Raw genomic sequence first — 56,253 nt, forward strand, 5'->3', positions numbered from 1 at the left:
GTAGTGAGTGCTTTCTTTTGCCCTATTGGGCTGATCCCTCCCACCAGATAGCCACTACTACGCTCAGCCTCTTGTGGCGTTGCCATGCGTAGCTTTTTTACGGCTAATGCTTGAGCTGCACGCTTCAAATTCAGTTTGCCGGTAACGGGAACGATCGCCACGTACAGCAGTTTCTCATCGCTCACCAGCAAGGTTTTAAATACTTGCTCCGGCGGCAGATTTAGCTTCTGAGCCGCTTCTTCACCAAAATTTTGGCAGTTTGGGTCGTGATCGTACTCGTGAATACCGTGGGCAATACCTAGTTTTTTAAGCTGTAAAATGGCTGGAGTCATCGGTTTTCCTAAGTGTTAACGTTGCCAAAACATGGGCGTAAAGAGTACCAGCAAAGTAAATACTTCCAAACGTCCTAAGAGCATAGCGAAGCAAAGCATCCATTTAGATGGATCGTTAATACTGGCAAAATTGGCAGCCACTTCCCCAAGGCCTGGACCTAGGTTATTCAGAGTTGCAGCGACCGCTGACCAAGCGGTGACCTGATCAATCCCCGTTGCCATCAAGCCAATCATCAGCATCACATACACCAACAGATAAGCAGAGAAGAATCCCCACACAGCGGAAACCACCCGTTCCTCAATTGCCTTGCCACCGACTTTAACCGGAATAACCGCATTGGGATGCACTAGACGTTGAATTTCCCGGAAGCCCTGCTTCAGGATCAAGAGAATACGAATGACCTTCATACCCCCACCGGTAGAGCTGGCACAGCCACCGGCAAAGGAGGTGACGATTAACAAGAAAGGGAGGAAGTGCGGCCAAACTGAGAAGTCCGATGTGCCGAAACCTGCGGTGGTGGCAATAGAAACACTCTCGAAAATGGCATAGCGAATCGAGGTGGCCCAGTCATAGGTGGAGGTAATCGCCAGTACGATGGACGCCATGGTAATGGTGCTGAACAGCAGAAAGAAGAAGAACTGAGCTTCCGAATCTTTAAAGTAGTGCCAGACACTCTTGTGGCGCCAAGCATAAAAATGCAGGCCAAAGTTTAATGCCGAAATCAGCATAAACAGCGTACAAATCGCTTCAATTAACACACTATCGAAATAGCCGATACTGGCATCGTGGGTCGAGAAACCACCAATGGCGACGGTCGAAAAACTGTGACACAGGGCATCAAAGAAGGTCATGCCAGCCGCCCAATAACCCAAGGTACAGACGGCAGTCAAGGTGGCATAAATGTACCAAAGAGCCTTGGCGGTCTCGGCGATTCTTGGGGTAAGTTTAGAGTCTTTCACTGGCCCAGGAGTTTCGGCACGGTATAACTGCATACCCCCAACCCCTAGCATTGGCATGATAGCCACGGCCAATACGATGATACCCATACCACCTAACCACTGTAGCCATTGGCGATAAAACAGGATCGACTCAGGAAGGGAATCTATATGAGTTAAAATCGTCGCCCCAGTAGTGGTTAATGCTGATACTGACTCAAATAGAGAGTCAGTGAAGGTTAACTCCGGATCCGTTGTTAGCACGAATGGTACGGAACCAAATAGCCCCAGCACCGACCAAAACAATACGGTGATTAAGAAGCCATCACGTATCTTCAGATCGCCACGAAAGTTCCGAAACGGAAACCACACCACCGCACCACCAACCAAGTTGATCACAAAGGCGTAAAGAAATGCCTGCAGTGCTCCATCGCTGTAAATCAATGACACTAAGATGGGGGGAATCAGCGTCAAGCTAAAGACCATAATCATTAGCCCAATGACGCGGAAGATGACCTGAATATGCATAGTCGATGGAGTCTCGGATAAAGGCGATTAAAAGAAGGTTAAGCCAACCTGGAACAATTGCTCCACGGCAGGAATTTGTTTTTTATTCGAGACGAAGATAATCACGTGATCCTCCGCCTGAATGACTAAGTCACCGGTAGCGACAATCACATCTTCACCACGCACGATGGCTCCGATAGTCGCCCCTTCCGGTAGATTGATGTTAGCGATACTGCGGCCAACTACCTTGGATGAGCGATAATCTCCGTGGGCAACCGCCTCTAATGCTTCTGCGGCTCCCTTACGCATAGAGTGAACGTTCACCACATCCCCCCGACGAATGTAGCTGAGCAAAGAGCTGATGGTGGTTTGTTGGGGTGAGATTGCGATATCAATCATGCCCTCTTGTACGATGTCCACGTAGGCAGGGTTATTAATGATGGTCATAACCGTACGTACACCAAGTACTTTAGCCAGCATGGAAGACATGATGTTGGCTTCATCATTATTGGTTAAAGCACAGAACACATCGGTAGACTCAATGTTCTCTTCTAACAGTAATTCCTGTTTAGAAGAGTCACCGTTGAGAATAATGGTGTTGTTGAGGGTCTCCGAGAGATAACGACAACGCTCTGGATCCCGCTCGATGATTTTGACTCGGTATTCTTTTTCTAGGGCCTGGGCGAGACGCTCACCGATATTGCCACCACCGGCGATAATGATACGGCGATAGGGTGTATCCAAGGGGCGCAGCTCCCCCATCACATCCAATACATCTCTTTGGGCGGTCAGGAAAAACACTTCATCATTGGCGCGGATTAAGGTATCACCGTCAGGCTTGATGGATTTACCGTTACGGTAGATAGCCGCAATTCGGGTTTGAATCGACGGCATATGTTCCGTCAAATAGCTAATTGGCTGATCAATAAGGGGCCCGCCAGTTTCCGCTTTTACTACCACTAATTGCACTCGCCCTTCAGCGAACTCCATCACCTGCAAAGCTCCAGGGTAACGAATCAACCGAGTGATGTGTTTAGTTACTTCCTTTTCTGGACTGATGCGTACATCGATCGGCAGCGCGGTATCGGCAAACAACTGGGGATAGCGTGAGTAAGCACTGGAACGCACGCGACCAATTTTAGTGGGGGTTTTGAAAAGCGTATGGGCAACCTGACAGGCTACCATGTTGATCTCATCTTGGTTGCTCACCGCAATGAGCATATCCGCATCATTACCACCAGCCTGATCGAGAATATCCGGGTGAGAGCCGTTACCGATTACGGTTTGTATGTCGAGACGATCTTGCAACTCTCGTAGCCTTACACTGTTGGTATCGATAACGGTGATGTCGTTATCTTCATTGGCAAGGTTCTCCGCCAAAGTGGCGCCAACCTGCCCAGCCCCAATAATAATGATTTTCATGGATATGCCTCTGCACCTACCTTGGCGGGTGCCCGATCAAAAAAGGAATGCCCTGCGCTTTGAAGGACTAAAGCAGCAGGGACTAGTTGGACACATTTTAAACCCATATATTTCAAGTTTTAATGTGTTGAGGCAGATTTACCTAAAAATAATTAGGTAGGCGTATAACTGAGCTTAGGCGCGCTTTTGTAGTAGGCAATAGTAAAAGCCGTCATGGCCATGTATGGTTGGAAACAACTGGGTTCCATAAGGACGTTCTGTGAGATTACCCGCCAAGGCTAATGTTGCATTGAGATGATTCAGAGGGCGCATTTCGGCATCTTGATGGCACTCGAGAAACCCCGCGATTTGTTGCTCATTTTCTTCCTGCATTAGAGAGCAGGTACCATAAAGCAAATACCCCCCCGGTTTAACGGTCTGCCAAATTTTCGCCAACAACTGCTTTTGAATCGCGACAAGTTCCTCGATATCAGCAGGCTTACGATTGATCTTAATATCTGGATTGCGACGAATGACACCGGTGGCCGAGCAAGGCGCATCCAATATCACCTTGTCGAACGGTTGGCCATCCCACCAAGTTTCCAATGCACCCGCATCGGCACAATGCAATTCAGCACTCAAGCCGAGTCGATCCAAATTTTCTTCAATACGAGCTAAACGCCAAGCTTCCAGCTCGACCGCTGTCAATACACACTCAGGTGCCAACTCAAGCAAATGCCCTGTTTTGCCTCCGGGCGCGGCGCAAGCATCCAGCACCTTCTCGCCTGGGGCTGGCTGCAGAATTTCAGCGGCAAGTTGTGCCGATTCATCCTGAACACTAGAAGCACCCGCAGCAAATTCTGGTAACAAATGAACCGCTATAGGGGTATCTAGGTATAAACCTGACTCTGATATGGATGTTTCATGTGAAACAATGCCCTTTTCTAGGAGCTGATGCTGATATGTTTCACGTGAAACTTGTGCTGAATTAACCCGGATACACATTGGCGGATGGGCATTGGTTGCTTCAATAATACTATCCAAATGTTCTGGCCAGTACTTCTGGAAACGTTTTACCAACCACTTGGGCATGTTGTAAGTCATGGATGGCTGGCTAACTAGGTTGGCCAGAATGTCTTCCTTTTCCCGTAGGTAACGTCTTAGCACCGCGTTGGTCAGTTTAGTCGCCCACTCTTTGTCCAGCTCTCGACAGAGCTCCACCGCTTCATGTAGAACCGCATGGTCTGGGGTAGACATGTGATCTAACTGGTACAGCCCCATTAATAGGTTGGCATAAAGGTCTGTATCTTTCTCTTCAAAAGGCTTTTGTAACAAGCTGAGGGCGATGGTATTCAGTTGCGGGTAAAAACGGCAAACACCAAAACAAAGCTCTTTAATTAGTCCTTGCCCTTCATCAAGGTGCTTAACCTGTTTGCTCAGTTGGGTAGACAAAGAGCCATTTTGCTGTAGAACTTGAGTCAGAACTTTGATCGCGATGAAACGGGATGTGCTCATACACTTTCCCCAAGCATTACACCTAAACCAAGGGTCTGCTGATATTTACCATTCAGGGCATCGCGCACATAAATGCGCTTACCGCCGGGAAATTGGACTTCAGTAATCAATAGTGTACCGTCACCGGTAGCAATACCTACCCCTTCTTTTGAAACCAGTACCACCTGGCCTGCTGGGGCGCTTTGGTCATTATCATTGACTAAGCTAGCGGCGTGAATCTTCATCACACCGGCGCCTGTTTGCGTGTAGGCACTTGGCCAAGGGCAAAGACCGCGAATCTGGCGTTCAATTTGGGCGGCGGGTTGAGTCCAGTCGATGTTGCCCTCTTCCTTGGTCAGCTTGTGGGCGTAATTTGCGAGGTTATTATCTTGGGCTTCAGCAGTATGGGTACCTGCTTGAATTTGATCTAAGGCGGCAATCAAGGCTGCGCCGCCCAGAGGTGCTAAACGATCATGCAGGCTAGCGGACGTATCAGATGGCTTAATGTCACAAGTGTGCTTAAGAATCATGTCACCGGTATCCAGTCCAACATCCATTTGCATGATGGTGATGCCAGTTTGCACATCACCAGCCAGCAAGGCGCGATGTATCGGTGCAGCACCACGCCAACGGGGTAGCAATGAAGCATGTACGTTGATACAGCCAAGGCGGGGAGTTTCTAGTACCGCTTTTGGCAAAATCAGACCATAGGCAGCCACAATCATAATATCGGCGTTAAAGCTGGCAAGCTCTGCCCGATCGGCCTCTTCTTTAAAATTCAGCGGCTGTTTCACCGTGAGACCATGATCTAGAGCCAGCTGCTTGACTGGGCTAGGTACTAGCTTTTGACCACGGCCAGCTGGGCGGTCTGGCTGAGTGTAAACGGCAACGATTTCGTAGCGCTTTTCTTGGCGTTGATCTAACAAAGCTTGCAAGCTGGCAGCAGCAAATTCTGGTGTACCGGCAAAAATGATTTTCAATGGAGCAGACATAAACAATCCTATAACGAAAAATCAGGCCGTGGCCTGATTTTGATATCAATTAGAAGCGCGAGATAGAGATCAAATAATGGAAGGTACTATCACGCTGCAACCGTTAGCCTTCACGTTTTTTCTGGGCTTTCTGTAACTTGGATTTGATACGGTTACGCTTAAGGGGAGAAAGGTAATCCACCATAAGTTTGCCATCCAAGTGATCGATTTCATGTTGCACACAAACCGCCATCAACTCATCTACATCCAAACTGAATGGTTTGCCGTGGCGGTCTAACGCCTTAACGCGAACTTTGGCTGCCCGATAGATATGCTCGTAAAAGCCAGGGACGGATAAACAGCCTTCTTGGTATTCATTTGGCTCTTCATCCAATACTTCGAACTCGGGGTTAATAAAGACTAAGGGTTCCGAGCGATCTTCAGAGAAGTCCATCACCACCACTCGATAATGATAGTCTACTTGAGTTGCGGCAAGCCCAAGCCCTTTCTCTTCGTACATGGTGTCGAACATGTCGTCGATTTGGGTTTGTAATGCGTCCGTAAATTCGGTTACCGGCTCTGCAACTTTGCGTAGCCGCGGATCAGGAAATTCTAAAACAGGTAGTACAGCCATATCTTTATCCAGTTATTCATTCTGATGCGCCTACTCGTGTTAGGCGCTAGGTTTATGTCGTTATTGTACCGTAGAAATCGGTAAAGCTCTTTAGCTGCTGGCGAAGTTTTACCCAATGTGATTGAATATTAGCAACTTTACTGGGGAGTCACTTCCCGTATACGTGACAAACTTTGCACATGGATGAGCATATGACCATCGAAAACCTCTTTGCTGGCATCGATCTGAAAACTTGGGTTGGCCTCTCTTGCTTGAATGGCGTTGGGGCTGGTCGCCTCAACAAGCTGGCCACCTATCTACTTCACCTTGACTCCGCTAACTCCCCTGCTCAGGAAATTTCTGCGGAGCTACTCAAGCAGCTTGGATGGCCTAAAGACAGCATCGGGCAAGCGTTATACGGTTTAAATGGACGTTGGGGCGATAACATACAACGGCAAATCGACGATACGTTTGCTTGGTTAGCACACAGTCGTCAGCACCAAATATTGTTACCGTCTAGCCCTGCTTACCCGCCTATACTAAAGGCCATTCCTGTTGCACCGGTAACCTTATATGTCAGAGGCTCCGTAATGGCGTTATCGCCCCCTGCTATTGGCATCGTTGGCGCGCGGCGCGCTTCCCCTTACGGTCGCGATGTGGCGCAATCTTGGGCGCAGCAGTTAGCCGAGGCTGGTATTTGTCCAATAAGTGGCGGTGCTATGGGGATTGATACCTGTGTACATCAGGGCGCACTCAATGCCAGACAAGCGACCATTGCGGTGATGGGAACGGGGCTACAGGCGTTGTATCCGCGTCAGAATCACCACCTCTTTGAACAAATTGTCGACACCGGTGGCGCATTGGTAAGTGAATATCCACTAAAGACTCAAGCGAGACCACAGCTATTCCCTCCTCGTAATCGAATTATTAGCGGACTCAGCTATGGGATACTGGTAGTGGAAGCCTCAGCCCAGAGTGGTTCGTTAATCAGCGCCCGCTACGGGTTGGAGCACAATCGTGAAGTAATGGCGATTCCAGGGCGGATTTATGACACCAACGCTGGCGGCACTAACCTACTTATCCGGCAAGGTGCGGCGTTAGTGACTTCTGTTGAGGAGGTGCTGAATGAATTACCCAGAGAATGCCGCGATCTGATGCAAAACCTCCATCAAAATCAGAGCCCAGCCAAGCCCCAGCAAACGGAATTATTGTTTGCCAGTAACGAACAACATGCACCTCATCGGGAGCGTTCAGATCAGGCCGTTCACTGGGATTTTTCTGGCTACAGTAAGTCGGAGAGACAAGTATTACAATGTCTAACTGACGCTGCCCAAGGAATGGATTTTGATGAGCTGGTACGGGCCACCCAGTGTCACGTCCCCTCCTTGATGCAACAATTGATGTCCCTAGAGCTGACTGGGGTGATTACCAACCAGCAGGGAATGTATCGGCTACAAAAGCATTAGTGGTTAATAAGCGCTAGTGTTAAAACTGGCTAAAAATATCCCGCTTCAACTGCTTGATATCCCGACGCTCTTTTTTGTTAGGTTTGTGGTCGGCCATAATACGACCACCAAAGGATTTGTTTTCTAAGGCGCGGCGTTCACGTTTCTCGATGGACTCTTGGGTTTCTTCGTATAGCTGCTGTGCAATCGGTGCGCCACGACGCTCTTCGCTGAGGCCCTTAACGGCAACGGTGACTTCATCCCAACCTTTACGGATGGTTATTAGCGCCCCTAGCTCCACATTGCGCGCCGCTTTACCCTTGGCGCCGTTGTACATGACTTTGCCGCCATCAATAGCTTCCTTACATAAAGTACGGGTTTTAAAGAAACGTGCCGCCCAAAGCCATTTATCGAGTCTTACTGCTTGTGATTCAGTCTGTTTTTCTGCTTTACTCATAGGTAGATGACAACAAAGATGAAAGATAAAAAATTGAGGCTGTTATGACGGATCTTGGTCGTTCCCCTACCTTTTTGCAACTGCAGAAAATTGTTTGTGATGCCGCAGAGGCGATCATGGCAATTTATCAGCAAGCAGACCTAGGTATTGAACAAAAATCCGATAACAGCCCAGTTACGGCTGCGGACGTAGCAGCTCACGGTATTATCCGCGATGGTTTGATGGCGCTGACGCCGGACATCCCAATTCTGTCTGAAGAAGCGGTGGTGCCCTATGAACAACGTATCCAATGGCAGCGTCTATGGGTGGTTGACCCGCTAGATGGCACCAAGGAATTTATCAAACGAAACGGCGAGTTTAGCATTAACATTGCTCTAGTGGATAATGGCAGACCGATCGTTGGCGTGGTTTATTTGCCTACCACTGCGGAAGGTTATATCGGTGTTACTGAAAACTGGCAGGGTTTACCCCTTGGCGCTTACAAATGGCATGGGGAGCGTATTGATCAAATTAGTGTCAGAGAGCCACGGGCACCTCTTGTGGCCATGACTAGCCGCAGCCATGGACCTTCCCTCCCAGAATCCCTACGGCAGACGCTAACGGACGAATTTGACGCCGTACGCGAGCTACCCAAAGGTAGTTCGATCAAAGGCTGCCGTATCGCCGAGGGCATTGCTGACTTGCATCTGCGTCGTGGTCCCACCAGTGAATGGGATACGGCAGCACAACAAGCCGTGATTGAAGCCGCGGGTGGTGCTCTACTTACTCCGACCGGTGAACCCTTCCGCTACAATCAGCGCAAAACCCTATTGAACGGCCATTTCTTTGTGGCAGGCCCAACGATCGCGCCTTACGTTATGGCTTGGTATGAGCAAAGTGAAGAATCCTAAAGCGCCATGGTTGTTGCCAATAAGAAGGCCCTAACTGTTACCAGTTAGGGCCTTCTTTTATGGAGTATATCCAGTTTGTTAATGTCGTCAGTTCATCACGAGATTTGGCAACCAAGTCACCAGATCTGGATTAAACATCACAATGATCAGAACCATCAGTTTGATCAATACAAACGGAGTAACCGAACGGTAAATGTCCAACATGGTGATGCCCGGTGGCGCAATGCCTTTTAGGTAGAACAGGGCAAATCCGTATGGGGGTGTTTGTACGGCGATCTCGATGTTCAAAATCATCAACACACCAAACCAGATTGGATCAAAGCCGAGGGATACCGCAATCGGCGTAAAGATAGGTGCACACATCAACACGATGATAAACTCATCAATGATAAAGCCCAGCAACAACATGATGATCTGGAACATGATGATGACCATCATCGGTGGCAAACCAAGGTCTTGGGTGAAGCTGGCTACCATGTTCTGAACCCCCATCAAAAGATGGAAGTTACTGAATACGGTGGCACCGAAGATGATCCACATGGCGACACTAACCAGCATGGCTGCCTGCATACCGGCATTCTTCACCATGCGCACTTTGAAGCGCTTAAAGAAAATCGCCAGTAAAATCGCACCCACTACACCAATCGCACCGGATTCGGTCGGCGTAGCAATACCCATGATGATACTGCCAAGTACCGCAACGATAAGCAGTAGTGCTAAGCCACCGTCACGGGCGGTTAACAGCTTCTCTTTCACCGTAGGTTCCACTTCCGGTGGCGGATCTAGGGGCGCTTTTTTCGGGTTCAGTTTGCAAGTGATCACCACATAAGCAATCAAACAAACAATAGAAATCGCCGCTGGCACCAGTGCCCCGATAAACATCCGGCCGACGGAGTTTTGCGTGGCCGAGGCAAACATGATCATCGGAATACTTGGTGGGATCAGGATGCCCAAACCACCGCCAGCCATAATGACACCTAGGGCCAAGCGCTTGTCGTAGCCACGCTCTAGCATCGGGCGTAGTGCAATCGAGCCCGAGGTCATAATACCGGCACCGATAATGCCCACCATGGCGCCAATCATGGAACAGACCACGATGACGCTAATGGCCAACGAACCGCGTACCTTACCGATAATGAGCTGGCTAGCATTAAACATAGCGTCGCCAATACCGGAGCGGGTAAGCAACTGGCCCATGTAGATATACAAAGGAATAGCCAACAAGATAAAACTAAAATGGGTGTCTTCTAACGTAGTTGGGATAACGTTAAAGAGACCATCCCCCCACGTCATGTAGCCCACTCCCATGGCGATACCGCCAAGGGCTAAGCCCACCGGTGCACCAAGAGCGAAAGTAATTAAAATACAAGCCAGCAGAATGCCGGTTAATAACTCGATACCAATCATTCCACGGTTTCCTCTTCGTATTCACTACGGTCAATAATGTGTTTGCCGGTAACCAAATGCACCGCTTCTTCTAACACATCACTGGAAAGTTGTAGGATGAGCAACACACTGGCAACGGCCATCATGATCCAGTAGTGATGCATGTGAGGCGCCCATTCACTTTGGCGACGGTAATTGAACTCGATAGCTTCCTCGAATTTGCCGATGCTCATTTGCAGCACAATGGCCATGAAGAAGATCGCCAAAATAAACGAAAGGATATTAAAGACGCTTCGAACTCGCGGCGGAACTTTGTTATACAAAATATCCACGTTAATGTGGGCGCGGCGTTGCTGCGCGTAGGCACCGCCTAGTGCGGCGATATAGCCAAACATAAACAAGGATAAATCATAAGCCCAGATGGTTGGCTTATTTAAAAAGTAGCGAGAAAACACTTCGAAGGCTACGACAAACGCCAACGCAGGCATGACCAGAGACACAGATTTACCGATCAATGCCACAAGCGCGTGGACAGCTAAGCAATAGCGTCGGATCGCAGACTGTAACATGGGAAAATACCTCAAGGGGAAAACGTAAAAAGGCGAACGCATTGCGTTCGCCTTCAGGGAGAGTAACGATTATTTCTCAGCGCGTAGAATTTCGATCAATTCTTTGCTGTATGGGTCAGCCGCAGCGTATTCATCCCATAGACCTGCACCAGCTGCCGCCCATGCTTCTTTATCAGCTGCGCTTGGCTCTGGAGACCATTGCAGACCTTTCGCTTCCATTTCAGCAACCGCTTCAGATTCCCACTTACGAGATTTCACTAGCTGTTCTTGAGCGTGAACAGTAGTCGCAGCTTTCACGATGGCTTTTAGATCAGGCGTTAGCTTGTTCCAAGCTTTGTTGTTGACGATGATTGGCAATACTTGCGCGCCTGCTAGAGGTAGACGGTACATGTATTTCGCTACTTCAACGTGGTTACCATCGCGGTGGTCGATCATGTTTGAACCGATAGAACCGTCGATTACACCAGTAGAAAGAGAGGTGTAGATTTCAGACCAAGCTAGAGAAACAGGAGAAGCACCTAGGTTACGTAGGAACTTACCGTATGCACCTGGCGCACGGATTTTCAAGCCTTTGAAGTCTTCAACGGAGTTGATTGGCTTCTTAGTGATGATGTAAACCGGTGGTTGAATGTATGGGTCAAGCCATACTAGACCTTGAGAACCGTAAGCTTTCGTTAGCACTTCGTCCCAGCCACGCTCATGGAATAGGGTTAGAAGATCACCCGCGTCATCAGTACCGCCTGGTAGACCGATTTCAACCACACCTGCAGGCAGCTCACCAGCGTGCATAGATTGGAAAGGTGCACCCATAGTGACTAGACCAGTCTTAACTGCACCCAAAATACCAGAAGTACCGACACCTTCACCAGAGTACAGTACTTGTACTTTGATACGGCCGTCAGACATGGTTTCGATATTTTTCGCTAGGTCTTCGTAAACTTCACCGAACGCGGTGCCACGACCGTATAGGTTAGCAAAGCGCCAGTTATGATCGGCTGCGTGAGCAGTGGAAGCGACTGCGCCAACACCCAAAGCCACTGCCAGAGAACTCGCTAATAATCGTTTTTTTACTTTTTGTAGAGTTTTTAACATGCGTTACCTCTCGTGAACATAATTTACATAAACTGGCCACGACCAGTTACGGTGTGAAACCATTAATTCGATACTTTCAAAAACCTAGGGTGTGTTAAACCGTGCAAAATCTATGTAAAGTTTTGCTACCGTCAAACAAAGTTCTTAGTGCTAAATTACCTTAGAAATCAGTCAAATAGATTTTCCATTACGCACCGATTTTGTTCATAAAGCACCTTTTACTGAGCTGTTCGAAGTGTCGCTTTGCTGCTCATGAAACGCTTTTATCTTTAATTAAATCAATATATTAACTGATGTTTGTCAGCCCCATTGGTGGTTCGCAGTAATTATTTTGAATAAGTATTCATAATTAATTAACTCACTTGCACTGTTTTGGTGCTAACCTTTGGGGTCTTAATTAGCGCTTGCGTTACGTCACTATAGTCTTATTTAACTTACATCGAATTGATGTAGGTGTTGTGTCAAGCTGTTTACACTGTCACGGATTTCTCGGTTTGAAACCTGAATGGACTCAGTGGCTTCATGGTTATCCGCAATATGGTGGGCAATTTGATCCATATCTCGCGCCATAGTTTGGGTAGTTAGGGCGACTTCTCGAATGGCCGCACTAATGGCTTGGGCATGATTCACCGCCTCTAGGGTTCGATTCTCCACTTCATGAATGGTAGTTACCGCCAGAGCCCCCTTCTCTTGACCTTGTTCAACCTGTTCGAGACTGGCTTGCATGGCACTGATCACTGTATGGGTTTCCTGTTGGATACCTTCAATTTTGCTGGTGATATCACCGGTGGCGCGGACAGTTTGCTCGGCGAGAGCTTTGACTTCATCGGCCACCACGGCAAAGCCGCGCCCTGCTTCTCCCGCTCGTGCGGCTTCAATGGCCGCATTTAAAGCTAGCAGACTGGTTTGTTCTGCCACCCCGACAATCAAATCAATCACCGAGTCAATTTCCTTAGAGCGCTCCCCAAGAGATGCCACCCGTTGGTGAGTTTCTTCGATACTCGCTGCTACATTACGAATCGCACCGATAGCATCCTGAATCACACCGACTCCGGTTTGGGCGCTATGGTGGGCGTCATGGGCCGCTAAGCTAACTTGCTCGGTCATGGTTTCAACCGTGTGAGCCGTGGCTGAGATTTCTTCAGTGGCGGTGGCTAAGGTATTGCTGCGATCGCGAATTTCGCTACTACCGGACAGAATGCTATTGGCATTTTGATCTAATTGATTCGCCGTCTGTGCAAGTAAACGATTGCTGTCATTTAGCTGGTAGATCAACTTTTTTAAACCGGTGATGGTGGTGTGAACCGCATAACCAAGCTACTCAAACTCATCGTTGCTATTTCTAGTTTGCTGTTCCCCTGAATCTTTGAGATCACCGTTGGCCACTTGTTTTAGACGCGCCAGAATGATGCCCAAATTACGGTTCAGGGATACCACGACCGTGCCTAAAATAATCCCGACCAATACTGCTAAGACGATACCGCCAATAATCATGGCACGACGTGCCGCAGAGGCAGTTTGTTGCGCTTGCTGCTGAGCTTTTGTCACCAATGAGGATTGCAAGTAAGTCGCCGTCTGTTCCAAGGCTATGGCATTGTCCTGTCGTAACTGAGCCAGTTGCTGGGTAAGCTGCGCCGCTTCAAAAGAGAGGTCGATTACTGGTCTAGTAGCTTGCTGGTAGCTGTCTAACAAGGGGTTAAATACATCCCCAAAGCCCACTTGATCAATTTGTTGGCGCAAACTGGCTAAGGCAGCTAACCAAACTTGTTCTTGGGCAGGACTTGGAAATACCAAGAACTCCTTTTCCTGAGCACGTACTTGATTGAAGCCTGCAGCGAAGGCTTCCAACATGGATAATTGCTCGGCTACGCTACTGGCCTGTTGATTCAGTTGACCCAATGCACCCTCTTGGGCGGATAGGCCAAGCTCAGTCATTAGCGTAAGGCGTTGTTCGATGGTCTGAAGATAAGTGGGTAACAGCTCGCTATTTGTGGCAAATAAGGTGACAGCTTGTTGGTCTAATAAGGGAGAGGCTATCGCTTGGTCTAAAGCATCACTATTTTTAATGTGTTCTAGCTCTTCTGCAACACTAGCCATATTACTGCCATTAGTACTGGCAACCGACTGCTCTAGTTTGAGTAAGTCTACTTCTAAATCTTTGACTGTGGTTGTCATGTCAGACAAAGCGTTGGCGCGATAGCTGGCTTCTTGTAGATCATTGATATTAATAATGGCGTAAAAACCGAAGGCGCCGTAGCCGGTACAAACCAAGACTAAGGTGGCGATAAGTTTCTGGCGTACTGATAAACCCATATGATTCTCCTACTGAACCCAGCCGCCGGGCTTTCGGAGCGTGCTGGAAAAAAGCCCATCTGTAGTAGATGGGCAAAAACAACGATTGCTGAAAGTTTCAGAACAAGAAACGGGCACGACCGTTACCTGTGTCAGGTGTTGAATAGTCTGGTTAGGGTAAAACCAGTTGAGCATCCAACCCCTTCACCTTAAATAAGGAGAAAGTTTGGTGAAACTGTTATCTATCAACTTAAAGTTGGGGAAATTACAAACAAATCACTGGATTTTATGGCACAGTGAATGGCATAAAATGTGCGTTACCGCCAGTGGTCTTAATAAACCTTGGTGAACACCTTAGCGTGCGTACGTAACAAAACAATAACAGTGCGGGAGAGATCATGAGCGCCAAGAATTATTCCCTTGGGCAGGTGGGTGACTATGAGATTAAACAGCTTAAGGTGTTTAAGACAGTAGTCGATTGCGGCGGCTTTTCAGCGGCGGAAACGGCGCTGAATATTGGGCGTTCAACGATCAGTCTGCATATTTCTAACTTGGAATCCCGCCTTAACTTAGTGTTGTGTAAGCGTGGGCGAGGTGGTTTTTCTTTAACGGAAGAAGGGGAAATCATATATCGTATGACCGAGAATCTGCTCGAGTCCCTCGACCGCTTTCGCACCACCGTAAACAACCTCAATGCTAGCCTAACGGGACAGTTGCGCATTGCCTTGTCAGACAACGTGAGCCTTGACCCGCGCTGTCGCTTTCCGGAGTTGATTCGCTGCTTTTCCGAAACCGCCCCAGAAGTATCTATCATGACCAATGTGTCGTCCATGGCGAACATTGAGCGCACCATCTTAAACGACGAGGCCGATGTGGGTTTTATCCCCTACCATCGCAAATTAGAAGGTTTGGATTACATCCATCTATACAGCGATGCCTGCTACGTCTATGTGGCTCCAAGTCACCCTTTAGCAAGTATGTCGAAATCAGAGCAAGCGGCTAAAGTCGACTCTTTTCCTGCCTCCCATGCCGGGCTTAAGCCCCATGAGGGCGTGAGCGAGCAAATCTCCAATATGAATCTCTCGGCGATTTCCTATTTTTATGACAGCCGCCTAGCGCTGATTTTATCCGGTCGTTATATCGGTTTTCTGCCAGAGAACTATGCCCAGAAATGGGTAGAGGCCGGCGAAATTGTCCCCGTCGCCCGAGACTTTCGCTCCTACCACTTGGGAATGGCGGTCATTTATAAGAAAACCGCCCAGCCCAATAAGCCCCGTGAATTATTTGTACGCACCATAAGGCAAGTATTTGGTTTAGATGAAGGAGCGGCGGCACCCTATTGAGGGCGTAAAAAAACCGCTATCAGCTCGGCTGATAGCGGCGAAAATGCAAGGGCGCACCTTGCAAGCGGAAGTCCGGGAGGACTACATAGGAACGCTGTATAGGTTATTTCACCAATTCAGTGAAACAACGTTTAAAGATTTCCATGCCTTCATCGATGATTTCCATTTCGATGGTCAAGGCAGGTAGGAAGCGGATAACGTTACCGCGAATACCACAAGACAATAGAATCAAGCCATTTTCCGCTGCTTTCGCAGATAGGCCCTTCGCTAATTCTGGGTATGGCTTAGCTACGTCGCCGTCGTGAACAAATTCAACCGCGATCATGGCGCCAGCGTTACGGATGTCGCCAATGATTTGTGGGTAGTCAGCTTGTAGACCTTTTAGGTGTTCAACGAAGCGGGCACCCACTTGTTTAGCACGGTCGCATAGGTTTTCTGATTCAATCACATCGAATACGGCAAGACCTGCAGCACAACCTACTGGTGAGCCACCGTAAGTACCACCCAGACCGCCAGGGATTGGCGCGTCCATGATCTCTGCCTTACCGACTACTGCGGCGATAGGGAAGCCACCGGCGATACCTTTAGCTGCTGTCATTAGGTCGGCTTCGATGCCTGCTTGTTCGTGGCAGAACATGGTACCAGTACGGGCGAAACCTGCTTGAATTTCGTCCAAAATCAATAGGATACCGTGGTCATCACAGAGTTTACGTAGCTTTTGTAGGAAGCTTGCGGAAGCGATGTAGAAACCGCCTTCACCTTGCACTGGCTCGATGATGATCGCTGCAACACGAGATGGCTCAATGTCGCAGGTAAAGCGCATTTGTAGGTCGGCTAATGCTTGCTCTTCGGTGATACCAAGGTACTCATTTGGGTATGGCACGTGGAAAATATCGCTGGGGAACGGTCCAAAGCCAATTTTGTAAGGGTTTACTTTACCGGTAAGACCCATGGTCATATTGGTACGACCGTGGAAACCACCGTTGAAGGCGATAATGCCAGGACGGCCAGTGTAAGCACGGGCAATCTTCACACAGTTTTCAACCGCTTCGGCACCCGTAGTCACGAAGATGGATTTTTTCGGTGTGTTACCAGGAGCTGCAGCATTCAGTTTTTCCGCCAATTCAACGGCAGATTCGTATGGGCTTACCATCACACAAGTGTGTGTGAAGCGTTCTAGTTGAGCTTGAACCGCGGCTTTTACTTTCGGGTGGTTGTGACCTGTGTTGACTACCGCGATACCAGCACCGAAGTCGATGTGACGGTTGCCTTCCACGTCCCAAACTTCAGCGTTTAGAGCGCGATCTACGTATACCGGAGCCATGTTGCCTTGGCCACGAGCCATGGCGTTTACTTTACGTTGTTGCAAGCTAGCGTTTGTTGTCATTTGTCTGAATCTCTCTCAAAACAGGGTACGAGCAATGTCATGGTTTGGACTTGGCGCTGGTTTACGTCGTGTTATAGCCATACCGCCCTATAGGGCATCCATGCCCTAACGGGACGGAACGCCCATCCATGGGCGTTGGTATTTGCTATAACACGACTCCAACATCGCCACTTAGCATGACACCGACCGGTATAAACGAGGGCTTAGTTCAAGCCGCCCATACATAGGTATTTGATTTCGACATACTCATCGATGCCGTATTTAGAGCCTTCACGGCCAGAGCCGGACTCTTTCACACCACCAAACGGCGCCACTTCCGTAGAAATAATGCCTTCGTTGATGCCAACCATGCCGTATTCCAGTGCTTCAGCAACGCGCCAGATGCGGCCTAAATTTTGGGAATAGAAGTAAGACGCCAAACCAAATGGGGTATTGTTGGCCATGGCAACGGCTTCTTCTTCGGTCTTAAAGCGGAACAAGGGCGCGACTGGACCAAAGATCTCGTTAGAGAAAATGTCCATATCTTCTGCTACGTCTACCAAAATAGTTGGCTCGTAGAATTGTTCACCTGCTGCAGTGGCTTTTTGTCCACCGGTAATAGCACGGGCACCACGGCTCACCGCATCGCTGACCAACTGTTCTACTTTAGCAACCGCTGCTTGGTTAATCAGCGGGCCGATGTTAACGCCCTGCTCTAAACCATTGCCGGTTTTAAATTCGTTCACCCGTTTTGCCAATTTCTCGGCGAAGGCATCGTAGACACCGTCTTGAACCAAAATACGGTTGGCACAAACACAGGTTTGACCCGCGTTACGGTATTTAGAAGCAATCGCGCCTTCTACCGCCGCATCAAGATCCGCATCATCAAACACGATAAATGGCGCATTGCCACCGAGTTCCATGGAGGTACGTTTCACGGTTTGCGCACATTGAGTCAGCAACAATTTGCCTACACCAGTGGAGCCGGTAAAGCTCAACTTACGTACGATTGGGCTGCCAGTTAGCACACCGCCCACGGCTTTCGCGTCTTTGCCGACGACCACGTTAATCACACCTGCTGGGATACCTGCTTGGTGGGCTAGCTCAGCAAGTGCTAGGGCACACAACGGGGTTTCGTCAGAAGGCTTGATGACGATGGTACAACCCGCTGCCAAAGCTGGGCCCGCTTTACGGGTGATCATGGCGATCGGGAAGTTCCAAGGGGTAATCGCAGCGACGACACCAATGCCTTGTTTAATAGTAAGTACACGCTTACCTTTGGCGAAAGTAGGAATCACGTCTCCGTATAGACGACGGGCTTCATCGGCAAACCAGTCAATAAATGATGCGCCGTATAACACTTCACCTTTGGCTTCTGCCAAGGGCTTGCCTTGTTCCAAGGTCATTAATTTGGCGAGATCGTCTTGGTTATCGAGGATCAATTGGTTCCAGCGACGTAGCAAGGTAGCACGCTCTTTCGCGGTGGTGTCTTGCCATGCTTTCAAAGCATTGTCGGCAGCCGCTACCGCTTGTTCGGTATCCGCTGCACCTAAATCAGCCACTTCGATAATGACTTCACCAGTGGCTGGGTTGGTCACGGGAAAGGTGGCGCCGGATACGGCATTGACCCACGTACCATTAACGTAGGATTGGCTCTTTAGCAGAGCAGGATTGGTTAACAAGGCTTGCATTAGCACCCCCGAAAAAGGATCTGAATCAGTTTAAGCACCACTAGGCGCAAAGCTACACGCTATTGTTAGGATAGTAGGAGAAGGATTTGTGCTGGAAAATGTGAAGCTATCAATGCTTTGTTTGGACTTGCTCAAACATTAGCGCTTTGGCAACTGCCATAGCTGGTAAGAAGATTGCAGGTATTCACCCTCGCTTTGGTTATAATGGCAGCAAAGTTGACTAGCTATCCTGATGCTGGCTGGTTGAGATAAATGACGGTGGAGGAACTTTGACAGTGAAAAGAGCCGTGGTGCGCCAGAGTTTGGCGGATGTCATTTGCGCAGATTTGACCAAACGCATCCTGTCCGGTGAATTACAAGAAGGGGAGTTAATCCGCCAAGAGATGTTGGCGGATGAATACGATGTCTCCCGCATGCCGATTCGTGAAGCCTTAAAGCGCCTTGATGGGGAGGGTTTAGTTAGGTTCCAGAACAACCGTGGTGCGACCGTCGTCAAACATAGCTTGGAAGAAATCGCCGAAATTTTCGACGTGCGCATCTTGTTGGAAGTGGATTTATTCGCCCGAGCCATCGGCAAAATGACCATTGCTGACTTTAGCCGTTGCGAAGACATTTTAGCTACCATGCACGCCAGCTATCAAAGTGGTGATGTAGCCGCCTGGGGGCCTCTGAATGCCGAATATCACAGTGCCCTGTATCAAGCGGCGGGACGACAGTTAACCAGCCAATTGCTGGAGCGGGTCAGTAAGCAGGCAAATCGCTACGTCAGTATGCACATTGATCAACTACAGAAGCGTCACAGCGCCGAGCAAGACCATACCAAATTGTTGGAATTAGCCCGAGCTGGACAAGTTGAGGAGGCATTAGCGGTGTTGCGGGAGCATTTAACCAATACCAAGGAGCAGGTGTTGGCGTTAATTCAAGCTAACCGCGCCAGCTAGAAGTAGATCACGGAGTTGCTTGCTCCGTTTGACCGTAAACCTTTTTAAACACTGGGAATAGACAAGCTTTGCCGGATAAAAGCCGCTCTGCCTTGTCTATTTTTTTCTAACTGTGTTATTTTGGATACAAAATACATAGTGCTTTATCTGACTTAACCCTATCCATGAGGAGGCAAGATGACCTTTACACCCAGTGGCAAGCATTTAATTGCAGGACAATGGCAATCAGCCGAGCAGACCTTCGTGTCCCAGCCCGCTCATGGTCAGGCCTATCGTTATGCCTGTGGTACCGCTGGCGATATTGACGCTGCCGTACAAGCTGCCGAGCAAGCATTTTATCCTTATAGTGCTACCACTCGCGCCCAGCGCGCGGCGTTTCTACATGCCATTGCCGATGAAATTGATGCTCGGGGTGATTCCATCACCGCCATCGGCTTCTCTGAGACCGGCTTACCGGAAGCCCGTCTGATCGGCGAGCGGGGCCGTACCTGTGGTCAATTGCGTATGTTTGCCGAGCATATCCTTTCCGGTGATTACCTAGATAAGCGCCATGATCCTGCGGTACCGGAGCGCCAGCCCCTGCCCCGAGCGGATTTACGTCTAATCCAACAGCCCGTCGGGCCGGTAGCGGTGTTTGGCGCGTCGAACTTTCCCCTCGCCTTCTCCACCGCCGGCGGCGATACGGCGTCTGCCTTGGCGGCGGGTTGCCCAGTTGTTGTCAAAGGCCATCCAGCTCACCCTGGCACTGCGGAAATCGTTGCGGAGGCGATTCTAGCGGCCATCGAATCTTGTCAGATGCCCAAAGGCGTATTTAGCCTAGTACAAGACAGTGGTGAGTCCTTCACCGTAGGTCGTGCCCTCGTGCAGCACCCTCTTATTAAAGCGGTAGGTTTTACCGGTTCATTGAAAGGCGGCCGTGCCCTCTTCGATTTGTGTGCCGCCCGTCCTGAACCGATTCCCTTCTTCGGTGAACTAGGCTCGGTGAATCCCATGTTCCTTTTCCCAAATGCGTTGGCAAACCGTGGCGACGCTATTGCCCAAGGCTGGGCGGGCTCGTTAACCATGGGAGCAGGACAATTTTGCACTAACCCTGGTATCGCGGTACTGATTGCAGGTGAGGAGGCAGATAAATTTGTGGCTAAAATGAAAGAGTCACTATCTTCTGTACCTGCTCAAACCATGCTAACGGATGGAATCGCAAAGGCTTACCGGAAAGGACAACAACGTATTGCGGCGGTTTCCGGCGTGCAAGAGGTGCTGACCTCTATGTGCGATCAACGCAGCGCTACGCCTTATTTGTACGCCACTACTGCAAAAGCGTGGCTGGCCAATGAGTCTCTTGCGGAAGAAGTCTTCGGCCCCCTTGGTATGGTCGTTATCGCTGAGTCATTGGCTGAAATGCTTGCCGTCGCCCATAGTCTGGAGGGGCAGTTAACTTGCACTTTGCATGTGGATCAGGCCGATATGGCAGATGCTAAAGCCTTTATGCCCGTGCTAACCCGCAAGGCGGGTCGAGTGTTGGCGAATGCCTTCCCAACCGGTGTGGAAGTGTGTGATGCCATGGTGCATGGTGGGCCTTACCCAGCGTCGACTAACTTTGGCGCTACGTCTGTAGGTACTATGGCCATCCGCCGCTTCTTGCGTCCGGTGTGTTATCAGGATATTCCTGCAGCTTTGTTGCCAGACGATCTAAACTAGTCAGCCTTCCTGAAAAAGAAAAGCGATGTTGGATTGCCAACATCGCTTTTTGGTTGCCCCTTCCATTCCTACCTTTCCAGAGCAACAAACCAATTCCTTACTACCAAGGTGCTGGATGGACAATCACACTCCGTGACGCAATGGATCCGTTGGATTACTTACCATGGTGGCTTCGCGCGTAATGAACGCCTGACCGGTAATGGACGGGATCACCCCGCCAGAGCGTGTCCCCCATTGAAAGCTCAAACTGTACCCACTGCCAATGGTACTCTCTTGGTAAATCGTTTCCCCAGGGGCTAAACGTTGATCCGCAGCCAGGCAGGCTAAACGGGCGGAACTGCCGGTGCCACAAGGGGAGCGGTCATAGGCATTGTCTGGACAGAGTACGAAATTACGACTGTGCCCACTTTCGGTTAAAGCTGGCCCATAGAAGATGATATGGTCGATTACCCCGCCATTTTCCCCTTCGATGCCGTTGGCATAAATGGCTTCACGTACCTTGATACCGATCTCGGTTAGAGTGCGAATATTGGATGGCACCACCGGTGTTGGACTGTCATCCACAATAAAGAACCAGTTACCGCCGTAAGACACATCGCCAATCACGGTGCCAACATCGTCTACCTCGACGGCGACGTCTTTCTGGTAGCGGTAGCTTTCGATGTTTTGCACCGTCACCGTGTTCTTATCGGTCAGTGTTACTTCCACGATGCCGACGGGGGTCTCAATTTTATGGGTGCCGACACCAATTTTCCCAATATGGGCGAGTGTCGCCGCAAGACCAATGGTGCCGTGGCCGCACATGCCGATCACGGCTGCGGCATCAAAGTAGATCACGCCGGTGACACAGCTAGGGTCTACCGGTTCCACCAGTAATGCGCCCACCATGGCCTCTTGGCCGTAGGGTTCCGTTACCAGTGAGCGATAAAAATCTCGATGTTCTGTGGCGAGTAGTTTGGCCCGTTCAGATAAGGGCCCTGATCCAAGATCAGGGCCGCCCTCTAAAATCACACGGGTCGGTTCGCCTTCGGTATGGCTATCGACAACTTTCATTTAAGCTACCTGCAAATCGGAGATGATGCCGCCCTGCTTTGACCAATCGGCAAACCAAGCTTTAAACAACGCGTATTGTTGTTCGCAGTAATGGCGTTGGGCGTCATTGAGTTCATCGGTTTCGTTGAAATGTAAGCGATACTCTTCTTCACCATTAAGCACAAGTAAATATTTGAAGAACAAGACCAGCTCAGGGCCTTCATCGAAGCTCGCCAAGACGCTGAAAGCTTCCTCTAATTCTTTGGCTCTTACCCGGGCTTCGGCATGACCTTCGGCCGCTTTGCGGGAAAGGTTTGCCAGTAACAGCACTTCTTTGGGTAGCGCGGTGCCAATGCCGGTGATGGCGCCCACTGCACCACAGTTTACATAGCCGTGGTAAACCGCCGTATCGACACCAATCATCAGAATGACATCGTCATCTTTTGAGGTGATATTTTCGGCGGCATAACGCAAATCATCTGGGCCGCCAAATTCTTTAAAGCCGACTAAATTAGGGTGCTCCGCCCGCAGACTAAAGAACAAATCCGCCCGAGTCGCGAAACCATAAACTGGGCTGTTGTAAATGATGGCGGGAATATCCGGCGCAGCGTCGAGAATAGCTTTGAAGTGGTGGCGCTGGGCGGCAATCACGGAACCTCGTGATAACACCCGTGGAATCACCATTAATCCGGCTGCCCCCACTTTTTGGGCGTGGGCGGCTAATGCGACTGCCGATTTGGTATTGATCGCACCGGTGCCGACAACTACTGGAATGCCTGCGGCGACAAGTCGCTCAACCCCTTCCATTCGCTCTGCATCGGTGAGCAGCGGCCAATCCCCCATGGAGCCGCAATACACCACGGCGGACATACCAGCAGCGATCATCTCTTTGCCTTTTTTTACCAAAGCATCGAAATCCGGAGTGCGGTCAGCTTTACAAGGGGTCATCAAGGCGGGCATCACGCCATGGAAAACAGAGGTGTTCATGGGGGTAACTCCTATTTATGTATTTTGTATCCAAAATACGCTTGCATATAAAATTCGTCAAGCAAATGTTCAGCTAGTTTGAAACTTGTCTTTCCCCTACTTGTAAGACTTGTGAGAGTTAACAGCCACACCCACTAATATGTCTATACTCACAACTACCCATAGCACAGAGATTCGTCAGTGCTTGGAATACAAAACAGGAGAGAGCATGAGCGAAAACTACACCCCACCCAAGGTTTGGGTACACGAAGTGGATGACAACAACCGTTTTGCCAGTATTAACCGCCCGGTGTCCGGCGCGACTCACGAACGGGAATTACCGGTAGGCGAACACCCATTGCAGCTATATTCCCTCGGCACCCCTAATGGGCAAAAAGTGACCATTATGCTGGAAGAGTTACTGGCTCAAGGCGTTACAGCAGCGGAATACGATGCTCACCTAATCAATATCTTAGAGGGTGATCAGTTTTCCTCTGGTTTCGTGGCAGTGAACCCAAACTCTAAGATTCCAGCCTTGATGGATAACTCCGAGTCCGAGCCGGTAAGAGTCTTTGAGTCTGCTGCGATTCTGGTTTATCTCGCCGAAAAATTTGGCCACTTCCTTAGCCAAGAACGTGCTCAACGCACAGAAACGTTGAATTGGCTGTTTTGGGTACAGGGGGCCGCGCCCATTTTGGGCGGTGGCTTTGGTCACTTCTATGCTTACGCCAATGAAAAGCAGCCCTACCCGATTAATCGCTTCACCATGGAGGTTAAGCGCCAATTAGATGTGCTGGACAAGCACCTCGCCACCCATGACTACCTAGCAGGTGATCAGTACAGTATTGCCGATATGGCAGCATGGCCTTGGTATGGCAAATTGGTGCAAGGACAACTTTACAATGCAGGGGAATTTCTGCAGGTAGAGAGCTACACCCATGTATTGCGTTGGGCAAATCAGATCAACCAACGCGTTGGAGTACAGCGCGGGCAGATCGTCAACCGTACCTTTGGAGAACCTTGGGAACAGCTAGCGGAACGGCACAGCGCCACGGATATTGATCAGGTACTGGCTTTGCGAAAGTAAAAAACGGTTAAAAAACAAACATTTTACTTTCCATAGGGAACAATAATTCCTACCATTAGGTAGGTCTTTTAGTGAACACAAGGAGCATGCCCAATGCCAATGTCGGAGGTTATTTCTTCAGTCAATCAGGTGGAAAACCCCACCAAGGTCGCGATTCTAATGGCGGCTAAGGCCGCGATTACGGAGCATGGTTACAAAGCCGTGAGTTTTCGCGATTTAGCGGCAGCGGTTGGCATTAAAAGTGCGAGTGTTCACTATCACTACCCTACCAAAAATGATCTAGCCTTGGCTCTGATTCAGCACTACCGTGGCGAGTTGGAGCTAACGCTAGAGCTGCCCAAACGCAAGAAAAACCCCGCCCAGAAAGCGCTGAACAAATTTCTTGATGGCGTCAGAGAGCGGTTAAACGCGGATAAAGCCATGTCTTTAGATGTGGTTTTGGCCTCGGATAGCCATTTGCTTAATGAAGAATGTGTCGATGAACTGAATGAAATCATGAAGTTACAGCTCGACTACTTGGCAACCTTAGTCTCTTACATGTCCAAAGAATGGCTCACCAGCGAAGATACTTACAACTATGCCCATCAAATTCTCGCCAGTGTTCAAGGTGCCATGCTGCTAACACGAGTGAGTGGTGATATTGCCGCCTTTGATAGAGCAATCGCCCCTTGGCGAGACCTGGCTGGGCGTTTTTGATTCTAGGCAGCGCCCTTTTCAATGCTAGAATGATGGCTTTCACCCACAACAATGTGCAGGAGAGCCGTCTTGACCACCTTAACTGAGGATAACATCAACGCTGTCAAAACCTTCCTGATGGATTTGCAAGATCGCATCTGTCAGCGATTGGAAGCATTTGAGCCCGAAATCCGTTTTCATGAAGATGCCTGGAAGCGGGAAACCGGTGGAATGGGGCGTACCCGTGTTATCGCCGGTGGTAGCGTGATTGAAAAAGGAGGCGTGAACTTCTCCCATGTCAAAGGGGATAAACTGCCACCGTCCGCTACAGCAGATCGCCCCGAGCTGGCTGGGGGGCGTTTCGAAGCCATGGGCGTGTCTTTGGTAATCCATCCCAATAATCCTTATGTACCCACGTCCCACGCCAATGTGCGTCTCTTTGTGGTGCAAAAAGATGGCATGGAGCCAGTGTGGTGGTTTGGTGGTGGCTTTGATTTGACCCCTTATTACGGCAATGAAGCAGACTGTATCCAGTGGCACCAAACCGCCTTCGAAGCATTAGCGCCATTCGGCGAAGCCTACTACGACCGTTTTAAAAAATGGTGTGATGACTACTTCCACCTGAAACACCGGGGCGAACCTCGTGGTATCGGTGGTTTGTTCTTCGATGACTTCAACGAACTGTCCTTTGATGAAAGCTTCGCCATGATGCAAGCGGTGGGCAATGCCTATATGGATGCCTACGAGCCGATTGTGGCGGCTCGCAAAGACACGCCCTATGGTGAGCGTGAGCGGGACTTCCAACTGCATCGCCGTGGTCGCTATGTAGAATTTAACCTCGTCTTCGACCGTGGCACTCACTTCGGTCTCCAAAGTGGCGCTGGGCGTACCGAATCCATCCTGATGTCCATGCCACCGGAAGTGAAATGGGCCTATGGCTATGCCCCTGAAGCCGGTTCCGAAGAAGCCCGTTTGCTGGACTACTACCTACAGGATAGAGATTGGCTTGGTCGCCAAGCACAATAACAACAGTCCAGCCGCCGTACTACGGTAACCCTGTTCTGCGGCTGGATCGATAAAGTTCCCGTTAAAAATCATAAAGATAACACTCTGTAAAAGAGGTCAGCTGTGGATCAATACGCTGTGATTGGCAATCCAATCGAACATAGCAAATCGCCGTTTATTCATCAGGCATTTGCTGAACAGACCCAACAGGCCATGGAATATGGTCGTATCCTTGGGGATTTAGAACAATTTGAACAACAAGTCGCGGCCTTCTTTGCTCAAGGCGGTAAAGGCTTAAACGTTACCGTGCCGTTCAAAGAGCGGGCCTACGCCATGTGCAATGTGCTGAGTAAGCGAGCGCAACGGGCTGGCGCGGTGAATACCCTGATGGTGGGGAAAAACGGCGAAATCTACGGTGATAATACCGATGGTGCCGGTATGGTACGCGACATCGTGCAGGTATTGAACCAACCTCTACACGGCAAACGTATTCTGGTGTTAGGTGCCGGTGGCGCAGTACGGGGGGTGATCGAGCCGATGCTATTGGAACATCCGCAAAGTATTACCATCGTCAACCGTACCCCAGCGAAAGCCCAAGCCCTAGCGGAGCTTTTTGCTGTGCAATGGTCGTCCTTTGCAGAGCTAACCGGCGAGTTTGATATCATCATTAATGGCACTTCCGCCAGCTTGGGAGGTGATCTGCCGCCTATTCCAGACAGTGTTATCGGCCCGCAGACTTGGTGCTATGACATGATGTACGGGAAAGAGCCGACGGTATTCTTGAACTGGGCGACAGCGCGCGGCGCTAGCGGCGAAGATGGCCTTGGGATGCTGGTTGGACAAGCTGCGGAAGCCTTCTTTATCTGGCGTCACGTACGACCTGACCAAGCTTCGATTGTGGAACAGCTACGTCAGGCTATGTAGCCCTCGACTGGCCTGTTGGTGGGCAATGCCGGAAGACTTATGAACGCACCGACCGACGGGCATCCCTGCCCGTAAGGTCGGTCTCGCCCATCCATGGGCGAAGTGCTTTTCATAAGTCTCTCCGTCCTTGCTAATCAGATCCTAGCCCATACGCTAGTAAGTTCCGTAGCAAGACGATAGGTTTAAACAGATTAGACTTTGAGTGAGGCCCAATGAAAGCACAGTGGTTTGGTAGTGTTGCTGATATCGGTAGGGAGCGCTGGCAGCAAGCCATCGGTGAGACACGTTACCCGTTTGCCCAGTATGCGTTTTACCAAGCCCTTGAACAGCATCAATGCCTCGGGGAAGGCACTGGCTGGTATCCAGAGTACCTACTGGTGATGGAAGACGATGACAGCCCAATTGCCATCGCCCCCACCTTTCTGAAAACCCACTCCCACGGGGAATTTGTATTTGATTGGTCGTGGGCCGATGCCTACCACCGCTACGGTTTTAACTACTATCCGAAACGAATTTGGGCTGTTCCCTATTCCCCAGTAACCGGGCCGCGGCTATTTAGTCACCTTGACCCAGATGGACGTTCCCCAGAATACACCGCATTGTATGGGGCCTTAGCTCCCCTACTCACTCAAGCCAACGCCGAGCGGGAGTTTTCGAGCTGGCATCTACTATTTTGCCGCGAACACCTGGCCGAGCATCTTGGTCAATCGGAAGAGTACCTACATCGTATTTCCTGCCAGTTCCATTGGTTTAACCGCGGTTACCAATCAATGGATGACTACTTTAGTCATTTCAGTAGCCGTAAACGCAAGTCGGCCCGTAAGGAGCGGGAGAAAATCCAGCAACAGGGCCTGCATCTGGTTCGAAAACTGGGTACAGAATTAACACCGGAAGAGGTGAGTTTTTTCTATCTGTGTTACCAATCTACCTATGCCAAGCGGGGACAAACCGGCTACCTAACCGAAGCCTTTTTCCAGCAGCTAACGATAGATATGGGGGAGCAGATCCTATTGGTATTAGCTTACCAAGGTGAAAAGCCCGTCGGCGCTTCTTGGTGCTTCTTTGACGACCATTCACTCTATGGGCGCTACTGGGGCTGCTTGGAGGAATTTGATTGCCTCCACTTCGAGGCCTGCTATTACCAAGGCATCGAATTCTGCTTAGAACGGGGGTTACAGCACTTCGACCCTGGCACCCAAGGAGAACACAAAATCGCCCGGGGCTTTGAACCGGTATTTAGCCACAGCCTTCACTACATCGCCCACCCGGGATTCCGAGAAGCGATTGGACGTTTCTGTGAGGAAGAAGCCGACGCCGTGCGCCGTTACCATCAAGAAACACAGGCACTCTTGCCGTTTAAACAACCATCTTAGCCTCATTGGTTAGATAAGCATTATTGAGAGAGAGCTTCGTTTTCAGCTTTTACCGCTAATGCACCATGAGCCAGTTGAACCAACGTATCGAATTTAGGGGAAGTATGAGGGCTTAATGCCTTGTATATACTAGGTCTACTTTTAAGGTTCGTTTTAAGTTGCACGTTTTGAACGCCGTACTCCTCGATATAGCCACGAATAGCCGCTTGAAGAATATCCGGTCTATTAAGTGTGATCGAATCCCAAGCAGCTTGCTTTAGCACAGCTTCAATATCATCAGGTGAAATAGCTCTTTCTTTAGCTTCAAGGTATTTACCTTGTTCCTCTGCTAATTGACGCAACTTGGTTGCGGATATTTCAGCAACACCCCAATCGATGTAAGTCCCCTCAAGAGAGAACTCTGTAAAAGACTCAACCTGAGAAAATGCTTCAGTCTCAAAGAGCTCAGTCAGGTCAGCAACTCCACGAAAACCATCGCTAAACTCAAGTTCTAACTCGTAACCAGATACCCAATCAACATCGATGATTTTTAACATCAGTTAACCCTCTTAATCGTTACACCTTGGACGGCTTTGCTCCATTCGTTCAGCAATTCGTTTTTATGCTGCTCAATGTATTGCTCAGCTTTGACGAGCTTTTTAGCAGGCAAGTAGCCAGTAAGTAACTCAATATCATCAATAGCAATGGAGGCGCGGTGCTCACCATACTCAACATGTACATGAGGGCGGTTGTGGGAGTCATTGTCTAAGTAATACATGACAAACTTCAAACCTAACAACTTTTTGAGTATTTCGGGCATCAACCACTCCTTTAGTCTTTGTTTAGTGTACGCTAGTATCTTTATGGATACAAATCGACAGATACAGCAAAGGCTTCAAGAGTGAAGCCCAGAACGTGGCTTTTTCTATCGGTTGGGTTGCGTGATGACGGTGTGATTGAGCGGGCGTCTGTTCAATCGGTACATCCCTGTGCCGATTGAAGCGGGTCGAAGGCTGGATTTTGTCTCATTACTTAGGACTTAGGGGGCAAGTCTAAACTGAGGAGCAAGTCCTAGTTGCCACTGGTTTTAACTGGTCTGCCGCAGCACGACAACTCGATATGGACAGGGCGAATTTGGTGAGATTGGCAAAACGCCTTGGCCTTGAGGTCAAGAAGACCCTAGGCTGAGGCGTTTGTTGGGATGATAGCTACGCTTCGTTCCCGCGCATCATTTCGCTGACCTGTTGAATCCGTCCAGCAGGTACACTTAATTGGGTAATTAAGTACTCGCGCAGATCGGCAGAGTAGCCACATTCTTGCAGTGCATCCGACATGCAGTTCAACCACATCATGCGGTTGCTGTCGTCCACATGCAGGTGTGCATGGGCACGGGGAAGGGCAATTTGCCCGTACTTCTTCGCGTACATTTTTTCTCCCCCCATCCAACCGTGCAAAAACAGGATGAGCTTGTCGATTGAGGTATCAATCGGCTGGGGGTGCATATCAAATAGCGGTCGGTAGTCCTCATTACTGGCCATAATGCGATAAAAGGCATGCACTAACTTCGTCAGTCCTTCCATACCACCGACAGCTTGTAGGGTGCCATCCCCTTCTCCGAATTTAATTGGTGCTGTCATCGGTGCTCTTCCCTGCGGCTTTGGCGGCTTTTTCTTTGTCCATTTTGATAGAGTTGTGGTAACCGCCGACGGCAGCCAATGCCCCAATAATCAAACTCATGTACATAGGGATTTCAAACAACATGGTGATGCTGACGAACACACAGCCAACGGCGGCGCCTTCAAGAAAAGGTTTTAGCGTTTTTTTCATAATAACTCCCAGATATCATTGGCGCAGAGTGTAGCAAAGTTCTCCCAGAAACGGAGCCATTGTGGAAAAAACGGCCAGTTATCCAGATGTCAACACTGATTAAATATACACTTGAATACGCTTCAATTTTGTGGATAAGACAATCTTATAGTTGATAGGTTCTGCTGATTTATTAATAAATAGCGAATATATAGAGGTTAATCTGAGTAACTTGGCCATTTTTGTGTATAACGCTGTACTTTTTCCACACAGAAATCGCTTGGGCTCCAAATTGGTAACAGTGGTGGATAATTATGTTATCCACATTTTTTAAAGAAAATCACAACGCATTTAAAGGCTTTTAGTGACTTATCAACAGATTGCAAACCAAGTTATGCGCGATAAGCCCATGCACCTCAAAATTTGGCGCATGGCATGGCCACCGATGGTGTCCAACATCACCACCCCACTGCTAGGATTAGTGGATACAGCGGTGGTAGGCCATTTGGGGACAGCGGTGCATCTGGGGGCCGTTGCCATAGGCGCTAGTGTGTTTAGCTTCCTATTTTGGGCCTTTGGATTTTTGCGTATGGGCGCAACGGGGCTAACGGCCCAAGCCTTTGGCCGCGAAGATGGGGAACGGGTGCGTGCATTGTTGTTGCAGTCTCTCTCATTGGGGATCGGTATTGGCTTGCTGTTGATCGCCCTGCAAACCCCAATCATCGACTTAGCCATCTATTTTATGTCGCCCAGTGCCGAGGTTGAGCCGTGGGCACGAGCTTATTGCGAAGCGCGGATATACAGTGCGCCGGCGGTATTGGCGGGTTACGCCCTGATGGGTTGGTTTTTTGGGGTTCAATATTCCAAAGGGCCACTGTGGATGCTGTTGATCATCAACCTCGCCAATATGGTTTTAGACTACTACGCCGTGTATGGCTTGGGAATGGCCAGTATTGGTGTGGCCTGGGCGACGGTGGCGTCCCATTATCTTGGTGTTTTGTTTGCGCTCTATCTGGCGGCTAAACAGCTACGACGCTTTGACGGCCACGTGCCGCTGATTTCACTGACCAAATGGCACTCCTATATGGAACTAGTGCAGGTGAATCGCTATCTGTTTGTGCGCACGGTGCTACTGCTGTCGGTAATGGCTTTCTTTACCGCCCAAGGTGCTCAGCAAAGCGATGCCATCTTGGCGGCCAATGCTGTCTTGATGACGTTTCTGCTGATTATCTCCAACGGGTTGGATGGCTTTGCGTTTGCCGTTGAAGCCCTATGCGGTGAATATCACGGTCGTAAGCAATGGGATCAATTCAAAAAAGTGGTGCGCCTCTCCACCTTTTGGGCGCTGATCACCGCCCTACTCATGACCGTCTTTTTCTGGGGATTTGGTGGCTGGATTATCAGCCTATTGACCAGCGTGGAAAGCGTTCAACACGAAGCAAAACTGTACCTACCTTGGCTCATCGCCTTACCACTGTTGGGTATTTGGTCCTTTATGCTGGATGGTATCTTTATCGGCACCACCCAAGTCAAAGCTATGCAAAACACCATGATTATCAGTGTGTTGGGTGTCTTCTTTCCGCTTTGGTGGCTAACCCAACCCCTCGGCAACCATGGGCTATGGCTGAGCTTTATCTGCTTATTTGTAGCGCGAGCTGTTACCTTGGGGTGGTGTTATTACCGAAATGACCTAGAACAAATGTAACTTAAACATCTAGGTTTGGTCATAGTGCCCGCCAATGGCAAAAATATAGATTGAATGATCGTCAAACCGATAGATCAGCCGATCCTTCTGGGAGATACGTTTCGACCAAAGTCCCGTAAGGTTGTGTTTTAACGCTTCTGGTTTGCCGAGTCCGGTAGATGGGTCGTCACTGCGTAGCATTTCCTTGAGTAGCTTACACAGTGCCTTATGAAGCCGTTTGTCCTTCTCGCGAAGGACTTCATACACTTCCCACGTATTCCCTTCAAAGACCAGTGATCTCATCCATTTGCTCTTTCGTTGGTTGATAACCAAGACCTTTGTGATGAGTCTCAAGCGATTGGGCAATTTGTTGCATTAAGTCCTTATTTTGCAACACATGGAGCGTTTCTTGTTCACGCTCCCAGTCGTCTGCACTTACGACGACAAACGCGTCACCGGTGCGACGTGTTACTTTAAGCGGTTCGTGACGACTGACGACTTGCTCCACAACACTTTTCAGATTATCTCTAAATTTGTTTACGCTAATTGTATCCATTGGCGCCTCACTAAACGTACTGACTTTTCGTACCATTGTAGAAAAAACAACCAGAATAGTACAAACCTATTTGCTTGTGTCTTCAGTGGGCGCACCCGCCACCAAGCTAAAGCCTTCATCTATCCAGCCAGTCACGCCGCCGATCATTTTTTTCACCGGGCGACCCAGTTTCGCCAAGCGGATCGCCGCTTTTTCAGTCGCGTTGCAATGGGGGCCGGCGCAATAGACAACAAACAAGGTATCCACCGGGTACTTCGCCAGTGTGCCTTCATTTAAGCGGGCATGGGGCAGGCTTTCTGCGCCATCCACATGTCCTTTGGTGAAACATTCGATACTGCGCACATCCAGCAAGACAAAATCTTGGCGATTGTTGGTGATGGCATGGTGCACATCCCAGCAATCGGTTTCAAATTGCAGTAGGGCTTCAAAGTGGCGTAAGGCTTCTTCACTAGGTGCAGCAGGAACACGAGAAACAGCAGAAGACATGGTATTACTCCTTGTTGGGTCAGTTGATGGAGTCATTATTGTTCAATAAGACAACATCAACTATTGGCTTAAAAGACATGTATCGTTAATAATAAGCCAATCTTTTCTAATTGATGGGTGAAGATAATGCGAGTTGCAGTGCTGAGTTACCCAGACGTCGCGCTATTTGAATTAGCCAGCGCGGTGGAGTTGTTTGGTTTACCTCGCCCAGAGTTTGCGGACTGGTACGAGTGCGATGTGGTGAGCTTCGAAGATCAGCCGCTGCCCACCACGACAGGGTTACAGCTCATCGCCAAGCACATTACCACGTTGGATGCCTACGATATGCTGGTGGTGCCCAGTTGGCCGACGAATGTCACACCATCTGAACATATGGCGAGCGAGCTAAAACGCTTTGCTAAGGGTGGCAATCGTTTGATTTCGTTCTGCTCCGGCGCCTTTCTACTGGCGGAATTGGGGCTGTTCGATGGCCGTGAAGCCACCACCCATTGGCGTTACGCCAACAAATTCAAAGACCGCTTTCCAGCGGTAACCTACCGGGACAATGTGTTGTATCTCTATGATGGCAAGATCGGTTGCTCCGCCGGGAGTGCCGCTGGTATCGATTTAGGCTTAGAAGTGATTCGCCAAGATCATGGATATGATATTGCCAACCAAGTTGCCCGGCGTTTGGTTCTGTCCCCTCACCGTCAAGGTGGGCAGGCACAGTTTGTGGAAACGCCAGTGCTGGCGGTGCCGAATCAATTTTCAGAAACCATCGATTGGGCGTTATCCCATCTAAATGACGCCATCGATATTGATACCCTTGCCGCCAGAGCGCGAATGTCCCGACGTACCTTTGACCGCAAATTTCGCAGCAGCTTTGATATGAGCCCGAAGCATTGGCTGGTGGTGCAACGTCTGGAAAAGGCCAAACGCCAACTGGAAGAAGGTCACCAAAATATGGAGCGCATTGCCGCCCAATCTGGCTTCGACAACGCCACCACCCTGCGCCACCATTTCCGTAAAATCTTAAGTATCTCCCCAAGGCAATATCGGCAGCAGTTTATGGTAAGAGCTGATTAACCTGCTCTTACCACTCCCCTTTTTCACTGCGGCGCAGTGAACGTTGAATACGGGATTCCTCCCGGCGCATTTTTAGCAGGTTATCTTCCACAAACACTAGGTGGGAATGCACGGCGGCGCGGGCTTCGTCGGCGTTGCCGGCCATGATCGCGTCGTAGAGGTCTTTGTGTTGCTCCATCACCTGGGGGCGGGCGTCTTTTTTCTCGAACAAGTTGGTTAGGTTGGCCGAGATGCTTTTCTCTAATGTGGAAAATAAGCCACGCAAGGTATGCAGCAACACCACGTTGTGGGCACACTCCGCAATCGCCATATGAAACTCCGCGTCGAGCTTGGATTCATTAGCGGAGTCTTCTTTCAGGTTGGCTTCCACCAAGGCTTGGTAGCGTTTAGTAAGCATGGCCTTGTCGGCATCGGTCGCTCGCAAAGCGGCATAGTAGGCGGACAAGCCCTCTAGAGCATCGCGAAACTCTAATTGATCATAGAGAAACTCATCGTGGTTACTGAGCAGTGCCTGCAATGGGTCGGACGTAAAGGAGGAACCTACCTGCTCGGACACATAGGTGCCACCACCCTGACGGGAAAAAAGAATGCCTTTGGCCACTAATTTCTGGATGGCTTCCCGCAATGAGGGGCGAGATACCTCAAATTTTTCCGCTAATTCCCGCTCCGGCGGTAATTTTTCACCCGGTTTGAAACTGCCGTCCAAAATCATGCTTTCCAGTTCTTGCATGATGATATCGGAGATTTTGGGCTGCTTTACACGCCCGAAAGAAGCTCTTGTCACCTGAAATCACCTTCTTTTGCCACTGCTATAACCTTGCTTTATAAGCAAATTGTTAATTTGGTATGACCAATATGTGTGTTTTTAACATACAAAGTCAGTCGGATCAAATTATGTGGATAAGTTGAAAAGTGGTAAAACCAATTTAAATTCACCCATAAAACGCGACAAAAGTCGTAAAAAATCATTGTTGACAAAAAATGAAATGGTTTTTATCTTTGCCAAACATTGATTAGGTAAATTGGTATTACCAATTATTAATCAAGGATACATGGGAAGCAAAATCAATTTATCCCGTGGCTGATAAAAATAACCATATCCGCATAGGTCAAATAACAATGAAAAAGTCTGCCAAAATGGTGCTTACCAGCACTGCTGTCGCCGTTACCCTTGCCACCATCGCTGCTCAACCAGCGTTCGCGGCTGATAAGAAGGTTCTTCTTAAGGTTCCAGTTGCCTTCTCTACCAACCTACCTAGCCTTGGTTCGCCGATCCTAAAAGTGGCGGATAACCTAGATCTGATTTCCAACAAAAACGTGCGTATGAAAATCTACGAGCCAGGCAAACTGGTGGCGCCGTTTGAAATCCTAGAATCTGTCTCTGCGGGCAAAGTAAATGCTGGTTTCACTCTAGCGGGTTACTGGGCGGGTAAAATCCCTGCGTCGCCGATCTTCTCGTCTGTGCCATTTGGCCCAGAAGCGTCTGAATACCTGGCGTGGATTTACTACGGTAACGGTCTGAATCTGTACCAAGAAATGTACGATCAAGCAGGCTACAACGTGCACGTTATCCCATGTGGTATCACGCCCCCAGAGACTTCTGGTTGGTTCGCGAAGCCCATCGAGAAACCAGAAGACCTACAAGGCTTGCGTATGCGCTTCTTCGGTCTTGGCGGCAAGGTGATGGAGAAACTAGGTGTATCCACTTCTCTACTTCCTGGCTCTGAAATCTTTCCTGCCCTTGAGAAAGGTGCCATTGATGCCACCGAGTTCTCTATCCCTGCGGTGGATAAAAACATCGGCTTCCACAAAATCGTGAAGTACAACTACTTCCCTGGTTGGCATCAACAAGCCACCTTGGCAGAGCTTCTGATCAACAAAGACGAATGGAACGGCATGTCCGAGAACCAGCAAGCTCAAATCAACCAAGTATGTAAAGCGTCAGTCACTGACTCTTTGGCACAAGGTGAAGCGGAGCAGTTCAAGGTCATGCAAGAAAACGTGGAAAAACGTGGTGTTGTGATCAAGCAGTGGAGCCCAGAAATGCTAAGCGCATTCAAGACAGCTTGGGATGAAGTGGTGATGGAAGAGACTGCGCGTGATCCGTTCTTCGCTAAAGTTTGGACCGATCTGTCTGAATTCCGTCAAGGCTACAGCCTATGGGGCGATAACGCCTTCCTACCTCGTTAATACTGTTCTGTACCGGTGCGGCATAGGCTGCACCGGTTTCCTATCGTTTCTGCCAGGAGTCTATGGTGTCTGAATCCAATTCATTGCCAGCTGTGCCCTTCGCCATGTGGCTGGAGAAAATTGTACTGGGTGCCGGCAAAATTTTTGCCTGGGCCTACGTATTGCTGATCGCAGTGATCCTGTTACAGGTGGTGCTGCGCTATGGCTTTAATCATGGCATGGTGATTTTAGAAGAGTTGCAATGGCACCTGTATGCCATTGGGGTTATGTTCGGGGTGTCTTATGCCCAAGTGACCAATGCCCATATCCGAGTGGATTTGTTTCATGCGGCGTTAAGTGAGCGCGCTCAATATCGCTGGGAAATCTTTGGCATTGTGTTTTTGCTATTTCCTTTTATTTATGTGGTGTTTGATTCCAGTTTGCCATTTGTTTACGACGCGTGGCGTATTGGAGAAACCTCCGCTTCTCCCACAGGTTTGCCGTTCCGTTGGGCAATTAAAGCTGTGATTCCGCTAAGTTTTGCGCTGCTGTTCTTTGCCAGCTTGGCTCGTCTTATCCGCACTGTGGCTGCATTACGCCGAGGTTAGTGTTATGGAAATGAATGAAATTCTAGTGGTGGCGATGTTCGTCACCTTTATTGTGCTCTTGTTTACAGGCTTCCCAGTTGCCTTCGTATTAGGTGGTGTGGGTGTGGCCTTTGCCTTTATTGGTTACTTTGCCGACATCTACCTAGATACCATGACCGGTCTGGACTACCTCACCTTGGGGTTGGTAGTGAACCGAATCTATAAAGTCATGGACAACTGGGTGATGGTGGCCCTGCCCATGTTTATCTTTATGGGTATCATGCTGGATCGCTCCGGTGTGGCAGAAAAGCTAATGCACTCGATTCAGCAACTATTTGGCCGTGTGCGTGGTGGTTTGGCCATTACCGTTACCCTGATTGGGATTATCTTGGCGGCGTCTACCGGTATCGTAGGGGCTTCGGTGGTATTACTTGGCTTAATGTCATTACCTGCCATGCAAGCACAGAAGTACAACAAGTCGTTAGCGCTCGGTACCATCGCCAGTGCGGGTACTTTGGGTATTTTAATTCCACCTTCGATTATGTTGGTGATCATGGCCGATCAACTTGCCCTATCGGTAGGTGATTTGTTTATGGGCGCGGTGGCACCGGGCTTTTTGCTAGGTCTGCTTTACATCGCCTTTATTTTTGCGGTTGGCTTTGTGAAACCGGATGCCTTCCCACTTCCGCAAGATGCGAAAAAGCCAGACTGGAGCGTGGTTTGGGATGTGTTTAAGAGCATTCTGCCACCGGTGGCGTTGATCTTTGCGGTACTGGGTTCCATCTTCGCCGGTATTGCGACCGCCACGGAAGCCTCCGGTGTGGGTGCCTTTGGTGCGACACTGTTAGCTTGGTGGAATAAGAAGCTGGACTTCACCGTCTTTAAAGAAGTGCTTAAAGGCTCTTACAACACTACGGCATACATCTTCGCTGTATTCCTTGGTGCAACCTGTTTTGCCTTGGTGCTACGAGAGCTGGGTGGTGATGAGCTGATCGAATCATGGTTACACGCCTTACCATTTGGCGATTATGGAATCATTATCTGTATCCTTGCGATCATCTTTTTACTGGGCTTTTTCCTAGATTGGATCGAAATTACCCTGATCGTGCTGCCGTTATTGGCACCCGTAATCTCGGCATTGGATCTGAATATTAATGGTTACGGTGTGGTAGATAACCCAGAATTGGTTTGGTTCGTGATGCTAGTGGCTATGGCGCTACAAACCTCATTCCTAACACCACCGATGGGTTTCTCTTTGTTCTACCTGAAAGGGGTATGTCCACCGGACGTGAAATTAAAAGACATCTACAAAGGCGTTGTACCCTTTATTCTGCTGCAGTTGTTGGCGTTAGCCATCATTGTGATCTGGCCGCAGTTGGTATTGTGGTTACCCGCAGCCGCATACGGCAACTAATAACAATAAGTGTGCAGGAGACCTCTGACCATGAAAGCACCTTACGACACTTTATTCCAACAGCTTAAAGCGCACATTGACGAAGCGCGGTTGATCCATGACCCGCTACGTACTTTGGCCTATGGCACGGATGCAAGCTTTTACCGTTTGACTCCCCAGCTTGTGGTGCGAGTCAACGATGAAGCCGAAGTGAAGTTGGTGTTAAAACATGCCCGTGAACTGGGTTTGCCGGTGACGTTTCGCGCCGGCGGTACCAGTCTGTCTGGGCAAGCGGTGACCGATTCCGTATTGATCCAATTATCGGATCAATGGAAAGGCTACCGTATTCACGATCATGGTCAGGCGGTATCCTTGCAGCCGGGCATCATTGGCGCCCGTGCTAACCAGTTGCTCGCACCGTTTCAACGTAAAATCGGCCCCGATCCCGCCTCCATCAACGCTTGTATGATTGGCGGTATCGCGGCGAATAACGCCAGTGGCATGTGTTGTGGTACGGCGCAAAATAGCTACAACACCATCAAAAGTATGCGTGTGATTTTGGCGGATGGTACCTTGCTGGATACGGCGGATGAAACGAGTTGTAAAGCCTTTCGCGAGAGCCATGGGGAGCTACTTAGCACCCTTAGCCACTTAGCGATGCAAACCAAAGCCAACCCTGAGTTAGCCGAAAAAATACAACACAAATACCGATTGAAGAACACCACAGGGTACAGTCTAAATAGCTTGATCGACTTTGATGATCCGATCGATATTCTGATGCACCTGATGATTGGTTCCGAAGGTACGCTGGGCTTTATCAGCGAAGTGACCTATCACACGGTGGAAGATCACCCCATCAAAGCCGCGGCGATGATTTTCTTCCCCGATATGGAATCCACCTGTCGTGCGGTAACAGCATTAAAAGCCACGCCAGTTTCCGCGGTTGAGCTGATTGATCGTGCTGGCCTACGTGCGGTGGAAGGCAAACCCGGTATGCCGGATTTGTTGGCGACCTTGGGCAGCGATGCCGCAGGCCTACTGGTGGATGTGCGTGGTGCAACCCAAGACGAGTTGGCGGAAAAAGTCGCGGCAGTCGAAACGGCATTGGCGTCCATGGAAACGGTGAATCCGATTCTCTTTACCCAAGACCAAGCTTTGTACGATTCCTACTGGAAAATCCGCAAAGGCTTGTTCCCCGCGGTAGGCGCGGTGCGTGCCGTTGGCACCACGGTTATCATCGAAGACGTGGCGTTCCCAGTGGAACAACTTGCCGAAGGGGTATTGGAGCTACAGGGGGTCTTCCAAAAATACGGTTACTCCGAAGCCATCTTGTTTGGTCATGCGTTAGAAGGCAATTTGCACTTTGTCTTTACCCAAGGGTTTGATGATCCGGCGGAAGTGAAACGCTACGAAGCTCTGATGGACGAAGTGGCACAGCTCGTCGCAGTAAAATACCAAGGCTCCCTAAAAGCCGAGCATGGCACAGGTCGCAATATGGCCCCTTATGTGGTGCTTGAATGGGGTCAGCAAGCCTATGATTTGATGTGGGAAATCAAAAAAGCCTTTGACCCACAAACCCTGTTAAACCCAGACGTAATCTTGTCTCACAATGCCAATATTCACGTCGAAAACTTAAAACCTCTGCCCCAAGCCAACGATAAGGTGGACACCTGCATCGAGTGTGGCTTCTGTGAATCTTCTTGCCCATCCCGAGCGTTAACCCTAACGCCCCGCCAGCGCATTGTGCTGTGGCGCGAGATTCAGCGTTTAGAGCGCAATGGCGAAGACCCTAAGCGTCTCGCGGAATTGCGCGAAGAATACGCTTACCAAGGGGTGGACACTTGTGCCGCCTGTGGCCTGTGTTCCATGCAGTGTCCGGTGGGCATTAATACCGGCGATTTGACCCGAGAACTGCGTCATGACCGTTACGGTGACAGCAAAGTGGGCTACTGGTTTGCCGATCACTTTGCTGGTGTGACCCAAACCGCCCGTGCTGGTTTAGCGATTGGCTCGGGGATGCGCAATGTGGTGGGCAATATGGGCATGAAGGGGCTCACCAAAATCGGTAACGCGGTTACCGGTGGCATGATTCCGATCTGGCACAAACAGATGCCAACTGGCGCTAGTATGCCGTCGAAACAAGATATCCCAACGGTCGGAGAGCGCGAAGTGGTTTATCTACCTAGCTGTGCGACTCGAGTGATGGGGGCTGGCCCAACGGCGACAGACAAACGCTCCACCATGGACGTGACTTTATCTGTACTTAAAAAAGCTGGCTTTAAAGTCATTATACCCAATGAGGTAGAAAGCCAATGTTGTGGTATGGCCTTCCAATCCAAAGGCCAGTTCGATGCCGCAGAGAAAAAAGCCCGTGAACTCAATACGTTATTGTTGCAAGCCAGCCGTAATGGGGAAGTGCCAGTGCTGTGTGACACCAGCCCTTGTTTGCTGCGCATGAAAGAAACCTTGTCGCCAGAGCTGAAACTCTATGAGCAAGTGGCCTTTCTCGCTGAATTTGTGATGCCGCATCTGACTATCCAGAAAAAGATCCCGAATATGGCACTGCACATCACCTGTAGCGCCACCCGTATGGGCTTGGCGAATACCTTTGTTAGCCTTGCGCAACAACTCGCGGAAGAAGTGTTCATTCCACCGGATATTACCTGCTGCGGCTTCGCCGGCGACAAAGGCTTCTCCACACCGGAGTTAAACCAAAGCGCCTTGAAAACCCTCAAAAACGCCGTGCAACACTGCGACGTGGGCTACTCCAACAACCGCACCTGTGAAATCGGCCTGACCGAACACTCGGGGATTGAATACCAGTCAATTATCTACTTGGTGGATCAAGTGTCGGCATAAGCTCTCAACCAAGATAAGCGCTCCTTGAAAGCCCAGTTCACAGCTGGGCTTTTTCGTTGCTAATAGGGGTTAATTCAACATGGCACTGGTGGATAAACCAAACACACACACCACCAGCAAGGCGACACCCACAAAGCGGAAGAAGGTGGGTGTTTCGGCTTTTTGTAGGCGTTCATGGGCTTGCTGTCCAAGCAGGTGGCCGATAAAGGCACAGGGCAGTAACCAAAGTTGGTGAATTAGTTGTAAGTCCACGCCAGCTATCAGGAACGACACCATCTTGATGCACACCAAGATAAACCACAGCACGAATAAGGTATCTCGCAGCTGATGGCGAGGTACATTGGTGGCGAATACGGAAACGATCAGCGGAGCGCCGATAAGGGAGGTACCGCTAACGTAACCCCCCAGCATAAGTAAGCCCGTACTCACCACCGGGTTCTTGCTATAAAAGGGTTTATTAATTATGTAGGACACGGCAAAGATGGCGATGATGACAAAAATAATGGTGGTGACTATATCCGCTGGTAGCGATAGTAAGCCAAATACCCCGATCAATTTCGGCACGATCATGATGCTGAGGGCTTTCTTCAAATAGCCCCAAGCGATGTTGCCGGAGTCCTCCCCCGATTGCGGTAGGCTAGCATCTGCTTTGGCTTTTTTCGCTCCACGCCAAGCAATCCAACTGGAGAAAATCAGTAGGTGAATGGAAATAATGGGCAGGTACACCAGCGGGTCGTTATGCACCAACAGCAGGAACGGTAGCGCCAATACCGCGCCACCAAAGCCAAGCCCGGAGCGTACAAAGCCACTCCAGATAAAGATCAAGCCAATTAAAGCCAGTTGCCAAAAGGCGAGGTTTTCCATGATGTACTCTCGAATTTTTGTCTTTCGCTCAGTCTACCGAGATAGCCTAGTTCAGTTAACACGAGCCTGTTCAATTATCGAGATTTCCGCAACAATGTCTTCTTTTGATCGAAGAATAGGAATTGATATGTCGACGTTAGCAGGATCGCTACAAGCACTTTTTGGTTTCGACGGGTTTCGCGAAGGACAGCAGCAAACCATCGAGCAGTTACTCCGAGGCCAATCTTCCTTGGCGGTGTTCCCTACGGGTTCCGGGAAATCTCTGTGCTATCAGTTTACCGCTACCCAGTTGCCCCATCTGACCTTGGTGATTTCACCGCTTATCGCGCTGATGCATGACCAACTTTCCTTTTTACAGAGCAAAGGCATTGCTGCGGCGTGTTTGGATTCCACCCAAACCCGGGAAGAAAGCCAACAGGTGATGCAGCAAGTGCGCGCTGGGCAAATCAAAATTCTGATGATTTCCGTGGAGCGTTTTAAGAACGAACGTTTTCGCCGATTTATTCAGGGAGTGCCTATTTCTATGCTGGTGGTGGATGAGGCCCACTGTATTTCCGAATGGGGGCATAACTTCCGCCCTGACTATTTAAAGCTGCCCCAATACCAGCAAGAACTGCAAATCCCATTGGTGCTATTGCTGACGGCCACGGCGACACGTCGGGTACAAAAAGATATGGCGCTGAAATTTGCCATACAGCCGGAGCACATCGTGCAAACCGGTTTTTACCGACAAAACCTCGATATTGATCTGGTGCCAGCTCAAGACAAAGACAAATTAGCGCTTTTAAAACAGATACTTAACGACACAGATGGGGCAGGCATCGTCTATGTTACCCAGCAAAAAACCGCCGATGATCTAGCCAATGAACTGCAGCAGGCGGGGTTCTCGGCGGTGTCTTATCACGCTGGGCTCGGTAACGAGCAACGTGCTGCGATCCAGAGCCAATTTATGGCGGGGAATACGCGTATTATTGTCGCTACCATCGCCTTTGGTATGGGCATTGATAAGTCCGATATTCGCTTGGTGGTACATTACGATCTGCCCAAATCCATCGAAAACTACAGCCAGGAAATTGGCCGTGCCGGTCGGGACGGTCTACCCAGCCGCTGTGTGTTGCTCGCCAGTACCGATGGCCTGCATGTGTTAGAAAACTTCGTTTATGGTGATACGCCGGAACCCCATGCTATTCAAACCTTGCTTGATGAGATTGTCACCAATACCGAAAATGGTGAATGGGAGACCCAAGCCTACGGTTTAGCGCAAACCACCAATATTCGCTCCCTGCCCCTGAAAACTTTGTTAGTACAGCTTGAACTGGCCGGTGCCATCGTGCCCAAGTATAGCTACTACAACGATGTGCGGGTGAAGTGGCACCATGACCCAAGTCGAATCCTCGGCATGTTATCGCCGGAACAAGCGACTTTGTTTCGAGCTATTGTCTTGAATACCGCCTTTAAGAAAATCTGGGGTACACCGGATTTCGAGCGTTTGCACCAGCTAGGTTTTGAACGTGGTGTCGTGCTCAGCCTCCTTGAGCAGCTTGGTGACCAGGGCATGATTACCTTAGAAACCAAAGGCTTAACAGAAGTCTATGGTGTGGCTCCCGAGCGAATAGATAGCACCCTAAGGGAACAGTTAATTGCCTATGTAGAAGAAAAGGAACAGTCGGAAGTGGCACGACTTGCCACCATGATGCGCTTTTTCCAACTGGATCGGTGCTTGAACCATAACCTTGCTCGCTACTTTGGCGACGCTCATGCCCCCGCTTCCTGCGGTCATTGCTCCGTGTGTCGTGGGCAGGTGTTGTCGATGGAGGAGGACAATGAGTCTATGGACGAAGAAGAAATCCTAGCCGATTTGCAACTGGCGAACATGTGGTTACTACAGAAACTACCCAAGCACCAAGTTACACCGGTACTACTGACCCGCTTTCTGACAGGGTTAACACAGCCTGTGTTTACCAAGCTCAAAGCCCGCCAGCAGCCATTATTTGGTAAGTACGAAGAGTTGAGCTATTTGGCTATCAAACATCTCGCACAGAGTTTGTAATCTGTCATGCTCTTGGGAGTAGCCTCTTTAAGTCGAGCCTAAAGGGGCTACTTTACTGGCTCGTCGGGTAGCTTGAGCATTCGCTCAGAACGCCAAACACGTATGATGGTGATCAAGGCAGGTTCGCGTAGGTAAACAATCCGAAAGGGTGGTTGAATGAATTCTCTCAGGGCGGGCGTTGAAAACTCCGGTACTATTCGTCCCGAGTCCGGATGGTCTAATGCGACGTGACATTGCTTGAGTATCTTTTCGAGTAGCGATTTGCCCACTTGTGGCGCACCCAATTCCGTGTAGTAGTCTTTGATTTCTTGCATGTCCGCCAAGGCAGACCGGGCGATGCGTAATTCCATTTACTCGATTCCTAGTGCTTGCTTAGCATCCTCTAGCGATACGGTGTCATGATCCCGCGCTTCGGCGAGTCCTTTGGCGACAGCTTTGACAAACGCCAGTTCATCAGCGGTACGTTCGAAGTCCTCTAGTCCTTGCATCACAGCAACGCCCCGTCCTCGGCTAGTGAGCAGAATGGGACGATGGTTTTCTTGCGCTCGGCCCACGATTTTACCGGGGTTTACCTTTAGATCCGACAAAGGAATCACATCTTCTGAAAACTTGGTTTGCATAAGATACTCCACTTTAAACAGGTCTTTTTATAGCACCTGTACCTAGTGCCCGCTAGGAAAATCGCTTCTTTTTTCACCACAGCCATAGACATTTTATACACAGGCTTTATAGTCCGCCCCATCAATTTTTTCTGCGCTGACCACAGCCTCATTTCACTATTGGAACCCCCATGATCGTAGCTTCTAACGTTACCATGCAGTTTGGTAGCAAACCCCTGTTTGAAAACATCTCCGTTAAATTCAGCGATGGTAATCGCTATGGTCTGATCGGTGCCAACGGCTGTGGTAAATCGACCTTCATGAAGATTCTCGATGGCAGTTTGATCCCCACTGCTGGGAATGTGTCGGTGAGCCCCAATTTGCGCGTCGGTAAGTTGAATCAGGATCAGTTCGCCTTTGAAGAGTTCTCGGTTATCGACACTGTTATCATGGGTTACAAAGAACTGTGGGAAGTGAAGAAAGAGCGTGACCGCATTTATAGCTTGCCGGAAATGAGCGAAGACGACGGTATCAAAGTCGCCGAGTTGGAAGGCGAGTTTATGGAAATGGACGGCTATAGTGCGGAAAGTAAAGCCGGTGAAATTCTCTTGGGTGCCGGTATCGATGAATCCCTCCATTATGGCCCCATGAGCGAAGTGGCGCCGGGCTGGAAACTGCGTGTGCTATTGGCGCAAGCTTTATTCTCCGAGCCAGACATTCTGCTACTGGACGAGCCGACCAACAACTTGGATATTGACTCCATCCGTTGGTTGGAAGACATGCTCAACCAGTATAAATCTACCATGGTGATCATTTCCCACGATCGTCACTTTTTGAACTCGGTTTGTACCCACATGGCGGACATCGACTTCGGTGAACTACGTGTTTACCCAGGTAACTACGATGACTTTATGTTGGCATCTGCCCAAGCTCGCGAATCCATGATGGCGGCCAATGCCAAGAAATCTGCGCAAATCGCCGATCTGAAACAGTTCGTTGCCCGCTTCTCGGCCAACGCATCGAAAGCAAAACAAGCAACGTCCCGCGCTCGTCAGCTGGATAAAATCAAGCTAGAAGATATCAAACCATCGAGCCGTCAGAACCCCTTTATCCGCTTTAATCAGCAAAAGAAACTGCACCGTCAGGCATTGATTCTTGAGAATGTGGGGCACGGATTTGAAGGCGAAAAGCTATTCCAAGGGGGCAACCTGATTCTGGATGCGGGTGCACGCCTTGCTGTATTGGGTGAAAACGGTGTGGGTAAAACCACCATGTTACGTTGTTTGATGAACGAACTTCAGGCTCAGGAAGGCACGATCAAGTGGGCGGAAAACGCTACTCTCGGCTACTGTCCTCAAGACAGCAACGACCTGTTCGACAACGACATGACCTTGTTTGAATGGATGACTCAATGGCGTAAACCAAGCGATGACGACCAAATCGTGCGTGCGACCCTTGGCCGTATGCTGTTCTCGGCGGATGACTTCAACAAGAAAGCCAAAGTGTGTTCCGGTGGTGAGAAAAACCGCCTGATCTTCGGTAAATTGATCCTGCAAGAAACCAACGTCTTGGTGATGGACGAGCCGACCAACCACTTGGATATGGAGTCTATCGAGTCCCTAAACATGGCGTTGGAAATGTACCCCGGCACCCTGATTTTTGTTAGCCACGACCGAGAGTTTGTTTCCTCGTTGGCGACGGAAATTTTGCACATCAAAAACCACAAAATCGAACACTTCCAAGGCACTTATGACGAATTCCTAGCGTCTCGAGAGCTATAAAGCCTAGATAGAAAACCTTGCGCCGGTGGCAGGTATTCAATGCTACCGGCGGCTTGACTCCCATTAGCGGAACTTTTAGCATCTGCTGGCCGAAAAGATTTCAGACTGGTTCGGTTATTCCAGTCCTCAGCCGCGCTGAGATTTAGTTGCTCCTTGTAAACCCACGGCACTTACCTTTAACAGGGTGGTGCTGGGCTATATAACCTCTTCCCTCGCATCATCCCCACAGTTGGATGAAACAATGCACCCAAAACGTACTCTTATCGTCGCGCAAATTTTAATTTCCTGCATGATGGCCTTCTTAATGGTCGGCATCTTTGGCTTCTTTGAGTTCGGCGCTACCCAAGCTTGGCTAGAAGCCTGGATGCACCGTTTTATCATTGCCTGGCCGATTGCCTTTGTGCTGTCGATTTTTGTCAGCAATTTATCGTTCCGCATTGCTGTGAAAGTGACCAATTAAAATTCGGAAGGTGTTGCCTCATGAGCGCATGGGGCAACAAATAATCTGCTTAAAGACACCTACTTATTGGTGAGATTGGGCATTTAATGGCGTGATAGAAAGTTGACAGTTAAAAACGGCAAGCAGTCTGACGATGGTATCTAACTTTGGGTTCGCATTCTCGGTGAGAGACTTATAAAGACTGGCTCGCGTTACGCCAGCTTGTTTGGCTACTTCTGTCATGCCTTTTGCCTTTGCGGCAACATTTAAACAATGGAGCAAGTGTTCGCTGCTACCATCTTGTATGGCTTCGAGTAAAAATGCCTGTATGTCCTCATCTGATTCAAGATAGTCAGCAATATCGAAGGAGCTAGTAAGCGTAGTCATAAGGTGTCTCCTACTCTTGGTTTGTACCATACTTAAAACTGTATCCTAAAAGACACACCTGGTCAAAATTACAACAATTCTTAAGTAATCCTCTTGCAACGGAGAGGAATAACCGATAAAAATACATACCATACAGTATGGTATGTATTTTTATCGGTTAATTGAGAGCCCTCAAGCCTGCTACACAAAAGGAGATTGGCAATGTCACTGTTGTTTCCAGCGATAACAGCACTGCCGGAGCCGCAAGGCGATCGGCTGGCTACCTTTGCAAAAGCCCCCTACTTTCGTGATGTATTAAGCGCGCCCCTCAGCAAGAGCCCCGCGTCCCCGAGTCAATTGCAGTATGGGATTTTTAACTATCTGCCGGGGTGGGTGAATGGGCTAATGTCTGTGCGCAATCGCATCGTCAAGCGTTTGGGTTTCGAGGTGGGACAGACGTCGATGGTGCCGTCCTCTGATCAATGGCAAGTTGGTACCAAAGCGGGGTTTTTAACCGTCATGGAAATAACCGACGATGAAATCATCAGCATGGCGGATGACAGGCATATGACCTTTTTTATTAGTGTCAAAAAGACGGAAACATCGGTGATTGTGTCGACTTTGGTGAATCAAAAGACGCTAATTGGACGAGTCTACGTCAATGCCATTCTGCCGTTTCACCACCTAATTGCCCGCACTGTCATCAACAACGCAGTTAAGGCGAAAAGAATATGAGTACAGCACGTACTTCAACAGATAGTCCACCAACAGAGCGCATACCCTCGGCAAAACGCAGTCGCCTTGACTGGCTGAACTTTGCATTTGACGTGTTGGTGCAACAAGGCCCAGAACAGCTCAAAATAACCCCATTGTGTGAATTACGTGGGGTGACTAAGGGTTCGTTTTACCACCATTTTAAGAACCGCGATGCCTTTATCGATGCTCTGATGGCGCACTGGTACGACACCACGACACAAGGTTTCATTGATCAAGTAGACAGCAGTGCCCCAGCGTTGGAGCGCCTTAAAGCGTTGGATGCGGTGATTGCTGCCAACAATATCGAGGCCGAACACCACATTCGTGCTTGGGCCTTAAAAGAGCCCAAAATTGTTAGTCATCTGGAGAAAATCGATCAACAGCGCCGAGCGTACCTTGCCAGCTGTTACGTCGAACTAGGATTAGATACCGATCATGCTAATGACGTGGCGCTGATCGCTTACGCCAGCTTCCTTGGCATGATGCAGATATACCCTGCGCCAAGTTCAGTGGAAGTAGAGCGAGTGACATTAATGGCGTTAAAAGCCTTTATACCTAATGTAGATTTAAAATAGGCACAAAAAAAGGCGCTATACAGCGCCCTTTCGGTCAAAACAGAAGCGTAGCGAATTATAGCGCTACGATGTTTTCTGCTTGTGGGCCTTTTTGGCCTTGAGTAACAACAAACTCAACACGTTGGCCTTCAGTCAATGTTTTGAAGCCGTTACCTTCAATAGAACGGAAGTGAGCGAATACATCAGGGCCGTTTTCTTGTTGAATGAAACCGAAGCCTTTAGTTTCGTTGAACCATTTAACAGTACCAGTAGTTTTATTAGACATAATCATTATCCTGTAGATAAAAAATAGAAGCCAAAATTGGCAGATGTAGCGGGAAAAATAAACGAATTTTGAATCTTACAGGACGAGCAACTACTTAAAATAACGCAACGTAACGAGGATCTAAATACACTAACTTTCTAGCTGCCGTTCACTTTATAGACAGTCGCACCAAGATGCAAAGGATATTTTGATTATTTTGTCAGGTGGGAGTCCGGTGTCGCCTCCAAACATTGATTTAATGCGCTAGCCAAGATGGTGAATACTTTATCGTCTGTGCATTGAGCCACGTTGAAGCGTAGGAAATCGTGGGCGCTTTGCGACAAACTAAAGGCATTGCCCGGTGCAAGGATCAAACCTTGTTTCACGCAGATCTGCGCCAGTTTAGTGGCTTCTACCCCTTTGGGTAGTTGGCACCAAAGGAACATCCCCGCTTTGGGCTCAAGCCACGGGGTAATGCCAAGCTTGGCCAGCTTCTCTTTGGTGGTTTGTCGTTGTTTGGCTAACCAAAGTCGCAGTCGCTCCATGTGTTTGCGATAGCCACTGTTCGTCAGGGTTTGTAGCACTATCTCTGCCCCGAGTCGGCTGCCACCAAAGGAGGTGGCGATTTTCAAATCCACCAGCTTTTCAATCCAGTCAGCGCGTCCGGCAATATAGCCACAGCGCACAGAAGCAGACACAGTTTTAGAAAAGCTGCCAATTTCCAATACACGATTTAACCCATCAAAGGCAGCAAGGCGTGGAGTTGTATCCATTTCTAGGTCGGCGAAAATGTCATCCTCCACAATCACGAGGTCAGCGGCTTCTGCAAGCATCAACACCTTATGGGCGACCATCGGGGAAAGACTGGCACCCGTGGGGTTATGAATACCGGAGTTGGTTATATAGAGCCTTGGGGTGTGTTCGGCTAATGCCGCTTCAAAGGCGACCACATCGGGGCCATTGGGCGTGTAGGGAATACCGATAACCTTAGCCCTATGAGCTTTTAACAATGCGTGGAAATTAAAGTAACAGGGGTCATCCACTAGCACCGTATCCCCCGGTTCCAAAAACAAGCGTCCGATTAGATCGATGGCTTGAGTGCCGGATTCGGTCAACATGATTTGCTCGGCATTAACGTCGATATCATTACTGGCTAACCGGCGTTGAAGATATTGGCGAAATGCCGGATGACCGAGGGGCGTGGCGTAGTCGGTTAAATCCAAGCTGTCTTCCCGCGCGACTGTGCGCAATGCCCGGCGAATCCCCGTTTGGTAGAGCCATTCCGGGGGAAGCCAGCCACAACCGGGCTTTAGCATGGTGTCGTCAGCTTCTAAAGATTGGCGCGAGACCCAGAGAGGATCAATCTCCCGCTCTACTTTTGGGCCGATCTGTGTCAGATTCAGTGGTGCCACATGGCCACAGGCATAGAATCCAGCCCCCGGCTTTGATTGAATACAGCCTTCTGCCACAAGCCGTTCGTAGGCTTCCACCACCGTTGAGACCGAAACCTGCATGGCTTTCGCTTGCGCGCGAACCGAGGGCAAACGTGCGCCGGGAAGGTAATGTCGCGCGGTGATTTTGCTTTGCACAGCTTGCATGATTTGGTCGATTCGCGTCTGACTCATGGTTTGATCTCGAATGGGAGTATGACTGGAGGAAATTCGGTTGCTGCCCCTACCTTACTACCGTAATGCTAGCTTAACCATAACAGTTCTTAAAAATTGTACTGCTCTGTACCTCAACTTCTATCAAGGAATTCGATTTCATAGGGATTCGTTTTACCCTGCCAGAGAAGCCGGAGTCTAAGTATGTCGCTATCTAATGTAACGTCTGTATCGAGCACGCCCTCGGGGCTTTCCTCATCTTCTAGCCCCTATGCTGGCTGGATAAGTGGTCTATTCGGAGTGATTATCTTTGCCGGTTCCCTGCCAGCGACGCGGGTGGCGGTGGCGGATTTTGATCCGATTTTTTTAACCTGCATTCGTGCCACCATTGCGGCAGTGTTGGCTTGGGGGTTGTTAACACTGCTAAAACAACCTAGACCGAGTGCTACACAATTACCGGCGTTAGGGTTAAGTGCCTTGGGCGTGGTAGTTGGTTTCCCCCTGTTTACCGGCATTGCCTTGCAATACGTGTCATCGGCGCACTGCATAGTGTTTGTTGGTCTGCTGCCGTTGTGCACCGCGCTGTTTGCGGTACTGCGTGGTGGTGAGCGTCCACGTCCGTTATTTTGGCTGTTTTCTTTACTCGGAGCGGCGTTTGTTGGTGGATACGCAGCGCTGGGGCAAACAGAGATTTCATTGGTGGGGGATGGCTTAATGCTGGCTGCGATCTTGGCTTGCGGTATGGGCTATGCAGAAGGAGCTAAGCTGTCGAAAGTCCTCGGCGGATGGCAGGTGATTAGCTGGTCTTTGCTGATCTCCGCTCCAATTATGTTACCGATTGCCTTGTTCATGTGGCCGGAGGATTTGCACGGTATTTCCGTGAGTGCATGGGTGGGGCTGGCGTATGTTTCGATATTTAGTATGTTGATTGGTTTTGTATTTTGGTATCGAGGCTTGGCGTTGGGGGGCATTGCCACCGTAGGACAATTGCAATTGATTCAGCCCTTTATTGGTCTGGTGTTTGCCGCGCTGTTGTTGGGTGAGCAGGTCGATATGGCCATGGTGGGTGTGACCTTGATTGCCGTGCTATGTGTCGCCGGTGCAAAGCGATTTGCATAGCTGTTCGGTTGCGCTTTATCACTTTGTTGCACAAGTCAGCGCTGGTTCATTCTGACAACAATGGCTATTATATGAATATGTTCTAATGTTTTTTTTGAGATTGCCTTTATGAAGCACCGTATTTTGTTTGCCACCATGATGTCTTTTGTGCTGTCGATTTTGATGACCGCGTGGGTTACGTTTGTCAATTTGGGCTTGCACCCAGAGTTCTTGTCTTTCTGGATGAAGTCTTGGGTGTTAGCGTGGCCAGCGGCAGGTGCGATTTCGTTTGTGTTCGCTCCGATGCTACATAAATTAGCCCAGCGTTTAGCGGATAAACTCTAGCGAAAATCAAGGGTGCGCTTGAGTGCAGCGCTCTTTTCCGCATTGGCTAATATCAACGAATTTTAGGTGGAGTTCGATTGAGGGTTTTAGGGCGTTTTTCCCAGCGAACCTTGATTTCGAACTGTTGCGTGTCTTCGTCTTCCTCGGCACTTACTTTAAGTCTTAATAAGCCTTTAGGAGTGAGTAATAACTCACCCTCTTTGTCGTCACTAAACTCCATTTTGCCCTTGCCGAGGCCTTTTGAAAGGGCCTTGAGCACTTCTTGGATATCGTCTTTTTCGAGCAAAGCTTCGTATTTAAATTCGGTTTTTGATTTCATGAAATGGGCGCATACAGTGATTGAAGTTGTTTTGGTGGCATGACTTTCGCGGTGGGATAATCGCAGCTGATACCCACAATGCCGACTTTCTTATTGATGAGCGTTGCCCCCACCCCATGCCCTTCTAACCCCTCGATGGCGCGGGAGTGTCTATCTAGGGTGATATCGCCTTCAAGGTGAATTAATCCCTGTTTTAATGTTAAGCGTTGGCCTTGTTGGCGGTTAACGTGCCCCTGTACCACCACAAAAATCCCTGCTTGATGGATTGCTTTAACTCCCCTATCCGTCAAGGGTAAATCTGCATCCCGGTATTTAGTACGGAAGGTATTAGCAATGGGGCTGTAGTAGAAACTAAATAAATCACGCCGCTGAATATTGCGGTGAAAGGCTTTGTTCGCATAACGAGGGCCATTTTTAAGCAGTACATGGCACATCACATCGTCCAGCCCGGCATGCAAGAATAGAAAGGAACCCCTTTTAGCCACCAGCTGCATCTGCTTGAAAAACCAGTGAAATTCGCCCTTTTTGCGTAAAAATAGCTGCTGACATTTGAGTGACGCCGCATAAATTTGACGCAGACTGAGTCCGGCGCTGCGACAGTGGCGCTCGAAGTTGTGGCACTTCTTATCCATTTTGTGTACTTCACGCTCGATACCCTCGGCGGTTAGGAAGCCTGCCGCATGAAAAGGAAACTCTTTGAACCAATCTGCGTCAGGGAAAATGCGACGGCGGCATTCCTCTTCGCTAGGAATGCCCTTTTCCCATTTCGTTCCTGCTAGGTATTGGTCAAATACTTCCCGAAACAGTGGCACAACTTTCTTGCCCATACGCACAAACAGATGTTGATTGCCAATGTCTTTTTGGCGCGAGAGAGCCAACAAGCCCATTAGCAGGCGTAGGTCGTGATTGCCGGCGATCAAGGTGACGCGGGCATTGAGCTTGTACAAGTGTCGAATACTGCGCAGCAGTTCTAGATTGCTTGGGCCTTTATCAAGGCAGTCCCCACCAATGACAATTTCGGACTTCTTGCCTGCTTTGGTGAGCTTAAACTGGCGCAGCTCGTCGGGTTCAGTGTTTTGTTTGCGCTCAATTATGCCTGCCCCAATCAAGGAATCTTCAAACGCATGAGGGTCTGCATGTGCATCGGAGATAAATACGACGGGGCGGGTCGGAAAGCGCAGTTTTTTCTTTGCTAAGCGCGGTGGTAGTGGGTGATCTTCGTCTTGCACCGCTTGGTTAACGCTACTGTTATCCCGTGGCCACAAGGTCCATTCAGCAGGTAAGCGGGCAAGTATATCGTTGTGGACGGACTTGCGACGGATGGTTGGCAGGGCGTGAGTCATAACAGTACCTTTTGGTTTTAGATCAATCCGGGGCATCCCGGAGCTGACGATGTTTCCAGTCTCCATACAGTTTTTGCGGAACACCTGCTTCCACCATATCAAAAACGATGGGGTGCCCATAGTGCATGCTAAACCGCTTAATATCGCAAAACTTAATGACATTCAGGTGACAGGCGGCGTGACGAATGCTGGCACCGTGTCCGACGAATAGCTTAATAGCACCATTTTCTGTGGCTTTAGTTTGGCTTTGCCAGCTGAGAATATGGGCTGCAACCCGCATGCCAGCGTCCATTAAGGATTCAGCCCCATCAAAGGGTAAACGGTAGAAGCTGTCGCTTTTCCATCCTGTGGGGGGCATGTCAAAGCGAGGATCAGCTGCGATGGCGGCTTCAATCTCGGCGATGGTGAGATTCGCTACCGCCCCAACGCTTCGCTCGCATAAGGCCGGAAATGTTTGCACTTCAGGTGTTACTGTGAAAAACGGTGCCAGCTCTTCGGCGTAAATTTGCGCGGTTTGCCAAGCCCGTAACAGGGTCGAGCTATCTATCTCAGGGTCAAGCTGCTGCTGTGTTTGTTCAAGCCAAAGGGCAAATTGCCTTGCCTGCTGCCGCACCTCTGCCTCCCCTTCCGCGGTTAAGCCAAAGGGCTGCAAGGCGCTGGGGGTGTCTGGCCGTTGGGCGTAGGCACCGTGGCGAACAAAGGCAAGGCGTGAGCTCATTATTGCTCCAATTGATTAATTAGCTGGTAGGCCGCATCAAAGTCGACTTTGCCTGTCAATCGGTAGACAGAGACGTTACCGAGTAAAGCGGCATAATGATCCAGCGAAGCTAAGGCGTCTAAATCGGCAAATTTGCCGGCTGCATCATGGAAAAACGGCCCTGGGCGTTTGCGTAAACCATCAATTTCGGCTGGGTTTTGTCTGAGGTCACAGGGTTCTAAACGGGTGGTTTGATCACTGTTGTGGCCCCAGTCCAGCATAATCAGTTTTGCGAGTGGCCCGGCGTAATCAATGCGTTCTAAGCCGTAGTGAGTGCTAACATCGACGTCATACTTTTCTTCCAAGCATCTGAGTTCATCGGTGGGCATGGTCAGCAGTTCAGCTTGACGTTTTGCTGGCAAAATATCTTTCAAGCGCGGAGAGTGCAGCAGTGTACCGGGATTCACCCGTGGCAGTTTGGCAACGCCAATAGCATGAACGCTCTGCTCTTTGGCGGCGAGCAAGATACGATCATTCGTCACAAAATGACGGGACGCATCTTCTAAGCAGCGCAGCATTAAAGTGGATTTGCCACCACCAGAGCCGGAGGCGATCGCTGTCACCTGACCATTTTTTCCATAGGCTGCAGCATGGCCAAGGGTATAGCCAAGGCGTAGGTAGTGGTTCATAAACTGGTTGTTGATAAAGTTGATCACTTGCGCCAGATTCGCTCGACATGGGCCCACCGCAAGTGGCTGTTCTGTTCGTTGTAAAAAGCTCATCCCAGTTTTGAACTTTTTAATCCAGCGCCCTCTTTCCACATCAATGTAGCCTTCTTTGCGGCCAGTTTTTCCCGGCTCCCGGGGCACGGGTAGCCACTCAAACTGCTCGGCTAAAGGCGCTTGTTCTAGCGCATACAGTTCTAATACCGTGTCATTGAGCTGAGTATTAGGCTGATAGCTGTGGTAGTAGCTGGCGAGCTCGGCGAGAAGCACCGGCTCATTGCTGTGTAGCCGCACTGACAAACCAGTGAAATTCAGCAATAAAGAATGGATACAGTTTGAAATTCCCTGCTGTAATTGGGATGAGTTGTATAGATCGTTAATCATTAACAGTTGTCCTTGTTACATCCGACAAAGGTTGTGTGTCACGCTTTCCGAGCTGTGCTAATACATGCTCTGCATACACCATGGCAGCATCTATGCCGCAGCCTTCCCAAGCGCCTTTGAAACCACCAAACGCAGACACCTCGAAAACCACAGGGCCGTTGTCGGTCAGAGCAATGTCTACGGTGGTGAAGTCTAGATCGTAGCATGCTTGGGCACGACGTCCCAATTCGATTAGATCAAGGTTTGAGTCAAAAACTTCGTAATGTCCGCCGCTATGAATGGTGGTATTCCAGGATTCTTTATTTCCCACGCGTGCATAGGTGCAAAGATATTCGCCGCCGACAAAGACCATGCCCAGATCGCGTCCATCTAAGTTGGCTTTTTGCTGAATATAATAAATGGATTGGCTCTCACGGTAGGTGGCCAATGCCGCTCTGACTTCTGCATCCGACTTTTCTTGATCCAACATGATCATGCCCCGGGCTTTAGTCGAATATAGTGGCTTTAATATGGCGGCACCGAATTCCCGCACTGTGGCAAAGGCTAATTCAGGGCTCTCGGTAATGCGTGTTTTCGGCATGGGAATCGCGCCCGCTTGCAATGCTAACGTACCGCTAAGACGGTTTATCAGTGATCCAATGCTATGGGTGGAGCTAAATACTTTAACCCCCTTTTGTTCCGCAAAGGCCAGCATACGGATACGGTCTTCTGCGGCGGGGGCGTATTGCTCGCTGATTTTTTTGACGACAATACCGTCTAGTTGAGTGAGATCTAAGTCTTTATAGAGCAATTGCTGAGTATCCAGTCGCAGCTCTACATCCGCCATAGACACCACGGCGCGGAACCCAGTGAGGGCTTCCAGACGGTCTGCCAACACTTCGGTTGACCATTTCCCCGGCGTACCAACCACGGCGATTCTGGGTTTATTCACTGTATAACTCCTTGACTGGTATCTTAAAAGTTTCTTCATCATGGGAGGGCAAAGCTGCTAAAC

59 protein-coding genes (2 of these 59 running past the window's edge) are annotated in these 56,253 nt (G+C 49.5%); 23 read left to right on the plus strand and 36 right to left on the minus strand.

Going from position 1 to position 56,253, the window contains the following annotated elements; all coding sequences use genetic code 11:
• From ybaK to def, 6 genes are all read right to left on the minus strand, one after another.
• Positions 1-332 carry the 5' portion of a Cys-tRNA(Pro) deacylase gene (gene ybaK / locus FJM67_RS01495; RefSeq protein ID WP_140586913.1) on the minus strand. The gene continues 139 nt to the left of window position 1, outside the view, so 332 of the gene's 471 nt are visible here — the first part of the coding sequence; its start codon is at positions 330-332; its stop codon lies beyond the left edge, outside the window.
• Positions 333-347: 15 nt separating this feature from the next.
• Positions 348-1,796, minus strand: a complete 1,449-nt coding sequence (locus tag FJM67_RS01500; RefSeq protein ID WP_140586914.1) for a TrkH family potassium uptake protein — start codon at positions 1,794-1,796, stop codon at positions 348-350.
• Positions 1,797-1,823: 27 nt separating this feature from the next.
• Complete coding sequence (trkA, locus tag FJM67_RS01505) at positions 1,824-3,197, minus strand: Trk system potassium transporter TrkA (protein WP_140586915.1); 1,374 nt, start codon at positions 3,195-3,197, stop codon at positions 1,824-1,826.
• 174 nt (positions 3,198-3,371) lie between these two features.
• Positions 3,372-4,691: a 16S rRNA (cytosine(967)-C(5))-methyltransferase RsmB gene (gene rsmB / locus FJM67_RS01510; protein WP_140586916.1), complete on the minus strand. Its 1,320-nt coding sequence runs from the start codon at positions 4,689-4,691 to the stop codon at positions 3,372-3,374.
• Positions 4,688-5,662, minus strand: coding sequence for a methionyl-tRNA formyltransferase (gene fmt, locus FJM67_RS01515; RefSeq protein WP_140586917.1), 975 nt, complete (start codon positions 5,660-5,662; stop codon positions 4,688-4,690). Before fmt ends, rsmB begins: the two co-directional genes overlap by 4 nt.
• Positions 5,663-5,765: 103 nt before the next feature.
• Positions 5,766-6,275 (minus strand): peptide deformylase, encoded by a 510-nt coding sequence (gene def / locus FJM67_RS01520; protein ID WP_140586918.1) that lies wholly within the window; start codon positions 6,273-6,275, stop codon positions 5,766-5,768.
• Positions 6,276-6,466: 191 nt separating this feature from the next.
• On the opposite strand from def, the gene dprA reads away from it, so the two are divergent.
• The gene (gene dprA, locus FJM67_RS01525) at positions 6,467-7,720 is read left to right on the plus strand and encodes a DNA-processing protein DprA (RefSeq protein WP_181161398.1); all 1,254 of its coding nucleotides are present in this window, start codon (positions 6,467-6,469) and stop codon (positions 7,718-7,720) included.
• Between the two features lie 19 nt (positions 7,721-7,739).
• Here dprA and FJM67_RS01530 read toward each other — a convergent pair whose 3' ends face one another.
• Entirely contained in the window at positions 7,740-8,156 is a 417-nt protein-coding gene (locus FJM67_RS01530) for an RNA-binding S4 domain-containing protein (protein ID WP_140586920.1), read from the minus strand.
• Between the two features lie 44 nt (positions 8,157-8,200).
• On the opposite strand from FJM67_RS01530, the gene cysQ reads away from it, so the two are divergent.
• Positions 8,201-9,046: a 3'(2'),5'-bisphosphate nucleotidase CysQ gene (gene cysQ / locus FJM67_RS01535; RefSeq protein WP_140586921.1), complete on the plus strand. Its 846-nt coding sequence runs from the start codon at positions 8,201-8,203 to the stop codon at positions 9,044-9,046.
• Between the two features lie 87 nt (positions 9,047-9,133).
• Here cysQ and FJM67_RS01540 read toward each other — a convergent pair whose 3' ends face one another.
• From FJM67_RS01540 to FJM67_RS01560, 5 genes are all read right to left on the minus strand, one after another.
• Positions 9,134-10,453 carry a TRAP transporter large permease gene (locus tag FJM67_RS01540; protein ID WP_219845859.1) on the minus strand — a complete coding sequence of 440 codons (1,320 nt, stop codon included), beginning with the start codon at positions 10,451-10,453 and terminating at the stop codon, positions 9,134-9,136.
• A complete protein-coding gene (locus tag FJM67_RS01545) occupies positions 10,450-11,001 on the minus strand; it encodes a TRAP transporter small permease subunit (RefSeq protein ID WP_140586922.1) in 552 nt (183 codons plus the stop codon). The genes FJM67_RS01540 and FJM67_RS01545 overlap by 4 nt, the downstream gene beginning before the upstream one ends.
• Positions 11,002-11,070: 69 nt before the next feature.
• Entirely contained in the window at positions 11,071-12,093 is a 1,023-nt protein-coding gene (locus tag FJM67_RS01550; protein ID WP_140586923.1) for a TRAP transporter substrate-binding protein, read from the minus strand.
• 429 nt (positions 12,094-12,522) lie between these two features.
• Positions 12,523-13,368, minus strand: coding sequence for a methyl-accepting chemotaxis protein (locus FJM67_RS01555; protein WP_140586924.1), 846 nt, complete (start codon positions 13,366-13,368; stop codon positions 12,523-12,525).
• 42 nt (positions 13,369-13,410) lie between these two features.
• The gene (locus tag FJM67_RS01560; RefSeq protein ID WP_140586925.1) at positions 13,411-14,406 is read right to left on the minus strand and encodes a hypothetical protein; all 996 of its coding nucleotides are present in this window, start codon (positions 14,404-14,406) and stop codon (positions 13,411-13,413) included.
• A gap of 377 nt (positions 14,407-14,783) precedes the next feature.
• Between FJM67_RS01560 and FJM67_RS01565 the strand changes: the two genes are divergently transcribed.
• Positions 14,784-15,728, plus strand: a complete 945-nt coding sequence (locus FJM67_RS01565; RefSeq protein ID WP_140586926.1) for a LysR family transcriptional regulator — start codon at positions 14,784-14,786, stop codon at positions 15,726-15,728.
• Between the two features lie 103 nt (positions 15,729-15,831).
• On the opposite strand, the gene gabT is transcribed toward FJM67_RS01565, so the two are convergent.
• Entirely contained in the window at positions 15,832-17,115 is a 1,284-nt protein-coding gene (gene gabT, locus FJM67_RS01570; protein WP_140586927.1) for a 4-aminobutyrate--2-oxoglutarate transaminase, read from the minus strand.
• Positions 17,116-17,318: 203 nt separating this feature from the next.
• The gene (locus FJM67_RS01575; RefSeq protein ID WP_140586928.1) at positions 17,319-18,785 is read right to left on the minus strand and encodes an NAD-dependent succinate-semialdehyde dehydrogenase; all 1,467 of its coding nucleotides are present in this window, start codon (positions 18,783-18,785) and stop codon (positions 17,319-17,321) included.
• Between the two features lie 275 nt (positions 18,786-19,060).
• Between FJM67_RS01575 and FJM67_RS01580 the strand changes: the two genes are divergently transcribed.
• Positions 19,061-19,726, plus strand: a complete 666-nt coding sequence (locus tag FJM67_RS01580) for a GntR family transcriptional regulator (protein WP_235889966.1) — start codon at positions 19,061-19,063, stop codon at positions 19,724-19,726.
• A 177-nt stretch (positions 19,727-19,903) separates the two neighbouring features.
• Positions 19,904-21,424: an aldehyde dehydrogenase (NADP(+)) gene (locus FJM67_RS01585; protein WP_140586930.1), complete on the plus strand. Its 1,521-nt coding sequence runs from the start codon at positions 19,904-19,906 to the stop codon at positions 21,422-21,424.
• 123 nt (positions 21,425-21,547) lie between these two features.
• Here FJM67_RS01585 and FJM67_RS01590 read toward each other — a convergent pair whose 3' ends face one another.
• The gene (locus FJM67_RS01590) at positions 21,548-22,477 is read right to left on the minus strand and encodes a 4-hydroxyproline epimerase (RefSeq protein WP_140586931.1); all 930 of its coding nucleotides are present in this window, start codon (positions 22,475-22,477) and stop codon (positions 21,548-21,550) included.
• Positions 22,478-23,443 (minus strand): dihydrodipicolinate synthase family protein, encoded by a 966-nt coding sequence (locus FJM67_RS01595; protein WP_140586932.1) that lies wholly within the window; start codon positions 23,441-23,443, stop codon positions 22,478-22,480. It lies immediately after the preceding gene.
• Positions 23,444-23,651: 208 nt separating this feature from the next.
• Here FJM67_RS01595 and yghU point away from each other — a divergent pair, with 208 nt between their 5' ends.
• The 5 genes from yghU (at position 23,652) to FJM67_RS01620 (ending at position 28,486) form a co-directional block, all read left to right on the plus strand.
• On the plus strand, positions 23,652-24,509 hold the full coding sequence (gene yghU / locus FJM67_RS01600; protein ID WP_140586933.1) for a glutathione-dependent disulfide-bond oxidoreductase: 858 nt from the start codon (positions 23,652-23,654) through the stop codon (positions 24,507-24,509).
• A 93-nt stretch (positions 24,510-24,602) separates the two neighbouring features.
• On the plus strand, positions 24,603-25,205 hold the full coding sequence (locus tag FJM67_RS01605; RefSeq protein ID WP_140586934.1) for a TetR/AcrR family transcriptional regulator: 603 nt from the start codon (positions 24,603-24,605) through the stop codon (positions 25,203-25,205).
• 69 nt (positions 25,206-25,274) lie between these two features.
• Positions 25,275-26,210 carry an oxygen-dependent coproporphyrinogen oxidase gene (gene hemF / locus FJM67_RS01610; protein ID WP_328591918.1) on the plus strand — a complete coding sequence of 312 codons (936 nt, stop codon included), beginning with the start codon at positions 25,275-25,277 and terminating at the stop codon, positions 26,208-26,210.
• A gap of 102 nt (positions 26,211-26,312) precedes the next feature.
• Complete coding sequence (gene aroE / locus FJM67_RS01615; RefSeq protein WP_140586936.1) at positions 26,313-27,113, plus strand: shikimate dehydrogenase; 801 nt, start codon at positions 26,313-26,315, stop codon at positions 27,111-27,113.
• Positions 27,114-27,325: 212 nt separating this feature from the next.
• The gene (locus tag FJM67_RS01620; protein WP_140586937.1) at positions 27,326-28,486 is read left to right on the plus strand and encodes a GNAT family N-acetyltransferase; all 1,161 of its coding nucleotides are present in this window, start codon (positions 27,326-27,328) and stop codon (positions 28,484-28,486) included.
• 20 nt (positions 28,487-28,506) lie between these two features.
• Here the strand turns inward: FJM67_RS01620 and dhiA are convergent, their stop codons facing one another.
• From dhiA to FJM67_RS01640, 4 genes are all read right to left on the minus strand, one after another.
• Positions 28,507-29,022: a type II toxin-antitoxin system antitoxin DhiA gene (gene dhiA, locus FJM67_RS01625; protein ID WP_140586938.1), complete on the minus strand. Its 516-nt coding sequence runs from the start codon at positions 29,020-29,022 to the stop codon at positions 28,507-28,509.
• Positions 29,022-29,285, minus strand: a complete 264-nt coding sequence (gene dhiT, locus FJM67_RS01630; protein WP_140586939.1) for a type II toxin-antitoxin system toxin DhiT — start codon at positions 29,283-29,285, stop codon at positions 29,022-29,024. Before dhiT ends, dhiA begins: the two co-directional genes overlap by 1 nt.
• A 388-nt stretch (positions 29,286-29,673) precedes the next feature.
• Positions 29,674-30,102: a globin domain-containing protein gene (locus FJM67_RS01635; RefSeq protein ID WP_140586940.1), complete on the minus strand. Its 429-nt coding sequence runs from the start codon at positions 30,100-30,102 to the stop codon at positions 29,674-29,676.
• Complete coding sequence (locus FJM67_RS01640) at positions 30,086-30,292, minus strand: hypothetical protein (protein ID WP_140586941.1); 207 nt, start codon at positions 30,290-30,292, stop codon at positions 30,086-30,088. The genes FJM67_RS01635 and FJM67_RS01640 overlap by 17 nt, the downstream gene beginning before the upstream one ends.
• A 388-nt stretch (positions 30,293-30,680) precedes the next feature.
• On the opposite strand from FJM67_RS01640, the gene FJM67_RS01645 reads away from it, so the two are divergent.
• Entirely contained in the window at positions 30,681-31,976 is a 1,296-nt protein-coding gene (locus tag FJM67_RS01645; protein WP_235889956.1) for an MATE family efflux transporter, read from the plus strand.
• A gap of 9 nt (positions 31,977-31,985) precedes the next feature.
• Here FJM67_RS01645 and FJM67_RS01650 read toward each other — a convergent pair whose 3' ends face one another.
• From FJM67_RS01650 to FJM67_RS01660, 3 genes are all read right to left on the minus strand, one after another.
• Positions 31,986-32,258: a Txe/YoeB family addiction module toxin gene (locus FJM67_RS01650; protein WP_140586942.1), complete on the minus strand. Its 273-nt coding sequence runs from the start codon at positions 32,256-32,258 to the stop codon at positions 31,986-31,988.
• Entirely contained in the window at positions 32,239-32,511 is a 273-nt protein-coding gene (locus tag FJM67_RS01655; RefSeq protein ID WP_140586943.1) for a type II toxin-antitoxin system Phd/YefM family antitoxin, read from the minus strand. Before FJM67_RS01655 ends, FJM67_RS01650 begins: the two co-directional genes overlap by 20 nt.
• A gap of 66 nt (positions 32,512-32,577) precedes the next feature.
• Positions 32,578-32,997, minus strand: coding sequence for a rhodanese-like domain-containing protein (locus tag FJM67_RS01660; protein WP_140586944.1), 420 nt, complete (start codon positions 32,995-32,997; stop codon positions 32,578-32,580).
• 126 nt (positions 32,998-33,123) lie between these two features.
• On the opposite strand from FJM67_RS01660, the gene FJM67_RS01665 reads away from it, so the two are divergent.
• The gene (locus tag FJM67_RS01665; RefSeq protein WP_140586945.1) at positions 33,124-34,062 is read left to right on the plus strand and encodes a helix-turn-helix domain-containing protein; all 939 of its coding nucleotides are present in this window, start codon (positions 33,124-33,126) and stop codon (positions 34,060-34,062) included.
• A gap of 7 nt (positions 34,063-34,069) precedes the next feature.
• On the opposite strand, the gene FJM67_RS01670 is transcribed toward FJM67_RS01665, so the two are convergent.
• The gene (locus tag FJM67_RS01670) at positions 34,070-34,792 is read right to left on the minus strand and encodes an FCD domain-containing protein (RefSeq protein ID WP_140587053.1); all 723 of its coding nucleotides are present in this window, start codon (positions 34,790-34,792) and stop codon (positions 34,070-34,072) included.
• A gap of 389 nt (positions 34,793-35,181) precedes the next feature.
• Here FJM67_RS01670 and FJM67_RS01675 point away from each other — a divergent pair, with 389 nt between their 5' ends.
• The 4 genes from FJM67_RS01675 (at position 35,182) to FJM67_RS01690 (ending at position 41,070) form a co-directional block, all read left to right on the plus strand.
• Complete coding sequence (locus FJM67_RS01675; RefSeq protein WP_181161399.1) at positions 35,182-36,252, plus strand: TRAP transporter substrate-binding protein; 1,071 nt, start codon at positions 35,182-35,184, stop codon at positions 36,250-36,252.
• A gap of 62 nt (positions 36,253-36,314) precedes the next feature.
• Positions 36,315-36,839, plus strand: a complete 525-nt coding sequence (locus FJM67_RS01680; protein ID WP_140586946.1) for a TRAP transporter small permease subunit — start codon at positions 36,315-36,317, stop codon at positions 36,837-36,839.
• A 4-nt stretch (positions 36,840-36,843) separates the two neighbouring features.
• Positions 36,844-38,232 carry a TRAP transporter large permease gene (locus tag FJM67_RS01685; protein ID WP_140586947.1) on the plus strand — a complete coding sequence of 463 codons (1,389 nt, stop codon included), beginning with the start codon at positions 36,844-36,846 and terminating at the stop codon, positions 38,230-38,232.
• Positions 38,233-38,262: 30 nt separating this feature from the next.
• On the plus strand, positions 38,263-41,070 hold the full coding sequence (locus FJM67_RS01690; protein WP_140586948.1) for an FAD-binding and (Fe-S)-binding domain-containing protein: 2,808 nt from the start codon (positions 38,263-38,265) through the stop codon (positions 41,068-41,070).
• A gap of 69 nt (positions 41,071-41,139) precedes the next feature.
• Here the strand turns inward: FJM67_RS01690 and FJM67_RS01695 are convergent, their stop codons facing one another.
• Positions 41,140-41,934: a TSUP family transporter gene (locus tag FJM67_RS01695; protein ID WP_140586949.1), complete on the minus strand. Its 795-nt coding sequence runs from the start codon at positions 41,932-41,934 to the stop codon at positions 41,140-41,142.
• 127 nt (positions 41,935-42,061) lie between these two features.
• On the opposite strand from FJM67_RS01695, the gene FJM67_RS01700 reads away from it, so the two are divergent.
• Positions 42,062-43,984: a RecQ family ATP-dependent DNA helicase gene (locus FJM67_RS01700; RefSeq protein WP_140586950.1), complete on the plus strand. Its 1,923-nt coding sequence runs from the start codon at positions 42,062-42,064 to the stop codon at positions 43,982-43,984.
• A 47-nt stretch (positions 43,985-44,031) separates the two neighbouring features.
• On the opposite strand, the gene FJM67_RS01705 is transcribed toward FJM67_RS01700, so the two are convergent.
• Positions 44,032-44,334 (minus strand): type II toxin-antitoxin system RelE/ParE family toxin, encoded by a 303-nt coding sequence (locus FJM67_RS01705; protein WP_140586951.1) that lies wholly within the window; start codon positions 44,332-44,334, stop codon positions 44,032-44,034.
• On the minus strand, positions 44,335-44,604 hold the full coding sequence (locus FJM67_RS01710) for a type II toxin-antitoxin system Phd/YefM family antitoxin (protein WP_140586952.1): 270 nt from the start codon (positions 44,602-44,604) through the stop codon (positions 44,335-44,337).
• 170 nt (positions 44,605-44,774) lie between these two features.
• Between FJM67_RS01710 and FJM67_RS01715 the strand changes: the two genes are divergently transcribed.
• Positions 44,775-46,364 (plus strand): ABC-F family ATPase, encoded by a 1,590-nt coding sequence (locus FJM67_RS01715; RefSeq protein ID WP_140586953.1) that lies wholly within the window; start codon positions 44,775-44,777, stop codon positions 46,362-46,364.
• 241 nt (positions 46,365-46,605) lie between these two features.
• Entirely contained in the window at positions 46,606-46,824 is a 219-nt protein-coding gene (locus FJM67_RS01720) for a DUF2798 domain-containing protein (RefSeq protein ID WP_140586954.1), read from the plus strand.
• 63 nt (positions 46,825-46,887) lie between these two features.
• On the opposite strand, the gene FJM67_RS01725 is transcribed toward FJM67_RS01720, so the two are convergent.
• Entirely contained in the window at positions 46,888-47,190 is a 303-nt protein-coding gene (locus tag FJM67_RS01725; protein WP_140586955.1) for an addiction module antidote protein, read from the minus strand.
• A 201-nt stretch (positions 47,191-47,391) separates the two neighbouring features.
• On the opposite strand from FJM67_RS01725, the gene FJM67_RS01730 reads away from it, so the two are divergent.
• Together FJM67_RS01730 and FJM67_RS01735 are read left to right on the plus strand one after the other, a co-directional pair.
• Entirely contained in the window at positions 47,392-47,904 is a 513-nt protein-coding gene (locus FJM67_RS01730) for a DUF2867 domain-containing protein (protein WP_181161400.1), read from the plus strand.
• The gene (locus FJM67_RS01735) at positions 47,901-48,500 is read left to right on the plus strand and encodes a TetR/AcrR family transcriptional regulator (protein WP_140586957.1); all 600 of its coding nucleotides are present in this window, start codon (positions 47,901-47,903) and stop codon (positions 48,498-48,500) included. Before FJM67_RS01730 ends, FJM67_RS01735 begins: the two co-directional genes overlap by 4 nt.
• Before the next feature lie 55 nt (positions 48,501-48,555).
• On the opposite strand, the gene FJM67_RS01740 is transcribed toward FJM67_RS01735, so the two are convergent.
• Both FJM67_RS01740 and FJM67_RS01745 read right to left on the minus strand, forming a co-directional pair.
• Positions 48,556-48,765 (minus strand): cold-shock protein, encoded by a 210-nt coding sequence (locus FJM67_RS01740; protein WP_140586958.1) that lies wholly within the window; start codon positions 48,763-48,765, stop codon positions 48,556-48,558.
• Positions 48,766-48,956: 191 nt separating this feature from the next.
• Positions 48,957-50,369 (minus strand): aminotransferase-like domain-containing protein, encoded by a 1,413-nt coding sequence (locus tag FJM67_RS01745; RefSeq protein WP_219845862.1) that lies wholly within the window; start codon positions 50,367-50,369, stop codon positions 48,957-48,959.
• A 183-nt stretch (positions 50,370-50,552) separates the two neighbouring features.
• On the opposite strand from FJM67_RS01745, the gene FJM67_RS01750 reads away from it, so the two are divergent.
• Entirely contained in the window at positions 50,553-51,467 is a 915-nt protein-coding gene (locus tag FJM67_RS01750) for a DMT family transporter (protein ID WP_140586959.1), read from the plus strand.
• A gap of 108 nt (positions 51,468-51,575) precedes the next feature.
• Positions 51,576-51,791: a DUF2798 domain-containing protein gene (locus FJM67_RS01755; protein WP_140586960.1), complete on the plus strand. Its 216-nt coding sequence runs from the start codon at positions 51,576-51,578 to the stop codon at positions 51,789-51,791.
• Positions 51,792-51,843: 52 nt separating this feature from the next.
• On the opposite strand, the gene FJM67_RS01760 is transcribed toward FJM67_RS01755, so the two are convergent.
• The 6 genes in view from FJM67_RS01760 to FJM67_RS01785 are tightly spaced (at most 22 nt apart) and all read right to left on the minus strand, a layout consistent with a single transcriptional unit that may run on beyond the window.
• Positions 51,844-52,110 (minus strand): amphi-Trp domain-containing protein, encoded by a 267-nt coding sequence (locus tag FJM67_RS01760; protein ID WP_140586961.1) that lies wholly within the window; start codon positions 52,108-52,110, stop codon positions 51,844-51,846.
• On the minus strand, positions 52,107-53,453 hold the full coding sequence (locus FJM67_RS01765; protein ID WP_140586962.1) for a metallophosphoesterase: 1,347 nt from the start codon (positions 53,451-53,453) through the stop codon (positions 52,107-52,109). The genes FJM67_RS01760 and FJM67_RS01765 overlap by 4 nt, the downstream gene beginning before the upstream one ends.
• A gap of 22 nt (positions 53,454-53,475) precedes the next feature.
• Positions 53,476-54,171 carry a histidine phosphatase family protein gene (locus tag FJM67_RS01770; RefSeq protein WP_140586963.1) on the minus strand — a complete coding sequence of 232 codons (696 nt, stop codon included), beginning with the start codon at positions 54,169-54,171 and terminating at the stop codon, positions 53,476-53,478.
• Positions 54,171-55,259: an HprK-related kinase B gene (locus tag FJM67_RS01775; RefSeq protein ID WP_140586964.1), complete on the minus strand. Its 1,089-nt coding sequence runs from the start codon at positions 55,257-55,259 to the stop codon at positions 54,171-54,173. The genes FJM67_RS01770 and FJM67_RS01775 overlap by 1 nt, the downstream gene beginning before the upstream one ends.
• Positions 55,252-56,190: a GAK system ATP-grasp enzyme gene (locus tag FJM67_RS01780; protein WP_140586965.1), complete on the minus strand. Its 939-nt coding sequence runs from the start codon at positions 56,188-56,190 to the stop codon at positions 55,252-55,254. Before FJM67_RS01780 ends, FJM67_RS01775 begins: the two co-directional genes overlap by 8 nt.
• Positions 56,183-56,253: the end of an aminoglycoside phosphotransferase family protein gene (locus FJM67_RS01785; RefSeq protein ID WP_235889957.1), read on the minus strand. Its footprint extends 1,480 nt past the window's final position; 71 of the gene's 1,551 nt are visible here — the last part of the coding sequence; the start codon falls outside the window, past its right edge; it ends in the stop codon at positions 56,183-56,185. The genes FJM67_RS01780 and FJM67_RS01785 overlap by 8 nt, the downstream gene beginning before the upstream one ends.

This window comes from Maribrevibacterium harenarium, from assembly GCF_006385675.1.
Lineage (GTDB): Bacteria > Pseudomonadota > Gammaproteobacteria > Pseudomonadales > Marinomonadaceae > Marinomonas > Marinomonas harenarium.

What these genes read in the sequence shown, in the direction of transcription:
- FJM67_RS01500 (WP_140586914.1), bottom strand. Translation starts at nt 1,796, where the DNA reads ATGCATATTCAGGTCATCTTCCGCGTCATTGGGCTAATGATTATGGTC.
- trkA (WP_140586915.1), bottom strand. Translation starts at nt 3,197, where the DNA reads ATGAAAATCATTATTATTGGGGCTGGGCAGGTTGGCGCCACTTTGGCG.
- rsmB (WP_140586916.1), bottom strand. Translation starts at nt 4,691, where the DNA reads ATGAGCACATCCCGTTTCATCGCGATCAAAGTTCTGACTCAAGTTCTA.
- fmt (WP_140586917.1), bottom strand. Translation starts at nt 5,662, where the DNA reads ATGTCTGCTCCATTGAAAATCATTTTTGCCGGTACACCAGAATTTGCT.
- def (WP_140586918.1), bottom strand. Translation starts at nt 6,275, where the DNA reads ATGGCTGTACTACCTGTTTTAGAATTTCCTGATCCGCGGCTACGCAAA.
- dprA (WP_181161398.1), top strand. Translation starts at nt 6,467, where the DNA reads ATGACCATCGAAAACCTCTTTGCTGGCATCGATCTGAAAACTTGGGTT.
- FJM67_RS01530 (WP_140586920.1), bottom strand. Translation starts at nt 8,156, where the DNA reads ATGAGTAAAGCAGAAAAACAGACTGAATCACAAGCAGTAAGACTCGAT.
- cysQ (WP_140586921.1), top strand. Translation starts at nt 8,201, where the DNA reads ATGACGGATCTTGGTCGTTCCCCTACCTTTTTGCAACTGCAGAAAATT.
- FJM67_RS01540 (WP_219845859.1), bottom strand. Translation starts at nt 10,453, where the DNA reads ATGATTGGTATCGAGTTATTAACCGGCATTCTGCTGGCTTGTATTTTA.
- FJM67_RS01545 (WP_140586922.1), bottom strand. Translation starts at nt 11,001, where the DNA reads ATGTTACAGTCTGCGATCCGACGCTATTGCTTAGCTGTCCACGCGCTT.
- FJM67_RS01550 (WP_140586923.1), bottom strand. Translation starts at nt 12,093, where the DNA reads ATGTTAAAAACTCTACAAAAAGTAAAAAAACGATTATTAGCGAGTTCT.
- FJM67_RS01560 (WP_140586925.1), bottom strand. Translation starts at nt 14,406, where the DNA reads ATGGGTTTATCAGTACGCCAGAAACTTATCGCCACCTTAGTCTTGGTT.
- FJM67_RS01565 (WP_140586926.1), top strand. Translation starts at nt 14,784, where the DNA reads ATGAGCGCCAAGAATTATTCCCTTGGGCAGGTGGGTGACTATGAGATT.
- gabT (WP_140586927.1), bottom strand. Translation starts at nt 17,115, where the DNA reads ATGACAACAAACGCTAGCTTGCAACAACGTAAAGTAAACGCCATGGCT.
- FJM67_RS01575 (WP_140586928.1), bottom strand. Translation starts at nt 18,785, where the DNA reads ATGCAAGCCTTGTTAACCAATCCTGCTCTGCTAAAGAGCCAATCCTAC.
- FJM67_RS01585 (WP_140586930.1), top strand. Translation starts at nt 19,904, where the DNA reads ATGACCTTTACACCCAGTGGCAAGCATTTAATTGCAGGACAATGGCAA.
- FJM67_RS01590 (WP_140586931.1), bottom strand. Translation starts at nt 22,477, where the DNA reads ATGAAAGTTGTCGATAGCCATACCGAAGGCGAACCGACCCGTGTGATT.
- FJM67_RS01595 (WP_140586932.1), bottom strand. Translation starts at nt 23,443, where the DNA reads ATGAACACCTCTGTTTTCCATGGCGTGATGCCCGCCTTGATGACCCCT.
- yghU (WP_140586933.1), top strand. Translation starts at nt 23,652, where the DNA reads ATGAGCGAAAACTACACCCCACCCAAGGTTTGGGTACACGAAGTGGAT.
- FJM67_RS01605 (WP_140586934.1), top strand. Translation starts at nt 24,603, where the DNA reads ATGCCAATGTCGGAGGTTATTTCTTCAGTCAATCAGGTGGAAAACCCC.
- FJM67_RS01620 (WP_140586937.1), top strand. Translation starts at nt 27,326, where the DNA reads ATGAAAGCACAGTGGTTTGGTAGTGTTGCTGATATCGGTAGGGAGCGC.
- dhiA (WP_140586938.1), bottom strand. Translation starts at nt 29,022, where the DNA reads ATGTTAAAAATCATCGATGTTGATTGGGTATCTGGTTACGAGTTAGAA.
- dhiT (WP_140586939.1), bottom strand. Translation starts at nt 29,285, where the DNA reads ATGCCCGAAATACTCAAAAAGTTGTTAGGTTTGAAGTTTGTCATGTAT.
- FJM67_RS01635 (WP_140586940.1), bottom strand. Translation starts at nt 30,102, where the DNA reads ATGACAGCACCAATTAAATTCGGAGAAGGGGATGGCACCCTACAAGCT.
- FJM67_RS01640 (WP_140586941.1), bottom strand. Translation starts at nt 30,292, where the DNA reads ATGAAAAAAACGCTAAAACCTTTTCTTGAAGGCGCCGCCGTTGGCTGT.
- FJM67_RS01645 (WP_235889956.1), top strand. Translation starts at nt 30,681, where the DNA reads ATGCACCTCAAAATTTGGCGCATGGCATGGCCACCGATGGTGTCCAAC.
- FJM67_RS01650 (WP_140586942.1), bottom strand. Translation starts at nt 32,258, where the DNA reads ATGAGATCACTGGTCTTTGAAGGGAATACGTGGGAAGTGTATGAAGTC.
- FJM67_RS01655 (WP_140586943.1), bottom strand. Translation starts at nt 32,511, where the DNA reads ATGGATACAATTAGCGTAAACAAATTTAGAGATAATCTGAAAAGTGTT.
- FJM67_RS01660 (WP_140586944.1), bottom strand. Translation starts at nt 32,997, where the DNA reads ATGTCTTCTGCTGTTTCTCGTGTTCCTGCTGCACCTAGTGAAGAAGCC.
- FJM67_RS01665 (WP_140586945.1), top strand. Translation starts at nt 33,124, where the DNA reads ATGCGAGTTGCAGTGCTGAGTTACCCAGACGTCGCGCTATTTGAATTA.
- FJM67_RS01670 (WP_140587053.1), bottom strand. Translation starts at nt 34,792, where the DNA reads ATGCAAGAACTGGAAAGCATGATTTTGGACGGCAGTTTCAAACCGGGT.
- FJM67_RS01675 (WP_181161399.1), top strand. Translation starts at nt 35,182, where the DNA reads ATGAAAAAGTCTGCCAAAATGGTGCTTACCAGCACTGCTGTCGCCGTT.
- FJM67_RS01680 (WP_140586946.1), top strand. Translation starts at nt 36,315, where the DNA reads ATGGTGTCTGAATCCAATTCATTGCCAGCTGTGCCCTTCGCCATGTGG.
- FJM67_RS01685 (WP_140586947.1), top strand. Translation starts at nt 36,844, where the DNA reads ATGGAAATGAATGAAATTCTAGTGGTGGCGATGTTCGTCACCTTTATT.
- FJM67_RS01690 (WP_140586948.1), top strand. Translation starts at nt 38,263, where the DNA reads ATGAAAGCACCTTACGACACTTTATTCCAACAGCTTAAAGCGCACATT.
- FJM67_RS01695 (WP_140586949.1), bottom strand. Translation starts at nt 41,934, where the DNA reads ATGGAAAACCTCGCCTTTTGGCAACTGGCTTTAATTGGCTTGATCTTT.
- FJM67_RS01700 (WP_140586950.1), top strand. Translation starts at nt 42,062, where the DNA reads ATGTCGACGTTAGCAGGATCGCTACAAGCACTTTTTGGTTTCGACGGG.
- FJM67_RS01705 (WP_140586951.1), bottom strand. Translation starts at nt 44,334, where the DNA reads ATGGAATTACGCATCGCCCGGTCTGCCTTGGCGGACATGCAAGAAATC.
- FJM67_RS01710 (WP_140586952.1), bottom strand. Translation starts at nt 44,604, where the DNA reads ATGCAAACCAAGTTTTCAGAAGATGTGATTCCTTTGTCGGATCTAAAG.
- FJM67_RS01715 (WP_140586953.1), top strand. Translation starts at nt 44,775, where the DNA reads ATGATCGTAGCTTCTAACGTTACCATGCAGTTTGGTAGCAAACCCCTG.
- FJM67_RS01720 (WP_140586954.1), top strand. Translation starts at nt 46,606, where the DNA reads ATGCACCCAAAACGTACTCTTATCGTCGCGCAAATTTTAATTTCCTGC.
- FJM67_RS01725 (WP_140586955.1), bottom strand. Translation starts at nt 47,190, where the DNA reads ATGACTACGCTTACTAGCTCCTTCGATATTGCTGACTATCTTGAATCA.
- FJM67_RS01730 (WP_181161400.1), top strand. Translation starts at nt 47,392, where the DNA reads ATGTCACTGTTGTTTCCAGCGATAACAGCACTGCCGGAGCCGCAAGGC.
- FJM67_RS01735 (WP_140586957.1), top strand. Translation starts at nt 47,901, where the DNA reads ATGAGTACAGCACGTACTTCAACAGATAGTCCACCAACAGAGCGCATA.
- FJM67_RS01740 (WP_140586958.1), bottom strand. Translation starts at nt 48,765, where the DNA reads ATGTCTAATAAAACTACTGGTACTGTTAAATGGTTCAACGAAACTAAA.
- FJM67_RS01745 (WP_219845862.1), bottom strand. Translation starts at nt 50,369, where the DNA reads ATGAGTCAGACGCGAATCGACCAAATCATGCAAGCTGTGCAAAGCAAA.
- FJM67_RS01750 (WP_140586959.1), top strand. Translation starts at nt 50,553, where the DNA reads ATGTCGCTATCTAATGTAACGTCTGTATCGAGCACGCCCTCGGGGCTT.
- FJM67_RS01755 (WP_140586960.1), top strand. Translation starts at nt 51,576, where the DNA reads ATGAAGCACCGTATTTTGTTTGCCACCATGATGTCTTTTGTGCTGTCG.
- FJM67_RS01760 (WP_140586961.1), bottom strand. Translation starts at nt 52,110, where the DNA reads ATGAAATCAAAAACCGAATTTAAATACGAAGCTTTGCTCGAAAAAGAC.
- FJM67_RS01765 (WP_140586962.1), bottom strand. Translation starts at nt 53,453, where the DNA reads ATGACTCACGCCCTGCCAACCATCCGTCGCAAGTCCGTCCACAACGAT.
- FJM67_RS01770 (WP_140586963.1), bottom strand. Translation starts at nt 54,171, where the DNA reads ATGAGCTCACGCCTTGCCTTTGTTCGCCACGGTGCCTACGCCCAACGG.
- FJM67_RS01775 (WP_140586964.1), bottom strand. Translation starts at nt 55,259, where the DNA reads ATGATTAACGATCTATACAACTCATCCCAATTACAGCAGGGAATTTCA.